General features: G+C 69.9%; 49 protein-coding genes and 7 pseudogenes (1 of these 56 cut by a window edge). 30 read left to right on the top strand and 26 right to left on the bottom strand.

Annotation, left to right across the window (positions count from 1 at the left end):
* The 3 genes from Sfulv_RS00785 to Sfulv_RS00775 all read left to right on the top strand — a co-directional run.
* Positions 1–1562, top strand: the 3' portion of a protein-coding gene (locus Sfulv_RS00785) for a SpoIIE family protein phosphatase (RefSeq protein WP_173310308.1). The gene continues 517 nt to the left of window position 1, outside the view; the window shows 1562 of its 2079 coding nt (coding positions 518–2079); the start codon falls outside the window, past its left edge; the stop codon is at positions 1560–1562.
* A gap of 192 nt (positions 1563–1754) precedes the next feature.
* Positions 1755–1916 carry a carbohydrate-binding protein gene (locus tag Sfulv_RS00780; RefSeq protein WP_173310306.1) on the top strand — a complete coding sequence of 54 codons (162 nt, stop codon included), beginning with the start codon at positions 1755–1757 and terminating at the stop codon, positions 1914–1916.
* Between the two features lie 152 nt (positions 1917–2068).
* Positions 2069–3109 carry a LacI family DNA-binding transcriptional regulator gene (locus tag Sfulv_RS00775; RefSeq protein ID WP_173310304.1) on the top strand — a complete coding sequence of 347 codons (1041 nt, stop codon included), beginning with the start codon at positions 2069–2071 and terminating at the stop codon, positions 3107–3109.
* 79 nt (positions 3110–3188) lie between these two features.
* On the opposite strand, the gene Sfulv_RS00770 is transcribed toward Sfulv_RS00775, so the two are convergent.
* Both Sfulv_RS00770 and Sfulv_RS00765 read right to left on the bottom strand, forming a co-directional pair.
* Complete coding sequence (locus Sfulv_RS00770; protein WP_173317484.1) at positions 3189–5966, bottom strand: glycosyl hydrolase; 2778 nt, start codon at positions 5964–5966, stop codon at positions 3189–3191.
* A gap of 187 nt (positions 5967–6153) precedes the next feature.
* Positions 6154–6687 carry a hypothetical protein gene (locus Sfulv_RS00765; protein WP_173310302.1) on the bottom strand — a complete coding sequence of 178 codons (534 nt, stop codon included), beginning with the start codon at positions 6685–6687 and terminating at the stop codon, positions 6154–6156.
* 88 nt (positions 6688–6775) lie between these two features.
* On the opposite strand from Sfulv_RS00765, the gene Sfulv_RS00760 reads away from it, so the two are divergent.
* Positions 6776–7117, top strand: coding sequence for a PadR family transcriptional regulator (locus Sfulv_RS00760; RefSeq protein ID WP_173310300.1), 342 nt, complete (start codon positions 6776–6778; stop codon positions 7115–7117).
* Entirely contained in the window at positions 7114–7779 is a 666-nt protein-coding gene (locus Sfulv_RS00755) for a permease prefix domain 1-containing protein (protein WP_173310298.1), read from the top strand. Before Sfulv_RS00760 ends, Sfulv_RS00755 begins: the two co-directional genes overlap by 4 nt.
* 198 nt (positions 7780–7977) lie before the next feature.
* On the opposite strand, the pseudogene Sfulv_RS00750 reads toward Sfulv_RS00755, so the two are convergent.
* From Sfulv_RS00750 to Sfulv_RS00740, 3 genes and pseudogenes are all read right to left on the bottom strand, one after another.
* Positions 7978–9185, bottom strand: a pseudogene (locus Sfulv_RS00750) (MFS transporter).
* Positions 9186–9714: 529 nt separating this feature from the next.
* Positions 9715–10194, bottom strand: a complete 480-nt coding sequence (locus Sfulv_RS00745) for an ATP-binding protein (RefSeq protein WP_173310296.1) — start codon at positions 10192–10194, stop codon at positions 9715–9717.
* Between the two features lie 107 nt (positions 10195–10301).
* Positions 10302–11486 carry a spore photoproduct lyase family protein gene (locus tag Sfulv_RS00740; RefSeq protein WP_173310294.1) on the bottom strand — a complete coding sequence of 395 codons (1185 nt, stop codon included), beginning with the start codon at positions 11484–11486 and terminating at the stop codon, positions 10302–10304.
* 88 nt (positions 11487–11574) lie between these two features.
* Here Sfulv_RS00740 and Sfulv_RS00735 point away from each other — a divergent pair, with 88 nt between their 5' ends.
* Complete coding sequence (locus tag Sfulv_RS00735) at positions 11575–12153, top strand: DUF4383 domain-containing protein (protein ID WP_173310292.1); 579 nt, start codon at positions 11575–11577, stop codon at positions 12151–12153.
* Positions 12154–12164: 11 nt separating this feature from the next.
* Here the strand turns inward: Sfulv_RS00735 and Sfulv_RS00730 are convergent, their stop codons facing one another.
* Positions 12165–12824 carry an RNA polymerase sigma factor gene (locus Sfulv_RS00730; protein WP_173310290.1) on the bottom strand — a complete coding sequence of 220 codons (660 nt, stop codon included), beginning with the start codon at positions 12822–12824 and terminating at the stop codon, positions 12165–12167.
* 145 nt (positions 12825–12969) lie between these two features.
* Between Sfulv_RS00730 and Sfulv_RS00725 the strand changes: the two genes are divergently transcribed.
* The 4 genes from Sfulv_RS00725 (at position 12970) to Sfulv_RS00710 (ending at position 17311) form a co-directional block, all read left to right on the top strand.
* Entirely contained in the window at positions 12970–13953 is a 984-nt protein-coding gene (locus tag Sfulv_RS00725; RefSeq protein ID WP_256668770.1) for a MerR family transcriptional regulator, read from the top strand.
* 58 nt (positions 13954–14011) lie between these two features.
* On the top strand, positions 14012–15334 hold the full coding sequence (locus Sfulv_RS00720; protein WP_173317482.1) for an NAD(P)/FAD-dependent oxidoreductase: 1323 nt from the start codon (positions 14012–14014) through the stop codon (positions 15332–15334).
* Complete coding sequence (locus Sfulv_RS00715; RefSeq protein WP_173310286.1) at positions 15331–16047, top strand: SDR family NAD(P)-dependent oxidoreductase; 717 nt, start codon at positions 15331–15333, stop codon at positions 16045–16047. Before Sfulv_RS00720 ends, Sfulv_RS00715 begins: the two co-directional genes overlap by 4 nt.
* Before the next feature lie 97 nt (positions 16048–16144).
* Positions 16145–17311, top strand: a complete 1167-nt coding sequence (locus Sfulv_RS00710; RefSeq protein WP_173310284.1) for an FUSC family protein — start codon at positions 16145–16147, stop codon at positions 17309–17311.
* Positions 17312–17538: 227 nt separating this feature from the next.
* Here Sfulv_RS00710 and ctaD read toward each other — a convergent pair.
* Positions 17539–19271 (bottom strand): annotated as a pseudogene (gene ctaD / locus Sfulv_RS00700) (aa3-type cytochrome oxidase subunit I).
* A 301-nt stretch (positions 19272–19572) separates the two neighbouring features.
* Here ctaD and Sfulv_RS00695 point away from each other — a divergent pair.
* Positions 19573–19743 carry a hypothetical protein gene (locus Sfulv_RS00695; protein ID WP_173310283.1) on the top strand — a complete coding sequence of 57 codons (171 nt, stop codon included), beginning with the start codon at positions 19573–19575 and terminating at the stop codon, positions 19741–19743.
* A gap of 282 nt (positions 19744–20025) precedes the next feature.
* The gene (locus tag Sfulv_RS00690; protein ID WP_173310282.1) at positions 20026–20643 is read left to right on the top strand and encodes a hypothetical protein; all 618 of its coding nucleotides are present in this window, start codon (positions 20026–20028) and stop codon (positions 20641–20643) included.
* A gap of 190 nt (positions 20644–20833) precedes the next feature.
* Here Sfulv_RS00690 and Sfulv_RS00685 read toward each other — a convergent pair.
* The 6 genes and pseudogenes from Sfulv_RS00685 to Sfulv_RS00660 all read right to left on the bottom strand — a co-directional run bounded on the left by Sfulv_RS00685 (position 20834) and on the right by Sfulv_RS00660 (position 25969).
* Positions 20834–21522: pseudogene (locus Sfulv_RS00685) on the bottom strand (pyridoxamine 5'-phosphate oxidase family protein).
* On the bottom strand, positions 21519–22703 hold the full coding sequence (locus Sfulv_RS00680) for a globin domain-containing protein (RefSeq protein WP_173310280.1): 1185 nt from the start codon (positions 22701–22703) through the stop codon (positions 21519–21521). The pseudogene Sfulv_RS00685 and the gene Sfulv_RS00680 overlap by 4 nt, the downstream one beginning before the upstream one ends.
* A 396-nt stretch (positions 22704–23099) precedes the next feature.
* Positions 23100–24692, bottom strand: a pseudogene (locus Sfulv_RS00675) (polyamine aminopropyltransferase); the annotation flags it as partial.
* Positions 24693–24702: 10 nt separating this feature from the next.
* The gene (locus tag Sfulv_RS00670) at positions 24703–25140 is read right to left on the bottom strand and encodes a DUF350 domain-containing protein (protein WP_173310279.1); all 438 of its coding nucleotides are present in this window, start codon (positions 25138–25140) and stop codon (positions 24703–24705) included.
* A 56-nt stretch (positions 25141–25196) separates the two neighbouring features.
* On the bottom strand, positions 25197–25601 hold the full coding sequence (locus Sfulv_RS00665; protein ID WP_173310277.1) for a DUF4247 domain-containing protein: 405 nt from the start codon (positions 25599–25601) through the stop codon (positions 25197–25199).
* Positions 25598–25969 (bottom strand): DUF2617 family protein, encoded by a 372-nt coding sequence (locus Sfulv_RS00660; protein WP_256668767.1) that lies wholly within the window; start codon positions 25967–25969, stop codon positions 25598–25600. Before Sfulv_RS00660 ends, Sfulv_RS00665 begins: the two co-directional genes overlap by 4 nt.
* Positions 25970–26416: 447 nt before the next feature.
* On the opposite strand from Sfulv_RS00660, the gene Sfulv_RS00655 reads away from it, so the two are divergent.
* Positions 26417–26590 carry a CsbD family protein gene (locus Sfulv_RS00655; RefSeq protein ID WP_173310275.1) on the top strand — a complete coding sequence of 58 codons (174 nt, stop codon included), beginning with the start codon at positions 26417–26419 and terminating at the stop codon, positions 26588–26590.
* 188 nt (positions 26591–26778) lie between these two features.
* On the opposite strand, the gene Sfulv_RS00650 is transcribed toward Sfulv_RS00655, so the two are convergent.
* Together Sfulv_RS00650 and Sfulv_RS00645 are read right to left on the bottom strand one after the other, a co-directional pair.
* Positions 26779–27378 carry a BLIP family beta-lactamase inhibitor gene (locus Sfulv_RS00650; RefSeq protein WP_173310273.1) on the bottom strand — a complete coding sequence of 200 codons (600 nt, stop codon included), beginning with the start codon at positions 27376–27378 and terminating at the stop codon, positions 26779–26781.
* Positions 27379–27750: 372 nt separating this feature from the next.
* Positions 27751–28020 (bottom strand): hypothetical protein, encoded by a 270-nt coding sequence (locus tag Sfulv_RS00645; RefSeq protein WP_173310272.1) that lies wholly within the window; start codon positions 28018–28020, stop codon positions 27751–27753.
* A gap of 180 nt (positions 28021–28200) precedes the next feature.
* On the opposite strand from Sfulv_RS00645, the gene Sfulv_RS00640 reads away from it, so the two are divergent.
* The gene (locus Sfulv_RS00640) at positions 28201–28830 is read left to right on the top strand and encodes a proteophosphoglycan 5 (protein ID WP_173310270.1); all 630 of its coding nucleotides are present in this window, start codon (positions 28201–28203) and stop codon (positions 28828–28830) included.
* A 119-nt stretch (positions 28831–28949) separates the two neighbouring features.
* Here Sfulv_RS00640 and Sfulv_RS00635 read toward each other — a convergent pair whose 3' ends face one another.
* A complete protein-coding gene (locus Sfulv_RS00635) occupies positions 28950–29813 on the bottom strand; it encodes an SDR family NAD(P)-dependent oxidoreductase (protein ID WP_173310267.1) in 864 nt (287 codons plus the stop codon).
* Between the two features lie 534 nt (positions 29814–30347).
* Here Sfulv_RS00635 and Sfulv_RS00630 point away from each other — a divergent pair.
* Complete coding sequence (locus tag Sfulv_RS00630; RefSeq protein ID WP_173310265.1) at positions 30348–30974, top strand: class I SAM-dependent methyltransferase; 627 nt, start codon at positions 30348–30350, stop codon at positions 30972–30974.
* 49 nt (positions 30975–31023) lie between these two features.
* Here the strand turns inward: Sfulv_RS00630 and Sfulv_RS00625 are convergent, their stop codons facing one another.
* The 4 genes from Sfulv_RS00625 to Sfulv_RS00610 form a co-directional block, all read right to left on the bottom strand.
* Positions 31024–31683: a DUF5825 family protein gene (locus Sfulv_RS00625; RefSeq protein WP_173310263.1), complete on the bottom strand. Its 660-nt coding sequence runs from the start codon at positions 31681–31683 to the stop codon at positions 31024–31026.
* A 33-nt stretch (positions 31684–31716) separates the two neighbouring features.
* Positions 31717–33618 carry a RiPP maturation radical SAM C-methyltransferase gene (locus tag Sfulv_RS00620; RefSeq protein WP_173310261.1) on the bottom strand — a complete coding sequence of 634 codons (1902 nt, stop codon included), beginning with the start codon at positions 33616–33618 and terminating at the stop codon, positions 31717–31719.
* Between the two features lie 311 nt (positions 33619–33929).
* The gene (locus Sfulv_RS00615) at positions 33930–35759 is read right to left on the bottom strand and encodes an alpha/beta hydrolase family protein (protein ID WP_256668766.1); all 1830 of its coding nucleotides are present in this window, start codon (positions 35757–35759) and stop codon (positions 33930–33932) included.
* Entirely contained in the window at positions 35756–37012 is a 1257-nt protein-coding gene (locus tag Sfulv_RS00610) for an MFS transporter (RefSeq protein WP_173310259.1), read from the bottom strand. Before Sfulv_RS00610 ends, Sfulv_RS00615 begins: the two co-directional genes overlap by 4 nt.
* A 147-nt stretch (positions 37013–37159) precedes the next feature.
* Here Sfulv_RS00610 and Sfulv_RS00605 point away from each other — a divergent pair, with 147 nt between their 5' ends.
* The 6 genes and pseudogenes from Sfulv_RS00605 to Sfulv_RS00580 all read left to right on the top strand — a co-directional run.
* Entirely contained in the window at positions 37160–37312 is a 153-nt protein-coding gene (locus Sfulv_RS00605) for a hypothetical protein (RefSeq protein WP_173310257.1), read from the top strand.
* A gap of 105 nt (positions 37313–37417) precedes the next feature.
* A complete protein-coding gene (locus tag Sfulv_RS00600) occupies positions 37418–37666 on the top strand; it encodes a ribbon-helix-helix protein, CopG family (protein WP_173310255.1) in 249 nt (82 codons plus the stop codon).
* Positions 37663–38040, top strand: coding sequence for a toxin Doc (locus Sfulv_RS00595; protein WP_173317476.1), 378 nt, complete (start codon positions 37663–37665; stop codon positions 38038–38040). The genes Sfulv_RS00600 and Sfulv_RS00595 overlap by 4 nt, the downstream gene beginning before the upstream one ends.
* A gap of 463 nt (positions 38041–38503) precedes the next feature.
* A complete protein-coding gene (locus Sfulv_RS00590) occupies positions 38504–39085 on the top strand; it encodes a snapalysin family zinc-dependent metalloprotease (RefSeq protein WP_173310253.1) in 582 nt (193 codons plus the stop codon).
* 346 nt (positions 39086–39431) lie between these two features.
* Positions 39432–40370, top strand: a complete 939-nt coding sequence (locus Sfulv_RS00585; RefSeq protein WP_371874613.1) for an endonuclease/exonuclease/phosphatase family protein — start codon at positions 39432–39434, stop codon at positions 40368–40370.
* Between the two features lie 351 nt (positions 40371–40721).
* Positions 40722–41690, top strand: a pseudogene (locus Sfulv_RS00580) (TerC family protein); the annotation flags it as partial.
* A 670-nt stretch (positions 41691–42360) separates the two neighbouring features.
* Here Sfulv_RS00580 and Sfulv_RS00570 read toward each other — a convergent pair.
* Positions 42361–42972: a VanZ family protein gene (locus Sfulv_RS00570; RefSeq protein WP_173310249.1), complete on the bottom strand. Its 612-nt coding sequence runs from the start codon at positions 42970–42972 to the stop codon at positions 42361–42363.
* A gap of 174 nt (positions 42973–43146) precedes the next feature.
* Here Sfulv_RS00570 and Sfulv_RS00565 point away from each other — a divergent pair, with 174 nt between their 5' ends.
* Both Sfulv_RS00565 and Sfulv_RS00560 read left to right on the top strand, forming a co-directional pair.
* Positions 43147–44460, top strand: coding sequence for a sensor histidine kinase (locus Sfulv_RS00565; RefSeq protein ID WP_173310247.1), 1314 nt, complete (start codon positions 43147–43149; stop codon positions 44458–44460).
* Complete coding sequence (locus Sfulv_RS00560; protein WP_173310245.1) at positions 44457–45110, top strand: response regulator transcription factor; 654 nt, start codon at positions 44457–44459, stop codon at positions 45108–45110. The genes Sfulv_RS00565 and Sfulv_RS00560 overlap by 4 nt, the downstream gene beginning before the upstream one ends.
* Before the next feature lie 525 nt (positions 45111–45635).
* On the opposite strand, the gene Sfulv_RS00555 is transcribed toward Sfulv_RS00560, so the two are convergent.
* Together Sfulv_RS00555 and Sfulv_RS00550 are read right to left on the bottom strand one after the other, a co-directional pair.
* Positions 45636–46238 (bottom strand): GOLPH3/VPS74 family protein, encoded by a 603-nt coding sequence (locus tag Sfulv_RS00555; RefSeq protein WP_173310243.1) that lies wholly within the window; start codon positions 46236–46238, stop codon positions 45636–45638.
* Positions 46239–46601: 363 nt separating this feature from the next.
* A pseudogene (locus Sfulv_RS00550) lies at positions 46602–47322 on the bottom strand (MBL fold metallo-hydrolase).
* A gap of 300 nt (positions 47323–47622) precedes the next feature.
* Here Sfulv_RS00550 and Sfulv_RS00545 point away from each other — a divergent pair.
* The 4 genes from Sfulv_RS00545 to Sfulv_RS00530 all read left to right on the top strand — a co-directional run bounded on the left by Sfulv_RS00545 (position 47623) and on the right by Sfulv_RS00530 (position 50603).
* Positions 47623–48114, top strand: coding sequence for a DUF2243 domain-containing protein (locus tag Sfulv_RS00545; protein ID WP_173310241.1), 492 nt, complete (start codon positions 47623–47625; stop codon positions 48112–48114).
* 127 nt (positions 48115–48241) lie between these two features.
* A complete protein-coding gene (locus tag Sfulv_RS00540) occupies positions 48242–49066 on the top strand; it encodes a cytochrome c oxidase assembly protein (protein ID WP_173317472.1) in 825 nt (274 codons plus the stop codon).
* 454 nt (positions 49067–49520) lie between these two features.
* Positions 49521–49901 (top strand): DUF4383 domain-containing protein, encoded by a 381-nt coding sequence (locus Sfulv_RS00535; protein ID WP_256668763.1) that lies wholly within the window; start codon positions 49521–49523, stop codon positions 49899–49901.
* A 219-nt stretch (positions 49902–50120) separates the two neighbouring features.
* The gene (locus tag Sfulv_RS00530; RefSeq protein ID WP_173310239.1) at positions 50121–50603 is read left to right on the top strand and encodes a DUF1360 domain-containing protein; all 483 of its coding nucleotides are present in this window, start codon (positions 50121–50123) and stop codon (positions 50601–50603) included.
* A gap of 81 nt (positions 50604–50684) precedes the next feature.
* On the opposite strand, the gene Sfulv_RS00525 is transcribed toward Sfulv_RS00530, so the two are convergent.
* Complete coding sequence (locus Sfulv_RS00525; protein ID WP_173310237.1) at positions 50685–51218, bottom strand: phosphodiesterase; 534 nt, start codon at positions 51216–51218, stop codon at positions 50685–50687.
* A 619-nt stretch (positions 51219–51837) separates the two neighbouring features.
* Between Sfulv_RS00525 and Sfulv_RS00520 the strand changes: the two genes are divergently transcribed.
* Entirely contained in the window at positions 51838–52674 is an 837-nt protein-coding gene (locus Sfulv_RS00520; RefSeq protein ID WP_173310235.1) for an alpha/beta fold hydrolase, read from the top strand.
* Positions 52667–53251, top strand: a complete 585-nt coding sequence (locus Sfulv_RS00515) for a TetR/AcrR family transcriptional regulator (protein WP_173310233.1) — start codon at positions 52667–52669, stop codon at positions 53249–53251. Before Sfulv_RS00520 ends, Sfulv_RS00515 begins: the two co-directional genes overlap by 8 nt.
* 535 nt (positions 53252–53786) lie before the next feature.
* Here Sfulv_RS00515 and Sfulv_RS00510 read toward each other — a convergent pair.
* Together Sfulv_RS00510 and Sfulv_RS00505 are read right to left on the bottom strand one after the other, a co-directional pair.
* The gene (locus Sfulv_RS00510; RefSeq protein ID WP_173310231.1) at positions 53787–53963 is read right to left on the bottom strand and encodes a hypothetical protein; all 177 of its coding nucleotides are present in this window, start codon (positions 53961–53963) and stop codon (positions 53787–53789) included.
* Positions 53964–54603: 640 nt separating this feature from the next.
* Positions 54604–55510 (bottom strand): annotated as a pseudogene (locus Sfulv_RS00505) (IS5 family transposase); the annotation flags it as partial.
* Positions 55511–55546: 36 nt separating this feature from the next.
* Here Sfulv_RS00505 and Sfulv_RS00500 point away from each other — a divergent pair.
* On the top strand, positions 55547–56176 hold the full coding sequence (locus Sfulv_RS00500) for a class I SAM-dependent methyltransferase (protein WP_018961050.1): 630 nt from the start codon (positions 55547–55549) through the stop codon (positions 56174–56176).
* The last annotated feature ends 77 nt before the right edge of the window (positions 56177–56253 follow it).

Here is a 56253-nt window from a genome sequence, read left to right as displayed (position 1 = left end):
AGCGGATCAACGGCCTGTCCGCCCAGGGCCATCTAGGCCGCGGTGTGCGGGAGGCACTGCCGTTCCTGGACGCCGACACCGTCGAGTCAGCCATGCGGCAGGTATTGGACACGGGCGTGCCGCTGGTGGACCAGTACACGGTGGGCCGCACCCACGCCGACCCCGAAACCGAGCACGCCTGGTCGGTCTCCTTCTACCGGCTTGAGGACTCCGGCGGCCGGATTCTCGGCGTCGGTGTCTCGGCCGTGGACGTGACCGGCCGGCACCGCGCCGCCCTGGACGCCGAACGCGCCCGGCACCGCCTCACCGTCGTCGCCGACGCGTCCGTGCGCATCGGCACCACCCTGGACCTGGACCAGACGGCCCAGGAACTCGCCGACGTCGCCGTGCCCGAACTCGCCGACATGGCCGCGGTGGACGTCCTGGAGTCCGCCCTCCACAGGCATCGCATCCCCGACCCCTCGCACGGACCCGCGGTGTTCCGCGCTCTGGCCGTCGTCACCGCCTACCCCACCACCGCCCTGGGAGCAGCCGACCCGCCGGGCGACGTGGTCCGCTACGACTCCGAACGACTCGTCGCCCGCTGCGTCAACACCCGCCGTCCCGTCATGGTGCCGTACGTCGGCGAGGCCGATCTGCGTCTCATCGCCCGCGACTCCCACGCCGCCGCGCTCCTCACCGAGGCGGGCGTCCACTCCTACCTGGCCGTCCCGCTGATCGCCCGGGGCGAGGTACTCGGCGCCCTCGACCTCGTACGCGCACGCAATCCGTTGCCCTTCACCGAGGACGACGCCACTCTCGCCGGGGAGCTGGCTGCCCGCGCAGCCGTGTGTATCGACAACGCCCGCTGGTACCAGGCGCAGCGCGACACGGCACTCACTCTCCAGCGCAGCCTTCTGCCCGACCCGCCCCCGAGCCTGTACGGACTGGAGGTCGCCTCCCGCTACCAGCCCGCGGGCGCCGCGATCGAGGTGGGCGGCGACTGGTACGACGTCCTCTCCCTCACCGGCGACAGGACCGCCCTCGTCGTGGGCGACGTCATGGGCAGCGGCATCAACGCCGCCACCACCATGGGACGGCTCCGCACCGCCACTCAGACACTCGCCGGCCTCGACCTGTCACCCGCGGACGTACTGCGCAACCTCGACAGGATCACCGCCGGACTCGCCCCGTACATCGCGACCTGCGTCTACGCGCTCTACGACCCGCACAGCGCCCAGTGCCGCATCTCCACCGCCGGGCACCTGCCCCCGGTCCACATGCGGCCCGGACACCGGCCCCGCCTTCTCGACCTGCCCACCGGCGCCCCGCTCGGCGTGGGCGGTGTCCCCTTCCGCACCACCTGCGTGGACCTGGACCCGGGCGACCAGCTGCTCCTGTACACCGACGGCCTGGTCGAGACCCGCGACCAGGACATCGACACCCGGCTGGACATGCTCCTCAGCCACCTCGACGGGCGCCACCGCACCCTGGAGGAGACCTGCGACGGCCTGCTGGCCACGCTGCGCCACCCCGGCGACCACGACGACGTGGCTCTGCTCATCGCCCGTATCCGCAGGTGAGCCGGGCGCCCAAGGGGGACCCGGGGCGCGCGCTCGCGTGGCCGGCCGCTCCGCCCGTACCGGTTCCAGTCCGTGCCGGGCCTACCGGCCCTTCCGCGGTGAGCGGGGTCCGGCGGGACGGGAGCCCCCGCTGCACGTGGGAAGATCCCCGCAGGCCGACAGCGTGTCGGTCCGCGGAAAGGAAGTCCTCACATGGCAGCGGGATTCTCGGAGTGGAAAGTCAACCGGCAGTACACGGCCAACGACCGGGTCACCTATCTGGGCAAGCAGTACCGCTGCTCGGTGACCCACAAGTCGAACTCCGCGTCCAATCCCAGGACGGCCGTCAAGATGTGGCAGAAGCAGGCCGACTGAGCGAGGGGTCCCGCTCGGACGCAGGCCGGGCCGGGCACGAGATCACGCACGTGGTCCGATCGCGCCCACGGGGCGGCGTTAGGCTGTAGCCGGTCCGGTGGCCGCCATGGTCGGCCCGTACGGCCGCCGTCCAGCCACGAGGAGTTCACGCCTTGCCCAAGCAGCTCCCCGGGCCCCGCCCCACCCTGGAAGCGGTCGCGGCGCTCGCCGGTGTCTCCCGGGCCACCGCGTCCCGGGTCGTCAACGGGGGCGACGGGGTACGCAAGCCACTGGTCGACAAGGTCCGGCAGGCGGTCGAGGAGCTCGGCTACGTACCCAACCACGCCGCCCGCACCTTGGTCACCCGGCGCACCGGAGCCGTGGCCGTCGTCATAGCCGAGCCTGAGAACCGCATCTTCTCCGACCCGTTCTTCTCCCAGCAGCTCCGGGGCATCAGCCGCGAACTGGCCGCGCACGACACACAGTTGGTGCTCCTGATCGTGGAGGGCCCCGACGACTTCGCCCGTGTCGCACGCTATCTGTCCGGCGGTCACGTCGACGGAGCCCTGGCGTTCTCGCTGCACACCGACGATCCGCTGCCCGCGATCACCCGGCGGGCCGGGATGCCGACGGTGTACGGGGGGCGGCCGAGCTGGGGCGTGGCCGGGGACGACCGTGCCGTGCCGTACGTGGACGCCGACAACCGCGGCGGTGCGCGGGCAGCCGTACGGTGCCTGCGGGACCTCGGAAGGCAGCACATCGCGCACATCGCGGGGCCGCTCGACCAGACCTCCGCCCTGGACCGGCTCCACGGCTACCAGGACATCCTGCCCGGCGTGGACCCGGCGCTCGTCGCCGAGGGAGGGTTCACCGTGGAGAGCGGGGCGCGGGCGATGGCCGAGCTGCTGGAGCGGCGGCCCGGACTCGACGCCGTGTTCGCGGCCAACGACCTGATGGCCTCCGGCGCGCTGCGCGTGCTGCGGGAGCGGGGAATCCGGGTGCCCGAAGAGGTGGCGCTCGTCGGCTTCGACGACATGGACTCGGTATCGGAGGCCACCGATCCGCCGCTGACCACCGTGCGGCAGGACGTCGAGGGCCAGGGCCGGCTGATGGCGCGGATGCTGCTGCGCCAGCTCAGCGGGGACTCCGCGGACGCCGCCGGCTCCGACTCCGTGATCACCCCGACCACACTGGTGCGGCGGGCCTCGGCCTGAGTGGCCCGAAACCCGCCGCACGTGGGGTCTACCGGCCGGAGGTGGCCGGTGTGCCGCTGTCAGACGTCCGCGTGGACGGTCAGACGTACGGGATCTTGAGCACCGCCCCGTCCGTGCCGGTCTGCACGGTGGACGTAGCTCTGCCCAGGGCATTCCAGATCTCCAGGCGGACCGTGCCGCCCCGGAGCGCGGCCAGGCTTCCGGTCACCGACTTCGTGCCCACCGCCTGGGTGTACTCCTCCCAGCCCGTCACCGGGTCGGTGGCGAAGTAGCGGAAGGTCTCGGCCCGGTCGAAGGTGCCGTCTCCGGTGAGGTCGTAGCTGACCCTGACCTGCGGGGCGAGCCCCACCGCCGTGCCGGCGTCCACCCGCAGGCGGAACGTGGTGGACGCGCCCGCTGCCAGCGTCCCGGTGACGTTCCTGGCCTCGTAGACCGCCGGCCTGTACGGCGTACCGTCCCGGTTGACGCCCTCGGCGGAGGCCACTGTGTCCGCGCCCGCGGCGCCGTCCGTCGCGGTGGTGAGGACGCCGCCCGACTTCAGCCGGAAGGTGTTGCCCGTGGTCGGATCCGGGTCAGGCCCCGGGTCTCCACCGCCCGTGCCCGTGCCGGTGGCCGTGGAGCGAGCCGGTACGGAGAGGGTCGCGCCGTCGGAGAAGGTGACGGTACGCGCGGTGGAGCCGTGGTTGTGGGCCGTGTAGGTGCGCACGCCGTTCTTCACGAAGACGGCGGACGTCGGAATGTTCCCGCTGATCGTCATGTCGGGGGCGCCCAGAGTGTCGAGCGTCGCGATCCAGTGGTAGGTGTGGGCCTTGGACTCGCCCTGCTCGGGACCGTAACCCGCGTGGCCCGCGTCCCACTTGGCCTTCGCTGCGGCGGGATCGGCCAGTGACTCGAACTCCCACAGCAGGTCGCGCCACTCGACGGCCGGTCCGCCGTTCTCGCGTTCCATCTCCGCGATGTTGCGCTTGATCGCGGCCTTCTCGCGGGCCAGATGCAGCGAACCCCCGGTGACGGGGAGGACGTTGATGCCGTGGATCTCCTCCGGGTTGGCGGTCCACCAGGTGGAGTACGCGCCCCCGCTGCCCCAGACCATTCCCACCGTGTCGTGGCCGAAGGAGCTCGGGAAGACCTGCTGGTTCGCGTCGAACCAGTACTGCGTGATCGCTTCCGACTCGGTGGTCAGCAGGTAGCTGCCGAGGTCCCGCAGTGCCGTGTCACCCGTGGCCGCTCCCCACAGGACGAGACCGGCGCTGAGGTTGATGGACTCCGACGAGGACTCCTGGTTGTTGCCCGCGCCGAATCCCTGGTGGCCCGAGGCCCAGCTGTGGCCCGCGTAGACGTCGAAGCCGCGCAGGAACGGGTAGGCGGTGTCCGTGCGGCTGGGGTTGGCCGCGTCGCGCACCAGGGTCTTGACCATGGTGCCCCAGGCGGAGTCGGCGGCCCACGCCTGGTCGTACTGGGCGACGATCGCCGCCGCGTACACGTAGTAGCTGTAGTGGAAGTGGTGGTCGTTGAGCTCGGTGTCGCTGCCGTAGGAGGCCGGGTAGCCGGTCAGCGTCTTCCAGCTCTTGTCGTAACTGAACTCACTGGCCCCGCCCGCGGTGAACCACTCCTGCAGCCGGCCCTTCATCAGGCCGAGCAGCTTGTCCCGGATGCCCGGCTGGCCTATCTGTTCGGCCACGGGCACGAGCTGGGCGAGCCGGCCGAGCGCCTTGCCGGTCCAGTAGGTGTCGCTGGCGCCGGAGAACGGATCGGAGGCGTTCGCCACCTCGTTGAGATACCCGGTCAGCCGCGCCTTGTCGACACCGCTGGACGCGGGAAGCGCGGGCAGCACGCCGGAGTTCTTCTGGCTGGTGGTGAAGGAGGCGGACTCCCGCACCTTCATGATGCCGCGCGGGGAGACGTACGTGTACGGCGTCAGGGGGTCGGACGTGTGCAGCCACTGGTGCCGGTAGAGCGCCTGGAGCGTGCCGCGTTCGGTGCCCTCCTTGGCCTCGGTGGTCAGGCTGTAGGTCGCCTTGACGGTGCCGCCGGTCGACTCCCAGTTCACCCGGGAACCGGTGACGAAGCTGAAGGCGTACTTGCGGTAGGTCGCGAGCGCGTCGGTGGACGGCAGCACGGCGAGGGAGAAGTAGTCCTTCCCGCCTAGCCCGGCGGTGATGGCCGAGCCGGAGACCGTCCAGTCGCTGCCCGTGGGCGCGAAGAGCGCGTAGTGGTGTCCGGCGACGGTGATGCCGAGGACGTTGCCGTTGTCCGCGAAGACGGTCGGAGCACCGGCGGTGGTGATCCGCGCGTCCCCGCCCGAGCCCTTGGCGTATACGAAGGGCATGCCGTGCCCGATGGTCGTACGCAGCGTGCGGGCGCCGTCCGACCAGTACGGGGTGACCGTCCAGTCGGACCAGTCATCGGCTTTGGTGTCCGGCGAGTTGAGGCCGCTGAGGCCCACGGTGAGGTCGGCCTTGTGGGGGAACTCGTACTGGCGGCCGCCCCCGACGACGGCGGGCGTGGTCGGGTAGCCGACCTCCAGCCCGCCCGAGGTGGCCTGGTAGGTGAGCGGGTGCCCGTACATGGGGGTGGAGTACGGGTTGTCGCCGTAGCGCTGGTAGGCCAGCGAGGTCCACCAGTCGTTGGTGGGGACCGGCTTGTCCCGCGCCGCCGCGGTGAGCTTGGGCGTGACGGGGGCGCCCGTGTTCGTGGTGGGTCCTGAGGTGCCGGCGGGTCGGGCGTCGGAGTAACTGCCCGAACCGGCGGGGATGACCGCGGCTGCCGCCGGGGTCGCGGCAGGGCCCAGGCCGACGGCGGCCAGGGCGAGGGCCAGCACCGTCACCGCGGCAGGTCTGGAGAAGGAGGCTTGCATGAGCAGCACCTCGAAGTCGTGGGAGGAAGTCGTGGGAGGACGGAGTGCACTTTTGAGAGCGCTCTCAGGTGGCAAGGAACGTAAAACTCCTGAAACGTAGTGTCAATAGATCGCGCATCGGAGCCCGTTGCCGATTACCAAACGTTGCGATGCGTTCGAGTCTTGACGTGACGAGGGCCGGGCGGGGTCATGCTCCGGTTGTGGAGCCGGGCCGGACGATCATCAGGACGACGACGACCGCCCAGAGGACGTTGAAGAGGCCGGTGAGCATGGTCAGACGCATCGCGGTGGCTCGCCCCGGCTCCGTGGCGGGTGCCGTCCCGGAGGGTGCCTGTCCGGCAGGCGCTCCCTGCGCGCTCTCCGTCCGTACGGCCTCTTCTCCGGCCAGGGCGAGCAGGCGCCGCTGGCCGGGCAGGATGACCGCCGCCAGCAGGGTCGCGGCGATGGTGGTGAGCGCGAGCGAAGTGATCAGCCAGGCATCGGTGAGGACGCCGAGCTGGGCTGCCGTGGCGATGCCGAACACCGGGACGGCGAGCCCGGCGAGCGCGTAGGCGCGGCAGACGCGGTGCAGGAGTGCGGCGATACCGGCGGACCGGACGTCCTGCCCCCGGTCCGTGAGTCCTCGCAGTGCGTAGCGGGGGAACATCGAGGCGGCGACGGTGATCGACCCGACGGCGAGGATCGCGGCGAGAACGTGCACGGAAAGCAGCAGTTCGGTCATTGCGGATGCCTCCGGAGGAGAGGTGGGCGCATATATTGGCTGCCAATACATACACTGCCTACCGGTCTATTGGGTAGGCTGTCCGCTCATGAAGGCGGATGCGGTGCGAGGGCACCTCGACGGACTGCTGCTGGCCGTGCTCGAATCCGGTCCGCTGCACGGATACGCGATCATCGCCGCGGTCCAGGACCGCAGCGGTGGCCTGCTCGAACTGCGCACGGGCACCATCTACCCGGCTCTGAACCGGCTGGAGCGGATCGGACTGCTGAGCAGCAGCTGGGAATCGGCCGGGGAGCGGCGCAGGCGGTGCTACGAACTCACCGGAGCCGGACGGCGTACGCTGGCCGACGAGCGCTCGGCGTGGAGCGAGTTCACGGCGGCGATCGGCTCCGTCCTGAACCCCGCCGTACCGCCCGGCCTCGCCACATGAACGCCACCGGTCGCCACGCCGACCCGATCCAGGACCACATCGCGGCCTTGGCGGCCGCCCTGCGCGGACCGGGCAAGGCCAAGGCCCAAATGGTCCAGGACATGCGCGACGGCCTCGTGGACACGGCCGAAGCCCTCGCCGGTGACGAAGTCTCCTACGAACGCGCCGCCCGGCAAGCGGTACGGGAGTTCGGGACGCTGGACGAACTCGTGCCGAGCTGCCAACAGGAACTGACCGTCCGCCAGGCCAGGCACACCGCCCGTGCCGTCGCGCTCACCGCCCCGTTCCTGATCACCTGCTGGTACCTGGCCCGTTCCGCCGGGCACGAGGGAACCTGGCGACTGCCCTTGGCCGCACAGCTGTTGGCCGTCCACCTGGCAGGCGTCGCGATCGTCGCCGCACTCCTGGCGGCCGGAACCCTGGCTGCCACGGGAGCCGCCGCCCGCAGAGTGCCGACGCCTCGGCGGCTGCCGCTCGTCGTCGCCTGGGCCGGCACGACCGCCAGCGCCGCCATGGCCGTGGCAGCGCTCGCACTCGCCACCGCCGCCGCCATGGTCACGAACTGGCCCCTGCTCGCGTGCGCGGGCGGGCTCGCGGCCGTCTCCCACGCGGCGATCGCGGGGTCGGCGCGACTCTGTCGGCAGTGCGCCCGCCTGTCCTGACGCCTCCGCGGTATGCGGGCCCAGGGTGAGCTCTTGTCCAGCGAGGCGTCGAACGCGGCGAGGGCGCGGCCGACGCCGCGCTCGTGCCCTAGACCGCGGCGGTGCCGATGCTGCGGTAGCCGGCCGCGAGTGCCGTGCTGGTGGTCGTGCCGTTCTCCTCGCGGGGTGATTCCGCGGGTCCGTGGAGTGGGGTGCAGGTCAGGGGACCGAGACGGGCGGCCGTGTGTCCGCGGCGGCCTGTTGTGGGGAGGGGGTGCGCCGCGCCGCCCGCTTCTCCAGCGAGCTGGAGAGGAAGGCGAGGGCGAGGGCCGAGGTGGCCAGGGCCGCGCCGACCCAGTTGGGGGAGGTGTAGCCGAGTCCACCGCTGATGGCGATGCCACCGAGCCAGGCGGCCAGGGCGTTTCCGGCGTTGAAGGCGCCGATGTTCACGGCCGAGGCCAGGGTGGGGGCTCCGTGGGCGTGGTCCAGGACGCGCTTCTGCAGCGGCGGTACGGTGGCGAAGCCGAGGGCGCCGATCAGGAAGACCGCTGCCGCCGCGGCCACCTTGTGGTGGGCGCCGATGGTGAACAGGGCCAGGACCAGGGCCAGACCGCCCAGCGCCGTGTAGAGCATCGGCATGAGCGAGCGGTCGGCGAGCCTTCCGCCGAGCAGGTTCCCCCGACCATGCCGAGACCGAACAGCACCAGCAGCCAGGTCACCGACGAGTCGGCGTAACCGGTGACGCGCGTCATCATCGGGGCGATGTAGGTGATGGCCGCGAACACTCCGCCGAAGCCCAGGACGGTCATCGCCATGGCCAGCAGGACCTGGACGTTCCTGAACGCGCTCAGCTCCTGGCGCAGCCGTACGCCCGCCGGCTTGGGCAGGTCCGGCACCAGCCTGGCGATCCCGGCGAGCCCCGCCACTCCCAGCGCCGCCACGAAGAGGAAGGTGATCCGCCATCCGGCGGTCTGTCCGACGAAGGTGCCCAGCGGGACTCCGACGACGTTGGCGACGGTCAGACCGGTGAACATCGTCGCGATGGCACCGGCCTTCTTGTCCGGGGCCACGAGCTCGGCCGCGACGACGGAACCGATGCCGAAGAAGGCACCATGAGCCAGCGAGGCGACCACGCGGCCGGCCAGCATCACTCCGAACGTCGGAGCCGCGGCTGACAGCAGGTTGCCGAGAACGAAGAGGCCCATCAGAAGCATGAGCATCCGCTTGCGGGTGATCCGGGTGCCGAGGGCGGTCATGAGGGGCGCGCCGAACATGACGCCGAGGGCGTAGCCCGTGACGAGGTATCCGGCGGTGGGGACCGAGACACCGAAATCTCCGGAGACCTCGGGGAGCAGGCCCATGATCACGAACTCGGTGGTCCCGATTCCGAAGGCCCCGATGGCAAGGGCCAGGAGTGCGAGGGGCATGACGTCGATCCTTATAAGTGCGGAAGCTCTGTACAGGCGTCGACAATAATTGTGAGCGCGGGCTATTGCAAACGGGTTATAGGTGCGTGCGCGTGGAAGGGGGGTGCGCCCGCACCATGGAGTCAGCGCAGGACCACAGCCGCAGTGGCAGCGCCTCGGGAGTGGTCCTGCGTCCTGCCCTACGTCGCTGCCACCATCGGCGAGACGGGCCGCTGCCCCCCGGTCGGCGTTCGCAGCGGGGAGCGCACCATGTCAGTGGTGTCGGACGAACCGGCCGTGCTGACGCCTGCGGAGCCGCGAACCCGGCATGGCGAGGCCGCAGGCCCGCGCACCCGCCTGCCGCGCCCTCCCGGTGAAGTCCCAGGAGTCCCGGGGACGCGTCACACGGTTCCGCCCGTCGTGCAGGACACGCGGTGCGTCCTCCGCCGCTCGGTGCCGCCGGACCCGGGACCGTCACCGGAGCGTTCGGTACCTATGCGCAGCGCGGAGCCGTTCGGATCGGTCTTCGCGCATTCGCCGTCGCGGTAGGTCAGCCGGCGACTGCCTGGCGTCCGGAGAGCCGGGGTTCCGCGTCCAGTTCGGCCCACATCGTGTGCCCCCGGACGCCGCAGTCGTCGCGGTCGTCGCCCCAGGACGAAGCGAGTACGTCGACGATGAACAGGCCGCGCCCGCCGCATGTCAGAGAGCCGGAGGGGTGGCGCCAGCGAGCCCGTACGAGCTCCACGTCGATACCGGGTCCCGCGTCGGACACTTCGAGCCGTACGCTTCGCCGGCCGCCTTCCTGGAGTGTGAGCCAGACGCTTACGCGCCACGGCGGCCTGCCGTGACGCACGGCGTTGGTCAGCAGCTCCGTCATGACCAGCAGGGCGTCGTCGGCGAGATGGCGCAGGCCCCAGCGCGCTAGTTGCCGTCCGATCACGGCCCGGGCGCCCGCGGCGGCATCGGCCGGCGATTCCGCCCCGCCACGGGCGGCCGGAAGAACGGGGCAGACAGGCACGATGACTTTCATGCCTGTGATTCGTCACCGACGCGTCTCCGGATGGGTCCGTGAAGGGTCATGACCGGCTCCGGCCGCAACAGACGACGGGACCAGGAGCCGTACGCGGCCCGGTGGCGTCAGAACGCGTAACGGATGGGGAGCCAGGGAGCGTGGGTGCGCACCAGGCGGCGTACGGTCTCCACCGCCGCCGCCTTGGTGCCGTCGCGGTACCGCACGTTCCAGCTGCCGTTCTCCGAGCGCTTGCGCTGCTGGAGTTCGGGCCGCCAGATGGCGTCCTCGGCGCGCGGATGCCAGGCCATGTTCACCTCGTGCAGGTCCCGGTTGTGGGTCAGCATGATCACCTCGGCGGCGGCCTGGTCCTTCACCGCGCGGGGCAGGACGTCGTCCATCTGCTGGAGCAGCCGCCCCCAGTCGTGCTCCCAGCCGGGACGGATGACGACGGGGGAGAGGTTGAAGTGCACCTCGTACCCCGCTTCCACGAAGTCCCCGGCCGCGGCGATGCGCTGCTCGACGGGGCTGGTGCGGATGTCCAGCAGCCGCGAGTCGTCCGGCGGCATCAGGGAGAACCGGATTCTGGTCCGTCCGCGGGGTTCGAGCAGCAGGAGATCGGGGTTGACGAACTTGGTCGCGAACGACGCCTTGGCGGTGGGCAGGCGGGTGAAGGCGTGGACCAGATCGGCGGTGTTCTCGCTGATCAGCGCATCGACCGAGCAGTCGTTGTTCTCCCCGATGTCGTACACCCAGGCGAGGGGGTCGCACTGGTTGGGGGCGGTCTTGGGCCCCAGGTCGGTGGCGTGGCGCGTCAGCCGGGCGATGATGCGTTCGATGTTGGTGAAGACGGTGATGGGGTTGGCGTAGCCCTTGCGGCGCGGGACGTAGCAGTAGGCGCACGCCATGGCGCACCCGTTGGCCGCGCCGGGCGCGATCCAGTCGGCCGAACGTCCGTTGGTCCGCACGGTGAGCGTCTTGCGTTCCCCGAGGACCAGGACCGTGCTCTTGATCCGTACCCAGCGTTCGGCGTTCCCCTTGTTGCCGTGCAGCTGCGGAATCCGCCAGTGGGAGTCGACGGGGAGGACGTCTGCGTCCGGGAAGCGCGCGAGGATCTGTCTGCCCCGCAGGGAGGCGGCCGCCCCGGGTTCGGCATGGATCTCCTGTACCGACAGCAGCCGGCGGGCCTCCTGCGAGTCCCGGAACAGCGGCCCGGCCGGCACCGGGACCGCCGGTCCCGTACGGATCTCCTCCAGACCGAACAACCCCTCCGGGGCTTCGTACGGACTGTTGGGTGTCTCGGGGGTGTGCATGGTCGCTCCGGAATCTGTTGGTGACCTATTCCTACGCATTTCCGAGGAAAATTGCATCCCTGCGGGGTACCCGAGGAGAACCCATGACATGAAGCTGCAAGAGGAACTTCCGGTGGACCACCACCTGGCCCGGGTCTACCGTTACGGCGCCGCCTTCTGCGGCGTGGTCCTGCTCGTCTTCGGGTGTCTCGGCTTCGCCGACGCGCTGAGCCCGTTCGACACATCCGGTGACGTCATCGCGGGGATGACGACCAACGTCGCCCTCAGCGTCATCTCCACCGTCGTGGGACTCGCGCTGATCGCCGGCGCGGTGATCGGCGGCAACTTCGCCTCCTGCCTCGACATGACCATCGGCGCGCTCTTCCTGCTGAGCGGCTTCGCTCATGTCTTCGTGCTGGACAAGCCCGCGAACATCCTCGACTTCGGCATGACCAACGTGGTGTTCAGCTTCGTGATGGGACTGGTGATCCTCACCTTCGGCATGTACGGCCGGGTCACGAGCCGACTTCCCCACGACAACCCCTACTGGCGCCGCAGGCACCCGCACCAGGCCGACCGTGACGCGCGGCCCGGCCGACGGGCGGCAGGGGTCCTGGCCGCAGATGCCGGACAGCCCGCCCAGGAACCGGCGCCCGTCATGCTTCCGCCGACCTCCCGACAGCCGTGACCGCCGTGCGCTCACCGTGCCGGGACGGCCGCTCCACCCGCGGTCCGCGTCCGGGACCCGTCGTACCCGGCTTCGGCACCGAGGCCCTCCTCGAAGCGGTGGCGCAGCCGGTGCAGGCCGCGCCGGGCATGGCTCTTGACCGTGCCGAGCGGTATGCCGGTGCGCTCGGCGATCTGCACATGGGTCAGATCCTCGTAGAAAGCCATGCGGAGCACCTCACGCTGGGTGCTCGGCAGCCGGGTCAGCTCGTTCACGAGGAGTACGCGGTCCAGAGCGCCCTCGCACGACGGGCCGCCCCCCTGCGTCGGGTACCGAGCGAGGCGGTGACCCGCCGCGTCGACGAGCCGCAGGCGCCTGGTCCGCGCGGCCAGCGCATCGATGGTCTTGAGGCGGGTGATACCGACGATCCAGGCGCCGAGCGGTCCGCGCTCCGGCCGGAAGCCGGCCCGCCCCCGCCAGGCCGCGAGGAAGACCTGCTGAGTCACGTCCTCGGCCTCGTACGCGTCGCCCAGCGACCGGCTCGCCATGGTGTGGACGAGAGGCCCCCAGCGCCGGTACGCCGCCGCGAACGCGCGCTCGTCCGAGGCCAGAAAGCCCTGGGTGATCTCCTGGTCGCCCACCGCGTCCTGGGCGGGAAGAGCCTGCTCCACGGGGCGGGTGATGGTGTGCATCGTCTTGTCTCTCCTGCCGGAGCGGAGTGCGCGGGCCACCGGGGTCATCTGCCGACCGCGCCGACCGCCTGCACGGGTACGACCAGTTTTGGAGGCACAAACGACGCAAGCAACACGCCTCGTTTGTGCGTCGTATGGTGAACGGGTGACTCTCTCCGAGGGGACCGGACGGCAGGGCGGCGGCCTCACGACCGGCGAGGTGGCCAGGCGGCTCGGAGTCGCCCCCACGACGATCCGCTCCTGGGACCGCCGCTACGGGCTCGGCCCTCGGGTGCGCACAGGGGGCGAGCACCGCCGCTGGACGGCCGAGGACATCGCCCGGCTGGAGCGGATGTGCGCGCTGACCACCACCGGTATGCCACCCGCTGAGGCCGCCCGGGTGGCCAGGTCGGAGCAGCACCCCGACGCGGCAACGGCTGCGCGGCCGGCCGCGCAGCCTCGCGTACGGCCCGAGCCGGCGCCCAGCCGCGCCCGCACCGGTCTGCGGCTGGGCGACGCGCGCCAGGAGTGCAGAGGGCTGGCCCGGGCCGCCCTCCGGCTGGACGCCTGCGCCCTCGACCGGCTCCTCGACACCGTGATCGCCGACCACGGGCTGGTGGCCGCCTGGCACGAGGTGATCATGCCGACCCTCCAGGCGGTCGGCCGCAAATGGGAGAGCGCGGGAGAACGGTACGTGGAAGTCGAACACTTCCTGTCCTGGCACGTTTCCGGCGCCCTGCGCCGGTGTGCCCCGCCGGCCGTGCCGGAGCGCTCGGGCGCCACGACGCTGCTGGCCTGCGTGCCGGGCGAGAACCACACCCTTCCCCTGGAGGTCCTCGCCGCCGCACTCGCGGAACGGGACCTGCCGGTGCGGATGTTCGGCGCCGCGCTGCCGGTGGAGGCGGTGGTCGAGGCGGTACGCAGGACGGGACCCGCGGCCGTCGGCCTCTGGGCCCAGTCCCGTACGACCGCCAGCCGTCCCCTGGCCCAGCACGTGGCCGCGATGGAGTGGGGGGTACGGGGAGCCCGCAGACATCCGGCCGTGCTCACGCTGGGGCCCGGCTGGGCGGGCAAGGCGGTGCCCGGCCTGCTGCGGCCCACCGGACTCGCCGAAGCGCTCACGGCACTGGAGGCGGCCGTGACCGGGTGACCGGGTGGCAGGACGCCGACGAGTGACCCTTTCCGCAGCACGACGAAGGAGACGGATGATGACCGGTCAGCGGCTTTCACCGCCCGACGCCATCGTTGTCGGCGCCGGCCTGGCGGGCATCGCCTGCGCCCGTGACCTGAGCCGGGCGGGCCTGCGCGTCGAACTGCTCGAAGCCTCCGGCGCGGTAGGCGGCCGGATGCGCACCGACCGCAAGGACGGCTTCCTCCTGGATCGCGGCTTCCAGGTGTTCAACACCGCCTATCCGCAGGTCAAGAGGCGTCTGACTCTGAAAGACCTGCGCCTGCGGCCTTTCACCCCCGGCGTCCTCGCCCACACGTCCGCAGGCCGGGTACGGATCGCCGACCCCACCAGGCGTCCCGGTTCCGCGGGCTGGCTGCTGCCGGGCCGCGCCCTCACGGCGCGCGACCTGGCCGCGCTCGCCGTCCTCAGCGCGCGTGACGCACTGCTCCCCGCCGGCCTCCTCAAGCGCCTGCCCGACCGCACCACCTCCGCCGCCCTCACCCGGGCCGGGCTCTCCTCGCGCGCGGTCGATGACCTGTTGCGGCCCTTCCTTTCCGGAGTCTTCCTGGAGGAGGGTCTCGGGACGTCCGCCCGCTTCTTCCACCTCGTCTGGCGCAGCATGGCGCGCGGCACCCTCTGCCTGCCCGCCGAAGGCATCGGCGCCGTGCCGCGGCAGCTCGCCACCGGACTGCCGGTAGGCACGCTCCGCCTGGAGAGCCCCGTCAGCGCCCTGACCGACAGCGGCGTGCTCCTCCAGAACGGCGGCGAACGGCCGGCGTCCACCGTCGTCGTGGCGACGGACGCCGCCACGGCCGCCCGCCTGCTGCCGGGCCTGCCGGTCCCCGGCGGCCGCACGGTGACCACCTATTACCACGCGACCGACACCTCGCCACTGGCCGAGCCCACCCTGGTCGTGGACAGCGGCTCGGCGATCCTGAACACCTGCGTCCTCACCGAGGTGGCACCCACCTACGCCCCGCCCGGCACCGCCCTGATCTCGACCTCCGTACCGCAAGGCGACGGACCGGACGGGGAACCCGCCGTACGGAGGCGCCTGGCCGAGCTGTACGGCACCGACACGCGAGCCTGGACGTCGGTCGCCACCTGCACCGTGAAGGACGCCCTGCCCGCGATGACGCCACCCTGGCCCCTCAGCCGCACCACCCGCTTCGCCCACCGGCGGTACGTCTGCGGGGACCACCGCGCGACCGGATCGGTGCAGGGCGCCCTGGCGTCGGGCACGCGTGCGGCACGGGAGGTACTGGCCGACCTGGCCCGTCCGCGCCGGGCACATCGGGGAGCGGACGGCGGGACGGAGCGGGAGCGGGACACGGGCCAGGCGCCAGGGAGTGGGACATGAGGATCGACGGCGCACGGGTCCTGGTCGCCGGAGCGACGGGAGTCATCGGCGCGGCGGTGGCGGCCGAGCTACACGCTCGCGGCGCGCACCTCGTCCTGGCCGGCCGGGACGAGGAGCGCCTCGCACAGGTCTCCGCGGCACTCGGCGGCGCCCCCACGACGCTCTTCGAGGCGTACGACCTGGACTCCTGCGCCCGCGCCGTACACACGGCCGCTGGTGTGACCGGCCGCCTCGACGCCGTTCTCACGGCGTTCGGCTCGGTGGCCTTCGGGAGGGCCGACGCGGTCGGAGACGTCGTCGCCGAGCACCTGATGACGGTGAACGCTCTCGCGCCCGCCGCGTTCCTCCGCGCCGCGCTCGGCGTACTGGAGGCGCGGGGCGGGGGCACGATCGCCGCGCTCACCGGGGTGGTGGCGGAGCGCCCGCAGCCCGCGATGGCCGACTACAGCGCCTCCAAGGCGGCGCTCGGAGCCTGGCTCGACGCCGTACGCCGTGAGGCCCGTCCCGCTCACATCCGTGTGCTGGACCTGCGCCTCGGGCACCTGGACACCGGCTTCGCCGACCGTGCCGTCGCGGGGACTCCGCCGCCTCTGCCACGGTCGGGCGACCTCCGGGCCGCCGTCCAGGCCGTTGCCGACGCGCTGGCCACGGACGCCGAACTCGTGCGCGCGGGCACGGACGGGGTGCCCGTTCTCCAACGACGGGCGCGGTGACCGGCGCCCGGTGACGGGCCGGGTGACCGCCACTTCGTTATGAGGACGTCACGTCTTCCACGGATAGGGATGCCATTTCCGTGGCACGTGAACGGTCATGACTCCCCGAGCCCGTGCCACGGAGGCCGTACGCGCAGAGATCCTGTCGGCCGGACGGTTCGTACGACGCACCTGGACCGTGCCGGGACGCGAGCGAGCCCTGGTCGTGCAGTCGCTGAAAGCGGCTTTCGCGGCCCTGCTGGCGTGGGTGATCGCCCGCTCCTGGCTGGAGGCGCCGATGCCGTACATCGCGCCCTGGGTCGCCGTCGTCCTGGTGCGGGCGACCGTGTACCGGTCGTACACGCAGGCGCTTCAGCAGTTGGCCGCCATCGCCCTGGGCACCGTCCTCGCCACAGCGGGCGGAATGGCGCTGGGCGATCCGACCGTGGCGATGGCGGTGGTCCTGCCCGTCACGATGCTGCTCAGCAACTGGGGCAAGCTGGGGGACCAGGGGCTCTACGGCGCGACAGCGGCCCTTTTCAGTCTCTCGTTCGGCGAACCAGGCGTCGGTGTGGCCGTCGTCCGGCTGCTGGAGTCGGCTCTCGGCGCCGCCGTGGGCGTGGGTGTCAACGTGCTCGTCCTGCCCCCGGTGTACCTGCGCAGCACCCGGAACGCCATCGGCGAGGTGGTGGAGGAGACGACGCGGACACTGACCGCCGTCGCCGACGGCCTGGCCTCCTCGTGGGAGGACCGGCTGGCCCGCGACTGGCACCGGCGGGCGCGTGGTCTCCACGGTCTCCTCGAGCAGGCCCGCTCCGCTCTGGAGTGGAGCAGGGAGAGTGCCCGCTTCAACCCGCACCGAGGGCACCGGGCGAAGCTGAGGAACCTCGAGATTCCCTTCCAGCAGTCCTTGTACCTGCTTGAACAGCTCACGGACCATCTGAACAACCTGACACGCACTCTCGTCGAGGCGGCGGATCAGCGTGCCGACGGGCCGCGACCCGCGGAGGGCGTGGCGGCCGTCTACTCCGAGTTCCTCACCCGGGCGGCAGCGGCCGTCGAGGCGTACGGCGGTCTGATCGAGGGCAGCCGGCCCGCGCACGATCGGTTCAGCGCGGCGGTCGACGGGGTGTCCGGCGCGCACGACGAACTGCGCCACTCACTGCGGGGCAGGGACGTCACCCAGCCGGAGTGGCTGTCGTTGTACGGATCTCTCCTCGCCGATGCCCGCAGAGTCACCGAAGAGCTCCTCGCCGAGCAGTCGCGCCATCGGGACGACCAGTGAGGCGGCGAGGGCCTTCAACTGGTGAACCACGAGTACAACGAGGCGGTGAAGGCCGCCGAGGCGATGGCGCCCCCCGGCTCCACCCCGGCGCCGCCGACTTGGCCCTGGGACCCGTCGCCGCTCTGATGGACCGCAAGAGGGACGCGGTCAGGCAGGCCATGGGCAAGTACGGCTGACCCCGGGCACACCGGGGAAGGACCGGAAGGGCGGCCCGGGGACAGCGCTCCTCAGGTGTCGTCACGGTCCTTCCCCAACGGGTGGGCGGTGCCCTCGCCGGGCTCGAACACATCGCGCCGCCCAGCGGAACGGGCCTCGTCGAGCCGTGTGATGCCCGGATGATGGAGCTCGAACGCGGGAGACTCCGAACGGATCCTGGGCAGAGTCACGAAGTTGTGCCTCGGCGGCGGGCAGGAGGTGGCCCACTCCAGCGAACGGCCGTAGCCCCAGGGATCGTCGACGTCGATGCGCTTGCCGGTCTTCGCGGTCTTCCACACGTTGTAGAAGAACGGCAGCGTCGAGGCGCCCAGCAGGAAGGCACCGATGGAGCTGAGCGTGTTCAGCGCCGTGAAACCGTCGGCCGACAGGTAGTCGGCGTACCGGCGCGGCATGCCCTCGGCGCCGAGCCAGTGCTGGACCAGGAACGTGGTGTGGAACCCGATGAACAGGGTCCAGAAGTGAATCTTCCCCAGGCGCTCGTCGAGCATGGTGCCGGTCATCTTGGGCCACCAGAAGTGGAATCCGGCGAACATGGCGAAGACGACGGTACCGAACACCACGTAGTGGAAATGGGCCACGACGAAGTAACTGTCGGTCACGTGGAAGTCCATGGGCGGCGAGGCCAGAATGATCCCGGTCAGCCCGCCGAAGAGGAAGGTGACGAGGAATCCGATCGACCACAGCATCGGTGTCTCGAAGGACAGCGACCCCTTCCACATCGTGCCGATCCAGTTGAAGAACTTCACGCCGGTCGGTACGGCGATGAGGAAGGTCATGAAGGAGAAGAACGGCAGTAGCACCGCGCCGGTGGCGAACATGTGGTGCGCCCACACGGTGACGGAGAGGCCCGCGATGGCGACCGTGGCGGCGACCAGGCCGATGTAACCGAACACCGGTTTACGGGAGAACACCGGAAAGATCTCCGTCACGATTCCGAAGAACGGCAGAGCGATGATGTACACCTCGGGGTGACCGAAGAACCAGAACAGGTGCTGCCACAGCAGCGGGCCGCCGTTCTCCGGGTTGAACACCTGGGCGCCGAAGCGCCGGTCGGCCTCCAGGACCAGCAGCGCCGCGGCGAGCATGGGGAAGGCCAACAGGACCAGGACGGACGTCAGCAGGACGTTCCAGGTGAAGATCGGCATCCGGAACATGGTCATGCCCGGGGCGCGCATGCAGATGATCGTGGTGACGAAGTTGACCGCGCCCAGAATGGTGCCGAAGCCGGCCAGGGCGAGACCCATGATCCACATATCGGCACCGACATACGGAGTCCGCTCGCCGCCGCTGAGCGGCGTGTACGCGGTCCATCCGAAGTCGGCCGCGCCCTGAGGCGTGAACAGGCTCCCGACGACGATCAGCCCGCCGAAGAGGAACAGCCAGAAGGACAGCATGTTCAACCGGGGAAGGCCACATCGGGAGAACCGATCTGCAACGGCATGATGGCATTGGCGAATCCGGCGAACGTGGGGGTCGCGAAAAGCAGAAGCATGATCGTGCCGTGCATGGTGAACGTCTGGTTGTACTGCTCGTTGGAGATGATCTGCAGGCCGGGACGGGCCAGCTCGGCGCGCAGCAGCAGCGCCATCAGGCCACCGACGACGAAGAAGAGGAACGACGCGGCGAGATAAAGGTGTCCGATCTTCTTGTGATCCGTCGTGGTCATCCAGGCGACCACGACACTGCCCGGCCCCCGGCCCTCGACCGGCACCAACGTGGGCGGCTCGGTGGTGGATGCAGTCATTCTGAGCTCCCGTCAGGGTGAGAAGAGCAGCGTGGGCACGGTACAGGTGCCCGGAAACCGCCGACTGTCGTCCTCATGTCTTACCGGCACATCGCTGCCGGGACCGCCCCGCAACCCCGCGCGTCAGAGTGATACCCGGCCGGGTGCGGCCGGACCCGCCCGCGGGCACGTCGGCGGCATGTCCGGCCAGGTGGTGAAGCGCCGAACGAGGGTCGGTGAGCGGCTTCGGACGCAGGACTGCTTCCAGGACTATTTTCTGCCGATGGGGGCACATGCGTTCCACCTACCGAAGGGTCCACCCATGCTGGCGATAGCTGCTGCAGTACTGTTCTTCATCGCTTTTCTGATCAATGCTGCCGACGTCACGACCAACGAGGTTTTCGCGTCGGTGAACGTCATGCTGCTCGGCCTGGCCCTCTTGGCCCTGCATGTCGCGGGCATAGGCAGCGGGTGGCGAGCAGGCCGGCGATGACCGCCCTCTGACCAACCGAAAGCGCCCCCGCACTGGTCGCAGTCCGCAACGAGCGGCTGCGACCAGTGCGTTGTCCTGCGTGTGATCAGGACCGACGTGCCCCAGCGGGAAGTCCGCGAGGGCCGAGAAGGAACGCATTAGAGCCAAATTTTCCCAAAAGGTAGATTTGAAGCCATTGGATCATGATGTGAAATATGTGGCGATGTGTTCATGCGTAGCTTGAGGGTGTCGGCCGTGGAGCATCTGCGGCCGCGCACTTCGAGAGGTTTCCTCATGCGCTTCATGCGCACGACTGCTCTTCCCCGGACCCTTCTGGTCTCCGTGATCGCCGTGGCCGGTCTCACCGCCGCACCCACCCTCGCTTCCGCGACGGCCCTCGCTGAGACGGGCAGTGCCCGCACTCTCAGCGTCTCCAGTTTCCTGGGCTTTCCCGGGGCCAGCGGAGCCGACGGCACAGGCACCAGCGGCGGGATCGGTGGCCTCGGCGGGACCGGTGGCGCCGCCGGGGCGAACGGAAACGGGGGCACCGGCGGGGTCGGCGGTGACGCGAGCGGCAGCGCCAGCGTCGGTGGTGCGGGTGGTGCGGGCGGCGCCGGGGGTGCCAACGGCAACGGCGGCACCGGCGGCCTGGGCGGTGGAGCCGCCCTCGGCGGCACCGGTGGCAAGGGCGGCGTGGGCGGTGTCGGCGACGCGGGTACCGGTATCGCCGGCGGCCAGGGCGGCAGCGGCGGAGCCTCCACGGTAGGCGGCGGCCACTCGGGCGGCACAGGCGGCGCGGGTGGCGCGGCGAGCCCGGTGTGTCCCGGCAAGCCCGGCGGCAACGGCACGGCCGCCACGTTCAACGCGGACGGCACCACCGGTGCTACCGGCGCCGCCGGGAATTCCACACTTCCCTGCTGAACCGAGGCTGCGGGGATCACCGGACCAGTCCCCGTAGCCCGACCTTCCAACCCTCGGTGCCGCCCCGCAGCGTCTGCGGGGCGGCACCTGCCGAGCTGGCCGCCCCCATGTGATCACGGTCCGCACGCCCACCCCGAGCCGAGTGGCAGGCTCCGTACCGAGGTCCCCGCCGCCGGCGGTCGGCGTCCGCTCAGTGCTCGCGCGAGCCGGTCAGCGGGGGCCCGGCCGAACGGCTGTGCGCGGGGCTGGACGGTTCCCGGTCCTGCCTTGCGTCACATGCCAGGGACGCCGGGGCCGGTTCGGGGAAGTAGTCGGCGTCCTTGGGCCGTGGGCGTGCGAGTTTCAGGGTGCGGGGGCGGGTTCGAGGTGGGGTATGTGCTTGGAGCAGTGCACGTATGCCTCGTGGATGGTGATGAGCGTCCACAGGACGGGGCGGCGCCCGGGGGCCGTGTCCGCGGGTATCCAGGGATGGGTGGTCTGCATGTCCTGGTCGGTGACGAGGCGGGCCGCGCCGTTGACGTGCAGTCCGATGTGGTCGTGGGTGAAGTCCATGAAGAGCAGGCCGATATGCGGATTCTCGGTGATGTTGCCTGCGCTGGCCAGGACGCCGTTACCGCGGTATTCGGGGTAGGCCAGGGTGCCGTCGTCCAGGACCATGACGAAGCCGGGAGGGCCGGCGCGGAAGGTGGCGTCGCAGTGGCCGCGGGAGTCGGCTGTGGAGAGGAAGACCATCGACTGGCGGCCGATGAACTCACGCATCGCCGAGGTGAGGTGCGCGTGGACCTGGCGGTCGTAGAAGGCGTCGGCGCGCTCACCGGTGCCCAGGTGGGACTGCAGCAGGCGCTCTCCGCGCGAGGGGGTGACGTCGGGAGGGGTCACAGCTGGTCGATCTCCTGAGCGGTTCGGGAAGGTCTGAGGGGGGCGGTGAGAACGGGTGTGTCGAGCGGGTCATGGTGGATGCGGGTGTGGGGTGTGCCCTGGTGCAGGAGGGTCTGCACGGCTGTGGTGACCATGCCGGGCGGACCGGACAGGAAGACCTCGTGCTGGTCCCAGGGGCCGAACTGGCGCAGGACTTCCGGGAGTGTGCCCTTCTGCCCGGGAATGCTCTCGTGGGAGACGGCCCCGCGGACGGACAGCCAGTGGTTGCGCTGGGCCATGCGCAGCATGTCGTCGAGTCCGTACAGCTCCCGGGCGGTCCGCGCACCGACGAACAGGTCGGCGTAGCGGCGCATGCCGGAGGCGGCGGCCTCCTCGAGCAGGGCGCGCATCGGTGCGAGGCCGGTTCCGCCGGCCACCAGCAGCAGGTCGCGGTCGCTCGCAGCGGCAAGGGTGGTGTCACCCTGCGGCGGCCCCAGCCGCACCCGGTGTCCTGGGACGGCGTGGTGGACCAGCGCGTTGCTGACCAGTCCTCGGTGGACGGCCCGGATGTGGAACGTGATCGTGTGGTCCGCACGGGGCGGGTGAGCGGGGGAGTAGTGCCGCCAGGTACGGGGATACCAGGGTGTCTCCATACTCACGTACTGTCCGGCTGTGTAGGGATAGGGCATGTCCGGCAGTACGGTGATCTCGGCGATGCCGTCGCCGCGGTGTTCGTGGCGGATGATCTGCGCCTCCCACGAGGCCGGGCGCAGGCGGGTGTCGTCCGCGGCGGCCGTGGTCATCACCTCGGCGGCGATGGTGTAGGCGCGCGTCCATGCGGCGGCGACCTCGGCGTTCCACGCCGTCCCCGCATAGCGGGCGAGGGCGGCGACCAGGCATTCGCCCACCGCCGGATAGTGCGCCTCCAGGGCCCCGAACTTACGGTGGTCCCGTCCCAGCCGGGAACAGAACCGCACGAGGTTGTCGACATCGTCGACGAGGTCGATGATGCGCAGCAGTCCGCGCAGCAGCCGGTCGCGCTGGACGTCCATGTTGTCCGGGAACAGTCCTCGCACTCCGGGATACCGGCTGAAGAGGATGGCGTAGAAGTAGACGGTCATCTCCGGGGCCAGCGGCGCGACCACCTTCAGGCTCGTGCGCACCAGGGAGATCTCCCGATCGGTGAGCGGGGCGGACGTCACGACCGGCCTCCAGACAGTGCCTGGCGGCGGCACATCCTCACTCGTCGAGCGGGAACCGCGTGGGGGGAGCCAGGTGCCCCGTGCGGGGCGGAGGTCACCAGGCGTAGCAGATGTGCTGACAAGAAGACGTTCGCAATCGTAGAGGGACGTTCCATTTCGCTCAGACCCAGAGCTTCGAAAGTATGATCAGTGGACACGTCATTGTGCACGGTGCGCGGCGGATAGGGATATCCGCCCCAGTGCCTCGACGGGACCTCACATCACATCTGCACAATTCGCGGGAATAGTCTCGGTGGTCCCTGTGCCCGTCATGGAACTTCTCCCTGGCCGGTCCGCGCGGGGCAGCCTTCCGGGGGCACTACGGCATGTGACAAGGCCCCGGGTGCCTGACGGTGCTCAGTAGTTCTGCCACTCGTGGCGGGTGTACTCGAGTACCGCGGGATCCATCAGGGTGCTCGCGCGTACGTTCTGAGGGCGCCGGTCCAGGGGGAAGACGGTGGCGGCGCCGATGACGGCATCGTCCAGGAAGCGCAGGGGCGGGGTGTTCTCGGCCAGGCGCAGTGGCGGCCGTGGGCCGTCGGCGCCGGGGGTGGCCAGGATGTAGCCCCAGTTGCCGAAGCTGGGGACGTCCACCTGGTACGCGGTGGTCCTGTAGCCGGCCCTGCCGATCGTGGTGGCGATGGACCAGTAGGTCTTGGGGGCGAAGAACGGGGAGCCGCCCTGCACGACGACCTGGCTTTCCGGGGTCAGGACGCGGCCGAGCAAGTGGTAGAACTCGACGGAGTAGAGCTTGGCCAGCGCGGCGGTGTCCGGGTCCGGAAAGTCGATGACGACCGCGTCGTAGCGCTGCCTGGCGTCCCGCAACCAGGTGAAGGCGTCGGCGTTGACGACGGTGACACGCGGATCACTGAGTGCCTGGCCGTTGAGTTCGAGCAAGGGTGCGAAAGTGCGGGCGAGTCGTGTCACCGCCGGATCGAGGTCGACCAGCGTCACCCCCTCGACGTCGTCGTAGCGCAGGACCTCCCGCAGGGCCAGCGCGTCACCGCCGCCCAGGATCAGCACGGATGTCCGTTTTCCCGACAGGGCGGGGTGGACGAGGGCCTCGTGGTAGCGGTACTCGTCTACGGAGGAGAACTGCAGGTCGCCGTTGAGGAACAGGCGCGTGTCGGGTTCTCCGGTGAAACCGGTGGACCGTGTGACGACGACGTCCTGGTACGGCGTGGTCTCGGCATGGACGATCGGGTCGCGGTAGAGCTGCTGTCGCGCGGTGACCTCGATGTCGTCGGCCAGTACGTACACCGTGCCGAGTACGGCGAGGACGGCGGCCATCGACGCCAGCAGCGTGATGCGCACGATACGGCGTGTCTCGCGGCGGAAGATCCACAGGACGACGACGACACCGGCCACGGCGTTGACCGCGCCGACCACCAGCGCGCCCCTGAGCTGGCCGAAGGAAGGCAGAAGCAGCAGGGGGAAGCACAGGCCGCCGACCAGCGCTCCGACGTAGTCCACGGCGAACATGTCGGCGACCGCGCTGCCGGCCTCCTGTCGCCGGATCCGCTGAAGCAGCGTCATCAGCAGGGGGATCTCGGCACCGATGAGGAGACCGATGGCGAACGTGACCACCACCATGGACGGCATGTACACCCGTAGCCAGGCGAACGACACGTACAGGACGAGCACCGACAGGCCCCCGACGAGCGCGAGCAGCGTCTCCACGAGGGCGAAGGCGCCCACCGCGCGCCGTTGCAGCGGCTTGGCGGCCAGGGAACCGATACCCATCGCGAAGACCATGACGGAGATGACCACGGACGTCTGCATCACGGAGTTGCCGATGAGGTAACTGCCCAGCGCCGTCAGTGCCAGTTCGTAGACCAGGCCGCAGGCCGCGCAGATGAACACCGAGAGCAGCAGCAGGAAGCGCGCCCCCGTGAGTAGGTCACCGGCGGGCGTTCGGTCGCGGCGGGGCGGTGCAGAGTGCTGGTGGTCATGGTGTCGTTCAGGAAACGGCGGCGCCGACCATGAAGGCCGTGCCGAGGTACATGGCTGCCTGGACCCAGGCGGCCGGGTGGGGGCGGTCCCCCTGGTCGTCGAGCACGGTGGCGCCCAGGCGGCCGGGGGTCAGCAGACCGACGATGCAGGAGATGACGGTCATCAGCACGACGCCGGCCAGGCCGTACAGCAGGGTGCTGAGCAGGCCGTAGTGGAGGCCCTGCTCGGATTCGCTGGCCCTGATGGACTGGTCGATGACGTACCCGATGGCCACGGTCTGGCCGGCGAGGAGGACCGCGGCGCCGCGGTTGCGCTCCGTCCACACCACATGGACGAGCTTGCCGGGGGTGGCGAGGTCGAGTGCGATGAAGCCGACCGCCATCACGACGAAACCGACCAGGCCGTAGAGCAGGGCCTCGCCTGCCGACTCGAAGATCTCTGCCACGATGCTGCCTTTCGGGGATGCCGTCCCGGGGATTCGGGCGGGTGTACTGCGGGTGGTCACTTGCCGGTGCCGGGGCCCCCGCCGCGGAAGGCGTCGCTGTCCGGATGGGGCCATACGGACCGGAGATGCGGCTTCCAGCGGTGGTAGCCGGTGCGGTAGTCGTCGATCTCGATCCTGCTGCCGCCCTGGTAGGGAGTGATCGCGACGATGTCGTTCCGGTAGCGGAGGAAGACCATGTCACCTTTGCTGGTGCGGCCCTTGGCCGAGGAGTGGCCGGTGATCTCCTTCGCGACCGTGGACGTCGCGTCGCGGCGGTCGACGTACCCCGCGCTGCTGTTGCCGCCGTACTGCGAGCGGATCCAGCCGGACGGTACGTCGTTGCTGCCGTCCGAACCCCTGGAACAGGCGGCGAGCGCGACCGTGGCGAGAAATACCAGGCTGATGCGTCGGACAGTTCTCATCGGGCCTCCAGTCGGGTGTGCGTCGCCACGATCCGGCCGCTCTGCGGGTAGGTGTGCCATGTGCGCCAGCTCAGCCCCGTGCTCTGCTGCTCGACGGTCAGTGAGGTGAGTGCTTCGGGTGACCCCGGAAAGATCCCGTACAGCGCTCGCGGGTGTGCGTCCGAGCGGCTGCGGATCCGCTCGACCTGCTGGCTGAACTCCACTGCGTCGAACTGCTGGACGCGGGCGCCGAACTGATAGTTCCAGTCGTCGAAGACCTGTGACGCTGCCTCCGGGAGACCGCCCTCGAAGCCAGGCAGGCAGGCCACGGTCTCCCGGACCGGTCCTGCGAAGACCTGGTGGGAGGCGCCCAGCAGTCTGAGCTGCACATCGAGCCCGCCGACCGTCAGGTCGCGTACGGCCAGTGCCTCGCGAGGGGACGGCCGAGAGTGAAGGAGAGCTGACCGGCGTCGGTGTCCAGATACGGGGCCGTGAGGGCTATGCCACTCATGCGTCGCTGCCCGGCCGGCTGATCGGCTCTCCCGGAAGCAGGCGCCCTGGGGGTGTGCCCTTCCGGTTACGGGCGGCATCGACGGCGGGTACTGCGCCGACGACGGCAACCTCCAGCGTGAACAATGGTCCCCCGACATCGGAAAGTGCAAAGCGCGCTGAGTATGGCACAGGACAGATGGCCCATTTCGAGGGGGAGACCTGCGGCGATCGTGTGGTGGGCCGGTGCCGGCAGGGGGGCAGGTCCCTGCGGCCGCGTTTGAATGAGGCGTCAGCGGTTAGGCGTGAGGAGTCCGAAACGTCGACCACAGCAAGGTGTGAGTGACATGGCTGCCGATGAGAAGAACCAGGCCAAGACCGAGCAGGCCAAGGGCAAGATCAAGGAAGTCGCTGGGCGCACGGTCGGCAACGAGCGTCTCACCGCCGAGGGCCGGGCGGAGCAGGCCAAGGGTGACGCCCGTCAGGCCAAGGAGAAGATCAAGGACACCCTCACCGACTGAGGTCCTCCAGGCACCAGCACCGGGCCCCGCGGAGTTCTCCTCCACGGGGCCGTGCTGTGTCCGGACCGGCGGCGACCAGGTGCTCGAACGCGTCGCGCACGAGGTGCGCTGGCGGAGTATGCGGCGAAGTGGCTTCCCACGGCGATCCGGATCTGTGCGTACCTCCGGATCTGAGGGGTCCGGTCGGGTCAGCGGACGTCGTTGCGGGACGAGTAGGTCTTACTCGTCAGCACGCCGTCGGTGAAGAAGAACTCGATCTCTGGGTAGGACTCGTTGACGGTGCCGATGCAGTGGACCATGGTCTTCCACCCGCTGGACGAGGGGTAGTTGGGGCGCTCGACCCACCGGTCGGTGCATGCCGTACCGGCGACGGCTGCGTTGACCTCCGCCAGCGTGTCACCCACCGCGAACTGCTGCTCGTACTGGGTCTTGGTCATGGTCCGGGGCAGATCGTAGGTGTACCAGGCGTAGGCGAAGGAATAGTCCTTCTCCTTCTTGTACAACTGGCCGGCGGCGTTGAAGGAGAACGATGCCGTCTGATCCACGAACTGGTTCATCGCCCAGCACACCAGGGCGCCGCCGGCTCCGATGCCGGAGCAGTGCGGCCTCGGGCCGATGAGGGCCTCCACCTGCTGCCTGCTCATACCGAAGGTGACGGCGTCGTACTTAGTGTCGGTGAGGTAGTTCTCGTTCGGATCGGGCTTGGGATCGGCCGACGAGACCGCCGCGGTGGAGCCGACCATGGCGGCCGCGAGAACGGCGGCGGTGACGAGACGACGAAGGCGCATGTGCGTTCTCCTGACGGAAGGGTGCGAACGTCCGCATTCGACCTGGAAAGGTGGTGGCCACAGTGACCAGGGGGCATCCTGGGACCCGGCCCTCTCACCGTTCTCTCTGCCCGGTATCGGGTGGCCGAGAATGCCGGGGCGCACTCCCCCTGCTTTCTGGGAGCCGTGTCGGACCTGTGCTGGGACATCAAGCCATGCTGACTCCGCACGCGCACGCACAAGGTCGGCTCGATCGTGTCGGTGGCTCAAGGCGAGGACGGTGGCCGTGAGGCAGCCGTGGAGGTGTTGCGGCCGGTACCGGGCATCTTGAGGCGGCCCTTGAGGATGCCGGCAAGCCGGCCGGGGTCCGCCGGACCGAGCGACAGGCGGAGGTCAGATGAGCCGGCTGAGCTTCTTCGCCGTGCTGCAGTGCTCCGTCCGCCGGTGCAGCCACAGCCACACCGCGGTCAGCGTGAGAAGGGCGGCGAACACCACGACGAACACACCCGCGATCACCGCCTGCCGCCCGCCCGCCGCCGGATCGTCGTAGGACAGCAGGCCGCCCAGGGCGGACAGCAGCATCCCCACCACGTACACCGAGCGGACGCGCCGCAGCTGCCGCACCGCACGAGGAGCAAGAGCAACACGCTTCACGAGAGCCATGCTCATCTCCGTACCCACTGAAGGGGAGATAAGACCTCGCTCCACCGGACAACCGCATCACGGGCCGCTTCGGGGGCGGTTGGCCCGAGTTGAGGCGTCGGGACGCACCACGCGTGACGAACGCCGAATCGCGGGAACCAGGAGAGCTGACCCGTCACTCGACACCCTGAGGAGCCGGCCGTGGCCCTGACAGAGCTCGATCTTCCAGAACCGAGGTCGCTGCGCGGCCGATGGGCCGCCCTCGCCGCGGTCCAGGCGGCAGGTGGACGTGGTGACGGCTGCCGGGCCGACGGGTCCTCGTGGCACTACGGGGACGGGGACGGCAGGTGGTGCGGCCTCCATCACCTGGGCGACGGGCGGGCGGTGCTGCTCGGGCACGACTACGACACGTCGCAGACCTTCTACGCGGAAGCGTCCGACTTCTTCGAGGAGCAGGAGACCGACCTGCTGGCCGGCGCCCCCGACTGGTGGGCGCCGCCCGTACGCAGGGCCCGCGAGGAGGAGTCGTTCCTCGGCTTCGTCTACGCATTCGACGGCAGTACGTGGCGGCGTGCCGAGTACGACGTCGAGGACGGGTTCAGCAGTGTGCGGCTGCCCGCGCTCAGCGACGGACGCACCCGCGAGATGATCGTGGCCACCGTCCAGCACCATGCGGACCCGGGCGGGCACGAGCCGTCCCAGGAGTCCGTCGACGCGCTGATCGCGGCTGACGGAGCGCCCGATGCCGCTCTGGTGGCCGCCGTCATCCCCCACGCCGGCTGGGACGCTACCGCCGGGGTGGCGGCGGCCCGCGCGTTCCTCACCGGCTGATCGTCGGACGCACCCGCCCTCGGGCGACGAAGAGCGTGCCCACCCCGAGGTGCCAAGTACGGCGCGATCCCGGGGAATCTCCGAGCCGGCCAGGGCCTCGCCGGACGCCGGCACCCGCCCTATATGCCCTGCCCGGCCTCCTGCGGGTGCGGCGTCCCGTCCGTGGCGGAGAGGCCGTCGGCGCCTCGGATGACGGCTTCCCACGCGGACAGGCCGTCGAGCCGCCGTTCTCCGGCCTCGGTGGCCGCGCGGAGGGCGAAGCTCCCCAGGGGGAGTCGCAACGGCGGGTCCACGCTGTCCACAAGAGCGAAGAGCGCGGGCACAGTGACTTCGGGAGACGGCAGGGCGTCGGGCGTCAGGGTCGGATCGAGCGCGTCGTGCAGGGGACCGTACGCGGGGTGCGGCACGGAGCGCGGTGCGGCGGAGAACCAGCCGGTGGCGTATCCGCCGGGTTCGAGGACGGTGACCTTGATGCCGAACGGCGCGACCTCCGCGGCCAGCGCTTCCGACATGCCCTCCAGGGCCCACTTCGTGGCGCAGTAGAGTCCCATGCCCGGGTACGCCTCGATCCCACCGCTGCTCGACACCTGGATCAGGTGGCCGCCGCCCTGCGCCCGCAGCAGCGGGAGGGCGGCCTGGATGACGGCCAGAGTGCCCAGGATGTTGGCCTCGATGACGGCCCGCGCCTCGTGCTCCGTGACCTCTTCCACGCAGCCGATGTGTCCGACTCCCGCGTTGTTCACGACGACGTCCAGACGCCCGAAGTGGGCGTGGGCGCGCTCGACGGCGGCGAACACCGCGGCCCGGTCGGTGATGTCCAGCGGAAGGGGCAGCACGGCGTCGCCGCACTCGTCCGCGAACGCCTGGAGTGCCGCTCCGTTCCGGGCCGCTACCGCGACCCGGTCGCCGCGGGCCACAGCGGCCTCCGCCCAGCTCCGTCCGAAACCACGTGAAGCCCCGGTGATGAACCAGACCTTGCTCACATGTCCTCCGCGGAAGTTGGGGAGCCGCCGGCCGCGACAGCCGCCGACGAGTATGGAGGGATGACCGGCTGCCGCCGGGGCGGCTCCCGATCGAGATGATCACTCGATCGGACCGCCCATCAGACTGGCAGACATGTCGAGGAACCGTCCAGGTGTAGGCCCATACCCGAGTGCACCTTTCCCTCGCCCTTATTTCGTGGCTCCCCAAGGGGCCCGTGCGCGGCCTCCTGCGGGGCCCGACGTCCGACCCGCGACGGCGCCTCGGCCCGCCCCGGGCGCCGGGGTCGAGCGTCAACGGAGCGGATACGATGCTGCCCCCGCGTGCTTCCCGACCCGCTCTCCGCCCTGGCACCCGCGTCGGCGGCCGGTGCGCTCTCCCTGGCGTCGGCGGCTGCCGGGCCGGGCGGCATCATCCCCGGTCCGCGTACCTTCGAAGCAGCCCGCGAGGGCTGTACCTGTGACCGTGGGGAGCGGCGACGGCACCGCTCCCACCCTTGCCCTCTTGGGCGGGACCGACCGGAAAGCACGCTGAACATGTCTGAACAACGAGACCGCTGGGCCGAACTGACCGCCGGACAAGCTGGTGAAGAGTACGCCCGGCGTTTCGCGCGGCTGGCTGAATCCGGCCACGACATCCACGGCGAGGCCGCCTTCTGCACCACCTTGCTGGAGCCCGCTTCCCGCGTACTCGACGCCGGCTGCGGCACCGGCCGAATCGCGATCCGGCTCGCCGAGCTCGGCCATCACTGCACCGGGGTGGACATCGACTCCTCGATGCTGGCCGTCGCCCGCCGTGACGCCCCCTCACAGGAGTGGCTGCCGGGAGATCTGGCGCGTCTGGACGCCCTCGGCCTGGAGCCACGTTTCGACCTGGTGCTCGCTGCCGGGAACGTCATCCCCCTGCTGGCCCCCGGCACCGAGTCAACCGTCGTACGGCAGCTGTCCGCCGCATTGCGCCCCGGCGGTCTGCTGGTCACCGGCATGGGACTGGATGCGGCACACCTGCCGCTGCCGGAGCCGCCGGTCACCCTGGCGGAATTCGATCACTGGTGCGCCCAGGCCGGGCTGGTACTGCGGCAGCGCTGTGCCACCTGGAGCGGTGATCCCTATACCGAAGGCTGCGGCTACGCCGTCAGCGTGCACGCCCGCCCCGCCCGGTGAGGCCGTGTCCCTCCGCGCCCCCTGCCGGCGGGTGGCGCGCCCCTGGTGATCAGATCACCAGAGGCGCCTCCGACCAGCGGCGGACCCGGTACGGGGCCCACCACACGTGATCGCCGAAACGCAGGACGAGGGTCTCGGCCATGAGGTCGTCCAGGACCGTGCGCGGAATCTCGTCGACGCGGGCACCGTCGGTGAGGGCCTCGATGGCCTCGTGGTACTCCGGTTCGTCGATGGTGAAGCGGCGCAGTTCGCCGTAGCGCCGGTCGCGCACCTGGATGAACCCGGGACCGTACCGGAAGACGCACTTGCAGATGTAGTACGCGTTGCGCCAGGCGAGTGCCGTCGCGGCCGGGTCCACGGTGCCGAGGACGGCGGTGGGCGGATGGAGATGGCCGAAGTGGCGCCACGCGTCGGGGTCCGGGCCGGTGTGGAGCTGCCAGTCGACCGAGATGGCCAGGCTGGACAGATCACCCACGAAGCTCAGCGCCCGTACCGACCAGGCGGCGTCGGCGGCGTCCGTGACATCGACCGGGCGGGGGAGTGTGACGTGCCGGGCCCCGGCGGCGAAGAGCCGCCGGGCGGCGTCACCGCCGGAGAGGTCGATCTCGTAGCGGCCCAGGGACATGTAGGGCAGTGTGCCCACCTCGGGGTCGTAGTCCCGTGAGGCGGTCACCGTGAAGGGTTCGGTGCCGGCGAGGGCTGAAGTCATCGTCGTCTCTCCGTCAGGCGGTGGCGGCGGTCGTCAGGCGGTCGTCGCGGCGAGTTCCGCGTCGCGGGCGGAGGTGTGCCGCATGAAGTCGATCCGCAGGAACTCCTCGTTGAGGGCGGGTGGCGCGATCTGGACGAACTGCCCGCTGTCCTCGAAGACGATGCCGAGGGCCCGCCACCGTGCCAGCACCTGCCGCAGGGCGTCCTCGCCCGTCCGGTGGTTTCCCTCCAGCTTGCGGGCGGCGGCCTTCACGGTGTGCGGCTGGTCGAGCAGCCGGAACAGGGCCAGCTCGAACGGGTCGGTCAGTTCCAGGTGCGTCCAGTCGAAAGCCCGGCGTTTGCTGACCAGGACGATCCGGTCCTCCAGGTCGCAGTGGGTCAGGCGGCTGCCGGAGTAGTTCCGCTTCCAGTGCGAGATGCCCTCGTCGAGGCGGTCCACGACGTCCGCACCGATCCCGCGCGGCGGCACGTCGAAGACGTAGGCCAGGTCGAACATCTCGGCGTCGGGCAGATCGTAGGTGAGCCGGTACGGTTCGGCAGGACGCAGTTCGGAGAAGCCGAGGCCGGGGTTGTTGAAGTACGGGCTGAAGCGCTCGATCGCGATCCGGGAGGACGGCCCCACCGGTGGGTTGAGGTGCTCCAGCGCACCGAGTTGGGCCACCACGTCGTTGTAGTCCTCGGCGTCCTCGCCGGGGAATCCGTGCAGGTAGTTCCAGGCAACGGAGAGGCCGACAGTGGCGGCGTCGCGGAGCATCCGGACGTTCTGGCCCCCGGTCACACCCTTGTCCATCAGCGTGAGCACCCGGCTGTTGAGGCTCTCGATGCCCGGCTGGACGAAGATCAGGCCCGCGTCCGCGAGGGTCTGGAGCTGCGCCTGCCGCATGTTGGACTTGATCTCGATGTGCATGCGCAGGTCGAACCCGCTGTCGATGATGCGCGGCAGCACCGTTTTCACGTACCCCATGTCCAGGATGTTGTCGACGACGTACATGTCCAGCACCCGGTGCCTGCGTGCCAGTTCGATGATCTCGTCGTAGAACACGTCCGGGCTCTTGCTGCGGAACTGCATGAACGAGCCGTTGAGCCCGCAGAAGGTGCAGTGGTGCTTCTCGCCCCACCAGCAGCCCCGCGCACCCTCGACCACCAGTTTGGGCTCGACCCAGTGCCGCGCGTGGGAGGAGGCGAGCCGCTCGAAGTACCCGGAGTAGTCCGGCGGCAGGATCGAGGCGGGCGGCAGCGGTTTGGTGCTCATGGCGTTGACCACGGAGGCGCCGTCCGCATCGCGCCAGCACAGCCCCGGTACGTCCGACAGCGGCTCGCCGGAACTCAGCGCACCGAGCATCGCGGGAAACGAGACCTCACCCTCGCCACGCAGGACGTAGTCGACGAAGGTGAAATTGCGGTGGACGGCCTCCCCCTGCTTGCCGTCGCAGTTGGCACCGCCCATCACCGTCGCTATGTGCGGGGCGAGCCGCTTGACGTACTTGGCTGCTGCCAGGGCAGCGGTGTTCTGCTGGAACGTCGACGTGAAGCCGACCACGTCCGGGGAGATTTCGACGATGCGCTCGGCGATGTACCGGACGAAGTCGGGCGCGGTCACGTGCAGTGCCTTCGTCATCTCCATCCGGGGCCCGCGTACCCGGCTGCTCATCGCCTCGGTGAACTCAGGAACCCGCCACTGGGGGTCGTCGTAGAGGGCGGATGAGAACACCCAGTCGCCGCAGCCCAGGAAATAGGAGCCGAGCGCGTAGTAGGAGTAGTCCTCCAAGGTGAATTCGGTGTTCTGGGTAATCCAGTCCACGTATTCGATATTGGCGTGGAGAACGTCGGCCGTTCCGTCGGGAACGCGCTCGTCGACACTGCGCTTGAGAATTCCGAGAGCCAGCGACGGGAGATCGATCGGGGCCCAGGGCATGTTCACCAGGAGTACGCGCATGGCTGGCCTCTTCTCATGTGAGCATGTGATCAGTACACGGAGTCGGTCGTCTGCCGGGTCTCCGGCCGTGCGGCCGTGAGGCACCGGACCGGACGCCCGGCCGGTGATCCGATCGGGGTCCGGCCCGGTCGGTCGGGGCCGGTCGCGCACGGGGTGCGGGGCCGGCCCCTGGTGCTGGGTGTCGTACTACTTGGCCTCGTCCTCCATCTCCTCAGTGGAGCGGAGGTAGACGACGACGCCGACGCCGGGCTTGCGGCTCTCCTCGTCGCCCTCAAGCGGGTCGCCGTGGATGATGTCCTTCTGCATGATGTTCACCTCCTTTCCGGGTATGGGGGCGGCTCGGCCGGCGCGGGCGCCGAAGGCAGCCCGCGGCCGAGAAATCTGAGGGACCGCCGGATCACGGCCAGATGGTCGGCGCCGTCGTAGCCGTCATGGCCGGAGTCCAGCCACATCAGCTCGTGGGGCACACCGCCCGCGCGCAGCACGGCCAGGTACGCCTCGATCTGTTCCGGCGGGCACTTGGCGTCCCGTCCCGCGGCGACGATCAGCAGCGGGGAGCGGATGGCAGCCGCGTACGAGGACGGGGAGGCGTGGGCGTAGGCATCGGGCACCTGGTCCGGAGTGCCGCCGAACAGCGCGGTGTCCAGCGCCTGGAGGGCGGGTGTGGAGTGCCGGAAGGCCGTCACGCAGTCGGCGAGCGGTTTGACGGCCACCCCGGTGTCCCACAGCTCCGGACGGGTTCCCATGGCCAGCAGCGTCAGATAGCCGCCCCACGAGGTGCCGCACAGACCCACGGCGCCCTCGCGGCCGATGCCCCGGTCCAGCAGGTCGGCCCGGGCCCGCACCAGGTCGGCGACCTGGGTGTGGCCGACGCCCTCGGAGTAGGCGGAGCGCCAGCGCGGCCCGTAGCCGGTCGAGCCCCGGTAGTTGACGCGGGCGACCGCGTAACCCGAGCCGACGAGGGCCTGCACCATGGGGTCGTACGCGTCACGGTCGTGGTCGGCCGGCCCGCCGTGTACGAGCAGGACCAGCGGGTGCGGCGCGGGCCGGTCGGCGGGTGTGGTGACGAGGGTGTGCACCGGGCCGTCGGGCCCGGGCGTCCACAGGTCCTGGCGGTGGCCGAACCGGGGCAGGCGCCACCGGCTCTGACCGGGCAGGGGCGCACCCGACAGGGAGAGCGCACGCGGCACGTTGACCGCGTCGGTCCAGATGAAGTGCACGTCACCGTCGGCGGCCGGTGACGCGTCCAGGATGCTGCCCTCCGGGGTGGGCACCGGACTCAGCTCGCAGCGGTCCAGGTCGGCGGTGAACAGCCGGCTCCGGCCGTGCCGGTCCTGCCGGAGCAGGACCCGTGTGCCGTCCGGGCCGGGGTACCAGCGGGCGGTGGTCTCGGTGTCGAACGAACACCAGGGCAGCAGTTCCAGACCGCGCCCGGGGGCCCAGGTCCCGAGGTGGTAGCGGCCGGCCCGCTCGCGCATCACCAGAAGCAGCGTGCGGCCGGGCGCCGGTCGCGGGCCGGACGACGGCGCGAGCGCAGGGGCGAAGCCGAGCGCCCAGGTGCGTTCCGCGGTGCCGGGGATCACCGCGACGGTGGTCCCGTCCGGAGTCAGCAACGTCACGGCGCGGGCCGAGTGCGCCGGTCCGGACACCGCCAGCAGTCCGCCGTCAGGCGCCAGGTCGCACAGCGTGCCGGGGTCCGTCGTGCGCAGCACGGCTGTGCCCGTGCCGCCGCGCCGCCCCAGGTGGACACTGAGTCCCTCAGAGCTCCGGATGCCCACGGCCGCCATACCCCCGGCCGCCAGCGCCAGCCCCGCGGGCCGCCCGCAGGGCACCCCGGCCAGCGCCGGCCGGTCCGGACCGGCGTCGAAGTCCTGGGTGCGCCAGCCGCCCCGGCCGTCACGGTCCTCGTCGAACCACCACACGGCCTCGTCTTCGTCGATGGCGCACAGCAGCGTGCCGTGCGGCCGGTCCGTCAACTGTCGGCCGACGCCGCTGGAGCGATCCCACGCGAAGATCTCACACCGGCCGTCGGCGTCCCCGGTGTACACCATCCGGTCCGCGTTACGGGGGCTGGTCACGGGCAACACCGGCCGGTAGACGCCGTAGGCGCGCGCGCCGGCCTTCGGCGGAGCCGGCGTCACGGCGCCTCCCGGGCCACGAGCCCGGCCCTGGCGGTGGCGTACAGCGCCAGCCCGGCGAACGCCCCCGCGCAGCCCAGCGCCACCGTACGACCCCCGTACGCCGCCACGAGGACCCCCGCCGCCACCGGAGCGAGCACCGCGACACCCTGACCGGCGGTGCCCAGCACAGTCCCCATGCGGGCCAGCAACCGGTCGGGAGTGGTCAGCACCGCCCGGGTCTGCAGCACGACCACCACGGACGGGACGATCAGCGACACCCCGCTCAACAGCAGCCCGTAGGCCCAGGTCCGGGACGCGAACGCGAGACCGGCCGCCGTGGGCACCATCGCCCATGACGCGCCCGTCACGATCCGCGCGGCTGGAATCCGCCGCACCAGCCACGGCGCGGCGAGGGCGCCCAGCAGCCCGCCGACGCCCGCCAGGGTGAGGATGAGCCCGATCGAGGAAGGGCTGGCGCCCTGGGCGTGGGAGGCGAACACCGCGTGGAAGTACAGCGCGCCGAGCAGCGCGTTGATCCCGGCGGTCCACACCACCACGAACCGCAGGAAGGGCTCGGCCCACACGAACCGCAGACCTTCGGCGAGGTCACGGGTGAACGAGGTGGCCGGACCCTCCCGTTCCGGCTTCAGGTCCGCGCGGATCGCCTTGCTCAACACCGCCACCAGCAGGAAGGACACCGCGTCCGCGAGCAGCGGCACCCACCGCGCCAGCTGGTACAGCGCGCCGCCCAGCGTCGGCCCGACGATCTGCACCGCTTGGTCCCGGGCCTGTAAGTACCCGATCGCCCGGGTGTACCCCTCGGGCGGCACCAGCCGTCGGATCGTCCCCGAGGCCGCCGCCCCGTAGGTGGCGCTGGCAGCCTGCTCGACCACGGCCGCGACGAGTACGTGGACGAGCACGACGTGGCCGAGCGCGACGGCCACGAACACCGACCCCATGGCGGCCGCCGCGACGAGTGCCGCCGCGTACATCATCGGCTTGCGCGGCCACCGGTCGGCGAACACGCCCGCAACCGGCGAAACGACCAGTCCGCTGACCAACGCCACCGATACGACGAGTCCGGCGAGTCCGGCCGGATATCCGGCGCCCAGCAGGATGAGCGGAAGAAAGAGAGAGGACGCGCAGGTGCCGAGACCGTCGACGGCACCCGCCGTCCAGAAAAGCAGAAAATCCCGTATACGGAAAGGGGATGAGGACCGGTCTTCGGGTAACGCAGGTTCGGAGGACCGCAATTCCTGCCCGGCCGCGTCCATCAAGAATCCCGCTCGGAGGGATTGCGGTAACGAACACACCCACAATGCCCCCCGTGATAAGCACTTACGGTCGCTGAGGATCGAGAGCGTATCGAACGGTGATGCGCATCACAATACCTGTGTTCGAATGCCGTTGTTGATCAAGGAATGCAGGCCCCGAAGGGCCGGGCAACTGGTCCATCGCTGGTCATCGGTGGGTACGTGCTCCTCGATCTCGGGCACCGCCGTCAGCAGGTTCCCGGCGAGGGCCACCTCGGCCGCATGGCCACGGCGTCGGTGCACGCGCCGAGCGAGCGCTGAGGGCGGTCACCCTGCGGGGCGGCCGGGGCGCCGGGCAGGGTGGTGTGGCGCCGCGGTCTCTGGATCACCAGTCAGTGCTGTACGCCCTGCTGTACGGTCGGAGGTATGTCGAAACCAGTGACGATCCGGGTCGATGACCAGCTGTACGCCCTGCTGAAGGAACGCGCGGAAGCGGATGGCACCACGGTGACCGCCCTCATCACCCAGGCCGCGCACAACGCGGTCCGCGACCCCCGCCTCGAAGGCGCCGCGGAGATCTTCCGCGACTTCCTCGACACCGACGGGGCCGCGTTCGACGCGGCCTTCCCCCACGACACACCCGCACGCATGGACGCATCGGAACGGGCCGCCTGACCGTGGAGCTCTACGTCGACATCCGATGGCTCCTGGAGCGCCAGGCCGAAGTCCTGCCCAAGCACCCCACGATCCACGACTTCTCCACCCTGGTAGCAGCAGTCGGCCGCCACCGGGTCAACACCCCGAAGGTCGGCGCCACCGTCGACAACTCCTGGCGCGCGGCCGCCCTGATGCACGCCATCATCCGCCTGCGCCCGCTCCCCGCCCGTAACGCACTGTTCGGCACCGCGGTCGCCGTGTCCTACATGCATGCCGCGGGCGAAGGCATCGACGCCCCGTACGGCGCGCTGATCGACCTGGCCCAGGACCTCGACACCGGACGGACCGACGCCTACGGCGCCGCCGACCGCATCCGGTCCTGGCGGATCTGAGACCGCGTTCCTCATCTGACGTCCGGCTGGACCACCGGCGGCCTGGCCATCCCCGGCCGTACACGGAAACCACCTGCTCCGTACCGGGGGAAGTCATCCCGGCCCTGCTGTGTCCCCGGTCCTGACCGCCGGGTCGACGCGGCTGAGCTGGTGGCCGGGATGAAGCTGCGCACCGGCGCCTGAGGGGGTGGGGGTCCGGGTCGCGGTCCCCGGGGACGGCGCGATCCTCGACGCCTGGGCGAATCCGGTCCGGTGAACAACGGCGAGGTGGCCCGGGACGGATCACGGATGCGTCCACCCACCACTCGTTTCCGGCCTTCTTCATGACAGGGGCATGATAATTGCGAGGTCTTGGGCATAGTGCTGAAAGCCCGGGAGAAGTGCACCTGCCACTGTGCTGATGCAGCCCCTCCCCGCTCTCGGCTCCTGGTGGAGCCGAGCCCCCACGACTGATGGGACAGCAATGCCGCACTCCTTTTGGTTGAAGGCAGTCGGGGCCGCCGCCGCGGTCACCCTGGCAGCATCAGTAGCAGCGCACGCCGCACCCCCGCCGGAGCCGACCGCGGCGGAGAGCGCGGCAGCGGTGGTGACCCTTCGCTACGACGACAGCCGGGCAGGCGGCTGGGAAGCGGCGATCACTGCCGGAGTCGCCTCGTGGAACCAGAACGTCGCCAACGTCAGGCTGGTCGAAGCCGCACCCGGCACCCGGGCCGAGATACAGATCGTCGCCACCAGCGGCTGGCCGCAGGCGACCCTCGGCCCGGTGCGCCCGGGCGGCCTGGTGCGTGTCGAACTCGGCAGCCAGGCGGTAGCTCAGGGCTATGACAAAACCCGCATCGCCGCCCACGAGCTCGGGCACAGCCTGGGCCTCCCCGACACCAAGCCCGGGCCGTGCTCCCAGCTGATGTCAGGATCAAGCCCGGGCATCAGTTGCAGGAACGCGGTTCCCAACGCCACTGAGCGAGCCCGTGTGGACTCCACCTACGCCAACGGCCTCACCTCGCTCACTCCTGCCGACGGCCGCATGCTGGTGGACGCTCCCTAAGCGCGGAGGGCAGGCACACCAAGGCGCAGCCGCCCGAAGGTGAGCCGCGAAGCAATCCGCAATCGTTCCAGCAGGTTCCGCTTCCTGCGCGCCCGAGGCGGAGGGCCGGCAGATCTCACAGCACGGGATGGTGCGGCGCTGCTTCGCGGGTGGGGGGTGAGGAGCACTCGAGGGGATACCGAAACCGATTCACCTGGTGACTCGTCCTGGAAGATGAGGTCGAGCGGATGGGAAGCCAGGTGGACCGGGCGGACAGGGGTGAGACGTCGATGGTGAAGGCGGCGGTACTCCGGGGGGCGCGCCGCCCGGCCGGGCAAGGGGTTCCGGGCGCGCGTGAGAAGGGGATGTGCGGGGCCGACCGGCCTGGACACGAGGGCGGGTGCCCGCCGCATTCGCTGTGCTGACGGCCGGGCTGCTGGCGTTCCACCGGGTGGTGCCGAACTCCGTGGGCCGTCTGGGCAGTTCGCTGGAACTGTTCCTGCCGTGGCTCGGCCTGGCTGCCGTGGTTCTGTTCGGCCTGGCGCTGCTGCGCCGTTCGGCCACCGCGCTGCTGGCCCTGCTACTGCCGACGGCGGCCTGGGTGCACCTCTTCGGTGGACTGCTCCTGCCTGGTGGGAAGCCCGGCGCGCACGACCTGGTCGTGGTGCAGCACAACGTGAGCGACGAGAATCCCGACCCGGCGGGCACGGCCCGCACCCTGACTGACGCCGAGCCCGATCTCATCGCGCTGCAGGAACTGGTCTCCCCTGCGCTGCAGGTTTACGAGAGGACTCTCGCCCCGGCTTACCCGCACCACGTGGTCCGGGGCACTGTGGGGCTCTGGTCGAAGCATCCGCTGACCGATGCCCGGCTGCTGGACGTCAAACCACAGGGGATCGCGGGGCCCTGGAGTCGCGGGCTGCGCGCTGTGGTCCACACGCCACGTGCCGAGATCGCGGCGTACGTAGCGCACCTGCCCTCGATCCGCGTCCGGGCGAGCGGCCTCGCATCCTCCTGGCGCGACGAGAGCGCGGACCTTCTCGGGGAGGCCGTCGCGGCTGAGGAGGTGGAAACGGTGATCCTGCTGGGCGACCTGAACGGCACGGTCGATGACCGCGGACTGGCCCCGCTGACCTCGCGGATGAACGTGGCGGAGCGGGGCTTCGCCTTCAGTTTCCCCGCAGCCTTTCCGCTGGCCCGCATCGATCAGGTGATGGCCCGTTCAGCGACCGTCGGCTACATCCGCACCTTGTCCGCCACCGGCAGCGACCACCTGCCGGTCGCCGCCAGGATCACCCCGCACTGAGGGAACGGTCCCGATGACAGTAAGTGGGACAGCAAGGACAGCAATCCTCCCTGTGTGACACCCGTCGTGCTTCGACTCGGCCGACAGGTTCGCGGCAGGCTGTCCCGCAGAGCACGGCCACCGCTGTCACCGGCCGGCTCACCTGCGCGGCCACGGACCCGGCCTGCGATCCCGCCCAGTGATCCCTCGCCCCCTCTGCCTCCCGCACCGCCTGCGCACCAGGGAACCGGTGTTGCGAAAGCCGTGCCGCGGGCTGTTTCACCCGCTCCGCATGCTCACGGCGGCGTGATGCCGGACACTTCCTTATACGGCTTCGGTGTATTTCGCACGGGTCAAGTGAGGGTGTTCGGTGTGCTTGAGGTCCCGCTCTGGTTGTGGGGGGCATTCGCCGCGACGGTGGTGGTGTCGCTGGCGGTGGACCTGCTGTCCCACCGCACCGCGCACGTCATCGGCTTCAAGGAGGCGGCCGCCTGGAGCGGCCTGTGGGTGAGCCTCGCACTGATCTTCGGCGCGGTGGTCTTCCTCGTCCTGGGCACGACAGCGGGCACCGAGTACACCACAGCATGGCTGCTGGAGAAAAGCCTGTCGGTCGACAACCTGTTCGTCTTCGCCGTGATCTTCGCGTACTTCAAGGTGCCCCGCGCCTACCAGCACCGCGTGCTGTTCTTCGGCGTCATCGGTGCACTGGTCTTCCGTGGGATCTTCCTGTCCCTCGGCGTGGCTGTGGTCAGCCGCTTCACCGCGGTGCTGTTCGCCTTCGCGGCGGTCCTCTTCTACAGCACATACAAGCTTCTCAAGGACGAGGAGGAGAGTTTCGATCCGGGCAAGAGCTTCGCCGTACGGATACTCCGCAAGATCATCCCGGTACGGGACGAGTACGCCGGGGCGAAGTTCTTCGTCAAGGAGGCCGGCATAAGGGTGGCGACCCCGCTGCTCGCGGTGGTGGCGGCGATCGAGGCCGCCGACCTGATCTTCGCCGTCGACAGCGTCCCGGCCGTTCTCGCGGTCAGCGACGACGCCTTCATCGTCTACACCAGCAACGCGTTCGCCATCCTTGGCCTGCGGGCCCTCTACTTCATGCTCGCGGGGCTCCTGGACCGGTTCCATTACCTGAGTAAGGGTCTGGCGATCATCCTCGCCTTCATCGGCGTCAAGCTCATACTCCAGGCGTCCCACAAGATGATCAGCCCGACCATCCCCGAAATCCCCTCACCGGTCAGCCTCGCGGTCATCGTGGTGGTGCTGACAGGCTCCGTGGTGCTCAGTCTCAAGAGGCCCGCTCCGGCAGGCGTGTCGGAGGAGTCCGATGAGCAGAGGGACGCGTCTGGGACTGTCAAGCAGCCCGGCTCGCCATCCGTAGGGGGTCGGGACACCTTCCAGCACCCTTCTGACTCATCGAGCCGGGAGACCGATGCCCGAGCGGGCTCCGACCGGCAAGAAGACGGTGCACTTCCCGACCTGCGAATTAGGGCATATCGTAAAGATATGGTCAAAATGAAGCGTAAGTCTGACGGGTATGTATGCCCGACCTGTAAGAAGACCGTGCCCGCCGCAGTCCACCGCCGTAAGACGCTCGGCATATTCGTCCCCGTCTGGGGCCCGGGTGCCTGCCAAGACCGCGATTGCCCCGACTTCCGGCTGGACCCCGACCACAAGCACTCTTCGGGCCAATAACGAAGACGGCAGCGCGGCGATGCACTGGTGAACTGCGACTGACAGGCGTCATCCTGGCCCATGGCGTCGCGACCCCCACCCGCCGTTCATGCAGGTCGGTCGGCGCGACCGCAACGTGCACCCTCGTCTGGTTGCGCTGTACTTGGACAGTGCGGCACACCGCCCTCGCGATTCCCAGCCATGCCGCACGACTCGCAGGGCAGGGGACACGCGGCTCAGCAGCCGACCCCAGCCGCTGTCCGGACGGCCTGGAAAGGACGCCTCGCGGACGCCCAGGTCGCGCTGTGCGTCCTCCTCGACTTCCCCGCCCGACTTGTCAGCCCGTGACCGGGGCGGGGGAGGGGCGCAGCGGGTCCGCCGTGCCGAGGGCGACGGCAGAACCGGGCAGGGCGGCGCCGCGAAGTGCACTGCCCAGCGCTCCCGTGCGAAGCGCGGCCCGCAACAGCACCCAGCCGATCAGGCCGCCGAGCGTATTGGCGATCATGTCGTTGATGTCGACGGACCGGCCGTTGTTGAACAGGATGTACGAGAGCATCTGCGCACTCTCGATCACCGCACTGGCCAGCGCTGTCAGCGCGGTGACGCGTCCCGCCGAGGTGGCCCGCGACGATATGAGGGGCAGCAGGCCCAGCGGGAGCAGCATGACGACATTGGGCAGGGCGCTGACGTCCATGGTGAGGAGGGGAAGCCAGTTCAGCTGGTTGTACCAGGGCATCAGGTTGGCACCTTCGCCCCATGTGATGTTGAGCGGGAAAACGGTGATGGACAGCACCGCCGCCACGTACAGCATGACGGTGAAGCGGAACGCCGCGTGGCGACCGGTGCGCCCTCGCGTCCCGCGCCGTGCGCCGATGGCGAGGACGATGGCGTATGCGGCGAGCAGCGGCCCGAGCACGAGGGCGGCGCCGATCTGGAATGACACGTTCATAGGTGGGTCCTCGCAGGCTGAGCGACGAAGGCCGTCGGGCGACGACGGATTGACGAGGACGACTTTGCCGTCGGCTGCCTGTTTGCCGTATCTGCTGAAGGGCCGATCCTTCGTGGTGCGGCTATGCCTTTCGGCCGAGGCCGAGCCGCCCGCTCTGCGGATATCGTCGAGTGCATGCGATGCTCGTCCCTTTCTTCCCGTCGTGCGGCGGCCCTGGCCAAGGCTGGGTGCGTCGGCGCGGCCTGTGTTGCGGTGGCGGCGGTGCTGCTGGACCTGTGGGTGGGCACCTTCCGGCAGCCGGTCACCGGCACCCCTCTGCTGATGTCGGCCGCCGTGGTGGCGGTCGTCCTGGTGCTGCTTCCGCGGCTGTCGGCGGCCGGCGTCGCCCGGGCCGCCTGCGGGGCGGGGGTCGTCTCGCTGGTGTGCTCGTTGGCGCTCCATCTCCGTTCCGACGGGGAGGGAGGTTTCGGCCCGGCGGCGTCGTCCGCGTACGGGGCTTTTGAGCCCGTGGCTCTGCTTGTCGTCCTGCTGATCTCCGCGCGCCGCGTCACCCCTCTGGGGGCCGCGCTCGGAGTGCCCCTGCTCACCGCTGCCGTGGTGCTGCGGCCGCTGGCGATTCGGGTGCATGAGGGCAGTACGACCGTTGCGCTTTTCCTCGCCCTGCTCACCAGCGCCGCGCTCGCCGCAGGGCTCACCGCCCGGTTGGTGGTGGCCGCGCGGGAGCAGCGCGACGAGCGGATCAGGCTCGATCAACGGGTGGACTTCGCCCGCGACCTGCACGACTTCGTCGCCCACCATGTGACGGGCATCGTCGTGCAGGCCCAGGGTGCTCGGGCCGTCGCGGCCAAGAACCCCGAGTTGGTCGAGCCCGCCCTGGAACTCATAGAGCGGACCGGCGCCGAAGCACTGGAGTCCATGCGGCGGATGGTGGGCGCCCTGAGAGAGGAGGGGAGGGACGGGGAGGCAGTCGGCGGGGGGATTCCGTTGCCGGTGAACAGCGGGCTTGAGGGAGTGCGGTCCCTGGTCGACGGCTTCGCTCACTCGGGGGCGCGAATCCGGCTCGTCGAGCGGGGCCCGCTGGATGACATACCGGCGGAGGTGGCGAGCAGCATCCACCGAGTAGTGATGGAGGCCCTGACCAATGTAGCCAGACACTCCCACGGCTGTGGCACGGTAGAGGTGCTGCTGACAGCCGCGCCCGGGGGAGCGGTCGACGTCGAGATCCGCGATGACGGAGACGGCCGACGCGCCTTGGGCACTGGGAACGGCAGGAGTGGGAGCGGCTACGGACTGCGAGGGTTGCGCGAGCGGGTCTCCCTGGCCGGCGGAACTTTCCGGGCCGGACCGGGGCGCGGCAGCGGGAGTGGGGTCGACGAGGGTGGCTGGACGGTGAGCGCCTCGTTCCCCGGCGCCACCGCCGTGTTGCACGGCGATGGGGGTGACGGCCGTGCAGCGGGTATCCGCGCCGGGATGGGTGGGATCGGATGACGACGATCCGGGTGTTGATCGCGGACGACCAGGCCATCGTCCGTACGGGCATGGCCATGATCCTCACGGCCGAGGACGGCATCGAGATCGTCGCGCAGGCACAGGACGGCCTTGAAGCGGTCGACCAGGTGGCCCGGCACCGTCCGGACGTCGTGCTGATGGACATCCGGATGCCCCGGCTCGACGGCCTGGAGGCGCTGCGGCTGCTCACCCGGCCCGGGGTGGTTCATGTGCCGAGGGTGGTAATGGTGACGACCTTCGACGACGACGAGTACGTGCACCGTGCGCTGCGGGATGGTGCCTGCGGCTTCCTGCTGAAGGACGCAGGGCCCCGGCTGCTGGCGGAGGCCGTACGCTCGGCGGCCCAGGGCGAGGCGCTGATCAGCCCGGCCGTCACGGTGAGGCTGCTCCAGCGTTTCACCGGACCGGCCCGGCAGCCGGCCCGGCCGCCCGGCGGAACACTCTCCCCGAGGGAGGAGGACGTCGTCGGCATGGTGGCTCGGGGTCACACCAACGCCGAAATCGCCGCCGGGCTCCACATCAGCGCCGGTACGGTCAAAGCGCACCTCAGCAACATCCAGAGCAAGCTAGATGCCCGCAACCGTGTGGAGATCGCGGCATGGGCGTGGGAATCGGGCCTGGTGCGTTGAGTAGCTCACCGCACCAGGCCGCCCCTTGAGAGCGTCTTGGAGGGGTTCAAGTTCCTGCGCGGCAGGAGGAGCAGCCGGCCCTCTGTCAGGCGGTCCCTGTCGGTGGAGTCAGGGGGTTGTTCGGGTCGGTCACGACCGTGACGCGGTGAAACTCCCGGCGACGCGGCGGCCCTCGAACCGGGGGTCATCGTGGCGGGTGGCGCCGCGTCAATTGCGCAGGCGCTCGACGGCAGTGCGTTGTCGAGGTGGTCACGAAAGAGCACGCCGTGGTCACGAGGCAGCAGTCGGTGCGCGAGGCGACGGGACGGCCCGGAGCAGTTCCTAGAACGTATCGAACCTCGCGCGCGTGGAGCGGCGCGACACCAGTAGGGCAGGGAGGCAGCCACGAGCCGGGCGGCACCGGGGCAAGTTCAGCTCGCGGCCCGCCCGAACCGGTGCACGGCCCACTTGTACGCACCGACCGACGAGCGGGCGATGCGTACCCTCACCGCCGGACTTGACCGCGCTTCCGGACCGTGATCCGACTCACGGTCCGCGCCAGAGATTCGCGAAGGCCGCGTTCTCGATGGACCGCCTCTGGCGTACGGCCTCCAGTTCCATCACCGCGTCGTGGACGATGGCCACCACCGTGATCACCGCCTCGTCATCGAGGCCGGGCTCGTCGGACCGTTCGCCGTCGAGCCCCACGACCGAGGCGAGGGCGGCCAGTACTGGTTCCTTATCCTTCCAGCGGTCGGCCGCCCTGCGGCGCGCGGGTGTATCAACCGCTTCCACCCGTTCCGAGCCGAAGGGCAACCTGCTGCTTCGCTTCCGCGTCAGCTCACCGTCCTCCTCAAGGGCGGCCTGGTATGCCGCCGAGAGGTCTCGGCCCCGGCGCCACAGCCAGTCCTCGATGCGCTCGTAGGGTGCCTGCCGAGTGAGCCCTGCCGCGGCCTCGACCATGAGCCGATCGTCCAGCGTCGACGGACCACTCGGCACGATGCGGTCCCCGTCCACGGCGACTGTCCCCGCACCGATGAGATCGACCAGCTCGGCTCCCGCGAGCGCGAGAGACAGGTCGCCCTGCCCCACGGCATGCTGTGAGCTCGGGTCCATGGAGATGATGAACAGGTCTTTCGCCGTGGTCATGAACGGCTCCCCTCGGAGACATCGACACAAGTGCGTCTCCACCGCCCAGCCGCCAGGAGTCGGCCCGGCGGCGGAGCGACAGTCACGACCAGTATCGCCCGCTCCCGCACAACCGAACCCCTTTCCCGAAGGACCGGCTTGCTGAGGTGCGTAATCGCCAAGAGCGCCGGACAGCCACCAGCCCATGCTCCGGCATGTCCATCCACTTCTGCAGGACCGGCACCACCGAACAGTCCTCGCTCGACCTGAGCAGTCGTGAATCAGTTGCGAGACCGCCCGAGGAGTGCTCACCTCGTACGAGCCGAGGAGAAGGCGCCTCGTACGAGCCTCGATGCCCGCTCCCGTGCGTCCAGGCTCTCCGAGTCACCAAGGCATGCGCCGCACGTCGTCGGCGGAGAGGCCGACCTGCACCTGCTCACCCCTGCCGCAGCGCACGACGTCGGCCGCGAAGCCCCCGCGATCCGCCTCGGCGAGGAAGTCGGAAAGCGGGCTGCGCGCGTCCATGGTCACCAGCAGGCCGCCCGGCAGTGTGGTGCCGCCCAGTTGGGGAACGGCCAGATGGAGGTCCGGGTGGCGCCGAGAGATCTCCTTGATGCCGGGAAACATGAGGGTGTTACCGGTGATGTACAGCCGCAGAAGTGGGGGCACACCTCGCGGGCCGAACTCCAGCAGGCTTCCCATGACGGGCGGGAGGAACGCCTGGACGAGCCCGGGGCCATGACGGCCCGGTAGCGCTGTGACGTGCACCTGGGTGCGGTCGCGCACGAGTGTGTGTGACTGCCAGGTGCGCAGGCCGATCGCCCGGGAGAAGGCGCGAGGCGTGCGGGGTCCTGATGATCGGCAGTCCGCGGTCCAGTCCTCGGCGGGCGACCCGGTCCCAGTGGTCTCCGTGCAGATGCGAAAGGAGCACACCATGCAGATCGGGCGGCAGATCGCGTACCCCGATCGCCGGCTCGGTCAGGCGCCGGGAGAAGAGTCCGTTGCCCAGGTACGCGAAGCTGCCCCGGTGCAGGAAGTTGGGGTCGGTCAGCAGCGTGATCGACCCGTACCGGATGAGCGACTCCCCGACGGTGTCGCAGCCCAGTTCCGTCGGCCTCGGTGCTGTAAGGGAACGGGGTCGCAGGGCCCGCGACACGAGAGAGGTACTGCACGCCGCCCCCCCACCACTCCTCCACGGCGAGGGCGTGCACCGACGAGCCCGGCACGGGTGCCGCGAGTACCGCGAAGCGCCGCAACCCGTGCCACCCAGCGGTACGGGACCTGTCGCGCGAAGCGCCGCCCGGTAGCCGGGCCACTCACCCGGATGCAGCAGCCGACGGCTCCCTGATACACGAGCGGGTAGGCGTACCCGATGGCAGACGGCCCAGATCAGGAGGCGGCCTTCATGAACTCATCGGTCAACCAGCACTCCGTCCCCCGGGCGGAACCCGCGCCTCGCAGGTCGATGGCGGTGTGCGGACTGATCGGGGCGGCGGTGATGGCGGCTGTCGATGAGATCGTCTTCCACCAGATCCTGGGATGGCACCACTTCTACGACCGCTCCACCAGCAGCATGGGCCTGACGTCGGACGGGCTGCTGCACACCGCGGAGCTACTGGCTCTGATCGCCGGGTTCTTCCTCTACGCGGATCTTCGCCGGTCCCGCACTCTGGCCCCGGCCCCTGGCTGGGCCGGCTTCTTCCTGGGGCTGGGCGCCTTTCAGCTGTTCGACGGGATCGTCGATCACAAACTGCTCCGGCTGCACCAGATCAGGTACGGCGTGGACGTCACACCGTACGACGTGGCGTGGAATCTGGCCGGCCTGACGCTCCTCCTGATCGGCCTGGTGCTGGGCATCCGCGCGGGCCGCCTCGGCCGGGCCAGGTCGGCACCGTGACATTCGTGCTCGCTCACCCCGTCCCGGCCCCGAGGTGGACCTGTTCGGACACCTCTTGGCTGTGGTCGCGGCGGTCTCCGCGGCCGCCTACTGGTTTGCCGCGGGCCGACTGTGGCGGCGAGGGGACATGTGGCCCCGGTGGCGGACGGTGTCCTTCACCGCCGGATGTACGGGTGTGGCATGGTCTGCGATCAGCACGCCGCCAGGCCCGCCGTTCACCGCACACATGATCGAGCACCTGCTCCTGGGTATGGCGGCACCGCTGCTGCTCGTCCTGGCCCGTCCTCTCCCCTTGGCCCTGCGCATCCTGCCTCCGGCGCCACGCCGGGGCCTTCTGCGCCTGGCGCAGGCGCGTCCCGTCGGGTGGCTGGTCTTTCCGCCGCTAGCGGCTCTGATCGATCTCGGAGGGCTGTGGTTGCTGTACCGCACAGAACTGTTCGCCCTCACCCACCACCACCCTCTGTGGAACGCAGTGGTGCACGCGCACGTCCTGGCCGCCGGGCTGCTCCTCACGTTCTCCGTCTGCCAGCTGGAACCCGTACACCGCCGTTGGAGCCTCCCCTTGCGTGGGGTGACCCTGCTGGCTGCCGGCGCCGCGCACGCCGTACTCGCCAAGTCCCTGTACGGGTCACCGCCGCCAGCCACCGCCTTCGCCACCGCCGACCTGCATACCGGCGCCCAGGTCATGTACTACGGCGGCGATCTGGTGGAAGCCGCCCTCGGAGCCGTGCTCGCCGCCTCCTGGTACCAGGCGACCGGCCGCGCCCGAGCACACCGCCGACGCCGATCGGTCGCCGGCCGCACGCCGCGAGCGGCGACCGGCCTCCGCTCCCGTACGACCGCAGCGAACCGCACTGCGCTGTGCCACGAAACGAGCCGTTCCTACACCCGCACGTCACTCTCGGCGGACACAACCGGCCCGACATCAACCGCCGAACCGTCCGGCCCTTGAAGTACACGTCAAAGCGGCGACTGTCCGGGGCGACACGCCTCGGTCCCGAGCAGACACCACGCGCAGTCGCACGTCGTGATGCCTGTGGGGTGTGCACGGGCACGTTCGGGGTACTCAGCAGCCGGACGGAAGGTGCCATACGGCACCAAAACCCGCGGCGCCGACATCGCGGCGTACGGCAAGGAGATCCCACATGAGTGAGCAGACACCGTCCCAAAGGGTGGAGGAGCACGACCGTCGAGCGGCTGGCCGGCCCGTCCTCAGCGGTGCGTGGAAAGGACAGACCTTTCCTGGCCTTTCCTGAATAGCGAAGTGGTGCTGGGGTACTCGCGCCCACATCAGGCGCTGACCTGAGTGCCCCTGAAGAGAGAGAAGGTTGGGCCATGACCACCCACACCCCCGCCCCCAGAGGTGCCCGGACTCCGGTCCAGCAGGCGGCGCAATCGTCGGAGCCGTGTTCCTGCTGGTGGGAATCCTCGGGTTCATCCCCGGGGTCACCACCGACTACGACACCATGAAGTTCGCCTCGCACGACTCGAACGCCCAGCTACTGGGCATCTTCCAGGTCTCCATCCTGCACAACCTCGTGCATCTCGCCTTCGGTGTCGCTGGCCTGGCCATGGCCCGCAGCTTCTCGGCAGCGCGGACGTTCCTGCTGGCCGGTGGAGCCGTCTACCTGGTGCTGTGGCTCTACGGACTGTTCGTCGGCCACGACAGCAGCGCCAACTTCGTCCCGCTGAACACAGCGGACAACTGGCTGCATTTCGTTCTCGGTATCGGCATGATCGCGCTGGGCGCCCTGCTCACCCGCCGCCGCACCACGACGAATCCGTAACGGCGAAGCCCAGGCACGTTGTCGCGCTGCTCACGAGCGCACGGTGCGCGTCGGCTTCCGTGCCGACGGGTCCGCAGACACTGTCCCACCCCCGTTCGGCACACCTCATCGTGCCTTCGGGCCAGACCACACCACCAACCAGCGGAGGCTGCTGCTGTGAATCACGACGCAAGCGAGGAAGGTACCCGCCTGCACAAGGTCGGGAAGGCGTTCCGACGAATGAGCAGGGCCTATTCGGCGCAGGAAGAACGGCGCCTCGGCGGGCATCTCGGCGCTGTCGTCGCATTCGGTGCGTACACGGCCGCCTGGGCCGCGGTCATTGCCAAGAGGAAGACAAGGCTTCCGGAGCGTCCCGACCCACGGGACGTCGTGCTGACGGCGGCTGCCGTGTTCCGTCTGAGTCGCCTGCTCAGCAAGGGGTCTGTCACGAGCCCGCTCCGGGCGCCTTTCACGCGGTACGAGTCGGCCACAGGGCCTGCTGAAGTGAGCGAGAGTCCCCGTGGGGGCGGCATCCGCTCGACCGCGGGTGAGCTGGTCACCTGCCCGTTCTGTATGAGCGTCTGGCTGACGACCACCTTCACCGGCGCCCAGCTGTTGTGGCCGAGGGCCACCCGAACCGTGACGGGGGGCCTCACCGCCCTGGCGGTGGCCGACACCATGCAGCTGGGTTACGACTGCCTGCTGCAGAAGAACGGGGAGTGAGGCGGACCCCGATCCCGGGCGAGCGGTCGCGGCCGCGGTCGGCCGGGCCGGCGGTTCGGTCGCTGTTGCCGCACCGCCCTCTCAGGAGGGCGGCGGGGCGAGCCGCCCTTCTCGTGAGCCCGCGTAGGCGGCGACGCGGAGGGACCTGAGGAAGTCGACGGGACGAAAACCCGGCAGTGAGCTGTGGTACGGGTCGAACGCCATCTCGCCCTTGCCATTCGGGTAGGGGCTTGGGCCCTGGAGGATGAGACGACCCAGGGGCAGCCAGGCCGCAGCCGCCCCGATACAGAGTACGAACTCCACGGGGCCCCGCGACACGGATGCCCCCACCGCTGCCGGGTATGCGGGAATTCGTGCGGTTCCGGGCACCGGGAACACGGCCAGCACTCCTCGGTGCCCGCCGACCACATAGGACACGAGAGTGGAGTACGGCCCGACCGTGGCGGACGTGCGGGGGAGTGGAATGTGGCGGGTCCACCGGCCACGGCCACTGCTCGTCAGGAGGAGCTCCAGGCAGCGGCCGGGCCCGCCGATGTCTTCGACCCGCAGCGCCAGACCGGTGCCGTCCGGCAGCGGCCGCGGCAGTCCGGCAGCGCGGGACCAGCGTGCTGTCACATCGTAGGAACCTGGAGAGTCGAGCCACGGCACACCCCGTGGGGTCTGGTGACGAGGAACGACGAGACGCCCTCCGACGATCGTCCCGGAAGGGTGCAGGGCCGGCCGGTCACCGCGACGGCGGGCGACGGTCCGTGCCGCTCGGTAGGCGAGGGGGGCGAGAAGGTTCATCCAGCTGTCCGTTCCATTGCGGAAGGCGGTGAATGCAGGTGGGGACTCTCTGCAGAGGGTGATGAATGTGGCCTTCGGTTATCTCACGTACCCCGGTCGAGCGGATCGACCTCTTCACGGCCGGGTGGCGGGCTCGGAGCGGGTGCGGCAGTACGGACCGGGATCGTGTGGCGTGAAGTTCTGGCTGAAACGGTGGGCTGCTCGGGCATGGCTGTCTCCGCAGGCTCGACCTGATCGCGTCCGTTCCCGTAGCACCACCCAGTGACAACGCCGCGGGCTCGGCCGATCTACGCATCAGCGCTTTCTCCTGCCGGCCCGTCCCCGACCGAGCTGAACTTTCGCACGCGCCCCCGGACCCAGCTGCGGTTGACGCCCTTGGCTACATTCATTAGCTTGTGGCTAGTTGCATTAGCTCACAGCTACTGCACTTAACGAGCAGGGAGATGTCATGGCTGAGTTCGTCTCCGCCCCGGGCGGCACCATCGCCTACGAGGCCGCAGGAGAAGGCCCCCTGGTCGTCCTGGCCCACGGCATGGGGGACAGCCGCACGGCGTACAGGTTCGTCCTGCCGCGTCTGGTGGCGGCGGGGTATCGAGTGGCCGCGGTCGACCTGCGGGGCTGTGGTGAGTCCAGTGCGCAGTGGCCTTCCTACTCGCGTACCGACATCGCGGGCGATCTGCTCGGGGTGATCCGCCACCTCGACAGCGGTCCGGCCGTCCTGGTCGGCCACTCGATCTCCGGCGGCGCCGCCACCATCGCGGCCGCACAGGATCCGGACCTGGTCAGAGGCATCATAGAGTTGGGCCCCTTCACGCGCGCGCAGTCGATCAAACTCGGCGACTTCCGCTCGAAGAGCTACCGCAAGGGTGCCTTCCGGCTGCTTGGCGCCAGCCTGTTCGGCAGCGTGGGACTGTGGTCCCGCTATCTCGACCACGCCTACCCGGACCGCAAGCCGGCCGACTGGAGCGACCGGCTGGCCCGCATCGAGGCGATGCTCGGCGAGCCCGGCCGGATGCGGGCGATGCAGAAGATGGGGCAGTCGGCGCCGACCGACGCCGGCGCCCAGTTGGGCAACGTACGGTGCCCTGCCCTGATCGTGCAGGGCTCGCTCGACCCCGACTGGGTCGATCCGCGCGCCGAGGGCGAGGCGATCGTGGCCGCGATGCCGGCCGGTGTCGGAGAGCTCGCGGTGGTCGAGGGAGCCGGCCATTATCCGCACGACCAGTACCCCGAGGAGACGGTCTCCCTCATGCTTACATTCCTCGGAGCACACGCCCGTGCCTAGAGCTGGCCTCGATACGAAGGCCGTCATCGCGGCGGGAGCGGCGCTCGCCGACGAGGTCGGTCTGGCGGGCCTGACCATGGGTCTGCTGGCCGACAGGCTCGGCGTACGGCCGCCGTCCCTGTACAAGCACGTCGGCTCCCTGCACGAACTACGGCACGGCATCTCCGTCCAGGCCAAGGGTGAATTCGCCCATCAGCTGGCCCGGGAGTCGGTCGGCCGTTCCGGCCCGGACGCGGTCCGGACGTTCGCCGACAGCTACCGCCACTGGGCCCTGGAACATCCCGGCCGCTACGCCGCCACCGTCCCCGTTCCGGCGGCCGGTGATGAGGAGGACCGCCGCGTCAGCGAAGAGGCGTTGCAGGTCCTGCTCGACGTCCTCGCCGGTTTCGGCCTGGCCGAGGCGCGCGTAGTCGACTCCGCACGGGCGATGCGATCAGCACTTCACGGGTTCGTCACCCTTGAGGGCGCCGGCGGCTTCGGGATGCCCCGCGACGTCACACGGAGTTTCCACTTTCTCATCGACACCCTGATCGCCGGCTTCCAGGCCGACCTCACTGATCACACATCCGAAGGATGACAAACCGCTACCGGCCCCTCCCTGTCCTCCCACAGCCCTCTGTGAAGGGGAAGGCTCCGGCCGAGCCGTTGTCCGAGGCGCCGCCTTTGCCGATCGAGGCCAGGAGACCGTCATACGCTCCGTGAGGACCAGGACGCAACGGCCGGGGCACGACACGTCCGAGGCGGCATGCGCTTCGCCGGCAGGCGACCGCTGGGGTGTGCACCCTCCGGGCCCTGTGGTCTCACTCAGTCTCGCTGGCGATCGGCGCCGTCGTGCTGCTGACCCGGCTGGCTGCCGTCTTCAGCACCCTGGGCGACCAGCCCGGCTGAGATGGCGCCCTTTGCCGGGCCGGGCAGCGCCACCATCTTGCTGGTCGTGCTCCAGCTGGTGGCGGCAGCGTCTGCGTGGGCGCTGTGGGGGACGTGGATCGCCGGAACCGTAACTGTGGTGTGCCTGGGTGTGCCGTTACCGAGTTAACCCGCCGGTGCGGGCGTCCCGAGCCTGCCTGCTCCGCGGGTGGGTGCTGATGCATTCGTGCTCGCACACGATGTCATCAGGAAATAGTCGTCGTGGACCTGGCTGCCCAGTGCTGGGCATCCGGATCGACATCCCGGAACTGTGGCATGCGCACGACGGAATCGAGATCCCCGTTCCAATCGCGGGTGACCACATGCAGCTCAGTGTCGTTGGGACCCAACTCATGCAGCAGGGTGTGATGCCCATCGAGCATGACTGCGTACTCGTTCTCGCTGTCGGGGTACTGCTTGAACCCGGGGAGGCTGTCACCGGGGCGGCCTGGCCAACGGTGAGCTCTCCGATAGGCAGTTCCGCGAGTTCAACTCAGGCCAGATGCACTCAAGGCGCCCTTGACCAATTGGCCCTTCAGGGCCCTGGCGGGAAGCAAGGTCGCCACTCGCTCAGAGTGTGCTAAGCGTCACGCTGTGCATTCTACGGAGGAAGAGGCCGCTGAAGCCCGCCGAGCCGACCGGGGCCCTGGCATTGCAGGGCAGAGCGGGCGGGAACGACGAGAGTCCGAAGAGAAATGAATCCCTTCATCTCATTCTTCCGTGTTACTTCCCAGTGCAGACCCGGTAGTTGAAGACATTCCGGATCTGGCTCCCCATCAGGCAAGGTGACTTTTTGCGGAGTTGAAGACCAAGCCGTACCTGGAGCGTGCCGGTACTCAAGCCCCTCATCAGCGGTCCGTCGATGCCTTCGGGCCCGGTGACACCACCCCCCGGATCATCAACAACAATGGGGGAAGTCGTGGCGGACCCGAAGGCCGTGAGCCCGTTGCGGAGCCACGAAAACGGTAACGGGGGGAAGCGGGAGCACTCCAGGGCATCCAGGATCGGGACCGGAAGGCCCCAGGGCCTGTCTGACAAATGATCACCTGGCCGCTTCACGGAGCCAGAGGATCAGGGAGGCCAGGACGACTCCCGCGCGGTACCGGTTCGCGAGCTTGTCGAACCTGGTTGCGATCGCGCGGAACTGTTTTAGGCGAGCGAAGCATCGTTCGACCACGTTGCGGTCGCGATAGATCTCCGTGTCGAAGACGGGTGGCCGACCACCGCGGCGCCCCGGCGCCGACGGTTGGCCACCTGGTCGCGGCGCTCGGGGATCGTGGCAGCGATACCCCGACGCCTCAGCAGATGACGGATGGCCCTGCTGGAATACGCCTTATCACCCAGCACACGGTCCGGTGTCGTGCGCGGACGGCCCGTGCCGGCCCGAGGAGTGCGTACCCCATTGAGGACATCGGCGAACGCTGTGGCGTCGTTGACGTTTCCGGGTGTGAGCACAATCGACAGCGGCAGCTCCCGGCCGTCGACGGCGAGATGGACCTTGGTGGTCAACCCGCCCCGAGACCGACCGAGTGCCTGGCACGCCTGCGAGCGGCCCGGATCTTCCAGTTCGTCCCCGTCCACGTCCCCCTTTTACGGGCGCCTGCGGCATGCTGATGGGCCCGGTTGACCGTGGAGTCGACGGCGACGGTCCACTCCACCCGGCCCACCGCATCGTCACGGACCTGGACGTGCTCCAGCAGCTTCGCCCATGTGCCATCGGCCTCCCAGCGGGCGAACCGCTCGTAGACGGTCTGCCACGGCCCATACCGCTCGGGTAGGTCGCGCCACGGGGCCCCGGTCCGCAGCCGCCACAGCACGCCGTTGACCACCTGCCGGTGATCACGCCACGGACGGCCGCGTCCGTCCACCTGCGGCAACAGGGGCTCTATTCGCCCCATGCCGCATCCGTCAACTCACCTCGACCCGCCACAAGATCAATTATCAGACCGGCTATAGAGTCCTGCCCGTGGCAAATCATCAGGACGACACCAGGACGGCCTACGACGGTGTCGTCGAGCTGTACGCATCGCTGTTCGCAAACCGGCTGGAGACACAGCCTTTCTCCCGGGCCATGATCGGCACCTTCGCCGAACTGGTGCGCGCGACGGGCAACCCGCGGGCAGCGGACGTCGGGTGCGGGCCCGGACATCTGACAGCCATGCTGCACGAACTGGGCCTGGACGCCTTCGGACTCGACCTTGCCCCCGGCATGGTCGTCCACGCCCGGCAGGCCCATCCGGCGCTGCGCTTCCAAGAGGCGCGGATGGAATCCCTGCCGATCGAGGACGGCGCGCTCGGCGGCGTGCTGGCCCACTACTCGATGATCCACACCCCTCCGGGGGAGCTGCCGGAGCTACTCTCCGAACAGGTACGCGTCCTGGCGCCGGATGGCCTGCTCCTGGTCTCCTTCTTCGGGACCGACGGACAAGAACCGGTTCGCTTCAACCACAAAGTGGCGCCCGCCTACAGCTGGCCGGCAGATAGCCTCGCCGAACTGCTGGCCGATGCCGGTCTCGATCCCTTCGCCCGGCTGCTCCACGATCCGGCCTCTGAACGGGGTTTCCTCGACGCGCACCTGCTGGCCCGCCGCTCGTAGGTCCTGCCCGGCAATACCCGCCAGATGTCGGCGCATATCCGGGCTGCCAGCTCGACGGACGCTCGCTGGTCCGACGG

Origin of the sequence: Streptomyces fulvorobeus (assembly GCF_013167895.1) — a bacterium.
In the GTDB taxonomy this organism is placed as follows: Bacteria; Actinomycetota; Actinomycetes; order Streptomycetales; family Streptomycetaceae; genus Streptomyces; species Streptomyces fulvorobeus.
The sequence above is the reverse complement of the archived record's forward strand: the minus strand, read 5'-3'. Positions and strand labels throughout refer to the sequence as shown.

Bases quoted from the DNA above. Each gene is read 5' to 3' on its own strand.
- Sfulv_RS00605 (WP_173310257.1), top strand. From the start codon at position 37,160: ATGCAGGCCCCGAAGGGCCGGGCAACTGGTCCATCGCTGGTCATCGGT.
- Sfulv_RS00590 (WP_173310253.1), top strand. From the start codon at position 38,504: ATGCCGCACTCCTTTTGGTTGAAGGCAGTCGGGGCCGCCGCCGCGGTC.
- Sfulv_RS00560 (WP_173310245.1), top strand. From the start codon at position 44,457: ATGACGACGATCCGGGTGTTGATCGCGGACGACCAGGCCATCGTCCGT.
- Sfulv_RS00645 (WP_173310272.1), bottom strand. From the start codon at position 28,020: ATGGCTCTCGTGAAGCGTGTTGCTCTTGCTCCTCGTGCGGTGCGGCAG.
- Sfulv_RS00740 (WP_173310294.1), bottom strand. From the start codon at position 11,486: ATGCACACCCCCGAGACACCCAACAGTCCGTACGAAGCCCCGGAGGGG.
- Sfulv_RS00610 (WP_173310259.1), bottom strand. From the start codon at position 37,012: ATGGACGCGGCCGGGCAGGAATTGCGGTCCTCCGAACCTGCGTTACCC.
- Sfulv_RS00735 (WP_173310292.1), top strand. From the start codon at position 11,575: ATGAAGCTGCAAGAGGAACTTCCGGTGGACCACCACCTGGCCCGGGTC.
- Sfulv_RS00770 (WP_173317484.1), bottom strand. From the start codon at position 5,966: ATGCAAGCCTCCTTCTCCAGACCTGCCGCGGTGACGGTGCTGGCCCTC.
- Sfulv_RS00655 (WP_173310275.1), top strand. From the start codon at position 26,417: ATGGCTGCCGATGAGAAGAACCAGGCCAAGACCGAGCAGGCCAAGGGC.
- Sfulv_RS00720 (WP_173317482.1), top strand. From the start codon at position 14,012: ATGACCGGTCAGCGGCTTTCACCGCCCGACGCCATCGTTGTCGGCGCC.
- Sfulv_RS00625 (WP_173310263.1), bottom strand. From the start codon at position 31,683: ATGACTTCAGCCCTCGCCGGCACCGAACCCTTCACGGTGACCGCCTCA.
- Sfulv_RS00650 (WP_173310273.1), bottom strand. From the start codon at position 27,378: ATGCGCCTTCGTCGTCTCGTCACCGCCGCCGTTCTCGCGGCCGCCATG.
- Sfulv_RS00520 (WP_173310235.1), top strand. From the start codon at position 51,838: ATGGCTGAGTTCGTCTCCGCCCCGGGCGGCACCATCGCCTACGAGGCC.
- Sfulv_RS00715 (WP_173310286.1), top strand. From the start codon at position 15,331: ATGAGGATCGACGGCGCACGGGTCCTGGTCGCCGGAGCGACGGGAGTC.
- Sfulv_RS00695 (WP_173310283.1), top strand. From the start codon at position 19,573: ATGCTGGCGATAGCTGCTGCAGTACTGTTCTTCATCGCTTTTCTGATC.
- Sfulv_RS00545 (WP_173310241.1), top strand. From the start codon at position 47,623: ATGAACTCATCGGTCAACCAGCACTCCGTCCCCCGGGCGGAACCCGCG.
- Sfulv_RS00710 (WP_173310284.1), top strand. From the start codon at position 16,145: ATGACTCCCCGAGCCCGTGCCACGGAGGCCGTACGCGCAGAGATCCTG.
- Sfulv_RS00565 (WP_173310247.1), top strand. From the start codon at position 43,147: ATGCGATGCTCGTCCCTTTCTTCCCGTCGTGCGGCGGCCCTGGCCAAG.
- Sfulv_RS00510 (WP_173310231.1), bottom strand. From the start codon at position 53,963: ATGCTCGATGGGCATCACACCCTGCTGCATGAGTTGGGTCCCAACGAC.
- Sfulv_RS00745 (WP_173310296.1), bottom strand. From the start codon at position 10,194: ATGAAAGTCATCGTGCCTGTCTGCCCCGTTCTTCCGGCCGCCCGTGGC.
- Sfulv_RS00780 (WP_173310306.1), top strand. From the start codon at position 1,755: ATGGCAGCGGGATTCTCGGAGTGGAAAGTCAACCGGCAGTACACGGCC.
- Sfulv_RS00765 (WP_173310302.1), bottom strand. From the start codon at position 6,687: ATGACCGAACTGCTGCTTTCCGTGCACGTTCTCGCCGCGATCCTCGCC.
- Sfulv_RS00690 (WP_173310282.1), top strand. From the start codon at position 20,026: ATGCGCACGACTGCTCTTCCCCGGACCCTTCTGGTCTCCGTGATCGCC.
- Sfulv_RS00730 (WP_173310290.1), bottom strand. From the start codon at position 12,824: ATGCACACCATCACCCGCCCCGTGGAGCAGGCTCTTCCCGCCCAGGAC.
- Sfulv_RS00600 (WP_173310255.1), top strand. From the start codon at position 37,418: ATGTCGAAACCAGTGACGATCCGGGTCGATGACCAGCTGTACGCCCTG.
- Sfulv_RS00665 (WP_173310277.1), bottom strand. From the start codon at position 25,601: ATGAGAACTGTCCGACGCATCAGCCTGGTATTTCTCGCCACGGTCGCG.
- Sfulv_RS00760 (WP_173310300.1), top strand. From the start codon at position 6,776: ATGAAGGCGGATGCGGTGCGAGGGCACCTCGACGGACTGCTGCTGGCC.
- Sfulv_RS00570 (WP_173310249.1), bottom strand. From the start codon at position 42,972: ATGAACGTGTCATTCCAGATCGGCGCCGCCCTCGTGCTCGGGCCGCTG.
- Sfulv_RS00620 (WP_173310261.1), bottom strand. From the start codon at position 33,618: ATGCGCGTACTCCTGGTGAACATGCCCTGGGCCCCGATCGATCTCCCG.
- Sfulv_RS00540 (WP_173317472.1), top strand. From the start codon at position 48,242: ATGTGGCCCCGGTGGCGGACGGTGTCCTTCACCGCCGGATGTACGGGT.
- Sfulv_RS00555 (WP_173310243.1), bottom strand. From the start codon at position 46,238: ATGACCACGGCGAAAGACCTGTTCATCATCTCCATGGACCCGAGCTCA.
- Sfulv_RS00630 (WP_173310265.1), top strand. From the start codon at position 30,348: ATGTCTGAACAACGAGACCGCTGGGCCGAACTGACCGCCGGACAAGCT.
- Sfulv_RS00530 (WP_173310239.1), top strand. From the start codon at position 50,121: ATGAGCAGGGCCTATTCGGCGCAGGAAGAACGGCGCCTCGGCGGGCAT.
- Sfulv_RS00755 (WP_173310298.1), top strand. From the start codon at position 7,114: ATGAACGCCACCGGTCGCCACGCCGACCCGATCCAGGACCACATCGCG.